The following is a 57,083-nucleotide window of genomic DNA, read 5'->3' as shown; positions in this document are numbered from 1 at the left end:
TTGATGTCGCCCAGGGCCCACGGGCCGGAGATCAGGTAGGCCGCCTTGCCGTCGGTGAACAGGGAAATGGCGTTGTCACCGGTGATGGAGGTGCGCAGCACGCCGTCGGCGCCCAGGGCGCCGATCTTCTCGGCGGCCGCGATGGAACCCTCCTTGCCCACTCCCAGATCCGTCGGGTCCTGGTTGCCCTCGGCGTCGGTGCCGAACAGGTAGCCGCCGCCGGAGGTGTACAGGGGCTGCATGTGGTAGGCGTCGCCCTGCTCGCCCACGGGCAGGGACAGCACGACCTCGGCGCCACCGGCCTTGGCCGCCTCCACCAGCTCCTCGATGGAGCCGGGCTCCGGCACATCGGTGAGCGCGTTGTTCGCGTAGAGGACCAGGGTCTCCACGGCGTAGGGGACGCCGTAGGTCTGGCCGTCGTAGGTCACGGCCTGAAGGCCGATCGGGGCCACCTTGTCGGCGGCGTCACCGGGCAGCTGCACCGGGGAGATGGCGCCGTTCTGCACCAGGTTGCCGATCCAGTCGTGCGCACCAAGCACGATGTCCGGGCCGTTGCCGGCCTGGTTGGCGGTGACGTAGTTGGTCTGGAGGTCGTTGGCGACGGTCTGCACCTCAACGGTGATGCCCTGGGCATCGGCCCAGGTCTTGGCCGGCTCCTGCAGGGACTTGGCCTTGAGCTCGTCGGCCCAGATCACCAGGTCGGCATCGCCGCGGGCGGGAACGCCCTCGGCGCCGCCCTCGGCGCCACCGGCATCCGACGCGCCGCCGGCATCCGACGCACCGCCGCCGGTACCGCCGTCGGTGTCGGAGTCGCCGCCGCAGGCAGCGAGCAGGGTCACGGAGGCGGCCACACCGCTGAGGGCGAGGAAGTTCTTACGACGGATCTGCACGTCTTCTCCTTTGAATCGTGGTCGGATTTCGACCGGGCAGGCTCTGACCTGTCGCTACGGACTGTAGAACGAAGCGCCCCATTCGTGCAAGAATGCGCAAGAACTTGCAGATATCGATTCGGACACGGGCGACGCGGCCCGCTGACCTGGAAGGATGAGTGTGAAGGCGCGACTCATCGACATCGCCCGCACCGCCGGGGTGAGCGAGGCCACGGTGTCCCGCGTGCTCAACGGCCGTGCGGGCGTCAACGAGACCACACGTCGCACGGTGATCGACGTGGCCCGACAGCTCGGGCGGGACGTCGGTCCCGATGTGACGCAGTCGGGGCCGCTGGTGGGGGTGCTGGTGCCGGACCTCGACAACCAGGTGTTCGCCTCCTGGGTGGAGCGGATCGAGGCCGAGCTGTTCCAGCGCGGCGCCTCCGCCCTGGTGTCGGTGCGGGCACGCACCGTCGAACGCGAGCGCGAGGCGTTCCAGCGCTTCCGGCACGCGGGAGCGGTCGGCATCATCGTGGTCTCCGGGCACCACGCCCAGGAGTCCGACCCCGTGGATCACTACCTCGAGGTCACCGCGAGCGGCACGCCCCTGGTGCTGGTCAACGGGGTGCGCGATGACGTGGACGCCTCCTTCCTCTCCACGGACGACGACCACGCGGTGCGCTCGGTGCTCACCCACCTGCACGACCTGGGACACGAGAAGGTGGGCCTGGCGGTCGGGGACGAGCACACCTGGCCGGTGCGCAAGAAGCTGCGCGCCTTCGAGGAGGCCCCGGTCCAGCACCCCGGGCAGGACCATCCCGTGGCCTTCACGGACTTCTCCTACGCCGGTGGGTACGAGGCCTCCCGCGATCTGGTGGGGCGCGGTGCCACGGCCGTGGTGTGCGGATCCGACGTGATGGCGGCGGGAGCGCTCGAGGGGGTGCGGTCCCTGGGGCTGTCGGTGCCCGGGGACGTCTCGGTGGTCGGGTATGACGACGTGTTCTGGGCCTCGCTCACCAGCCCGCCGCTGACCACGGTGCGCCAGGCCGTGCCGCAGATGGCGCGGGCCGCGGTGCGCACGGCGCTGTCCGGCGGGGAGCGGTCCCGCCGCCCCGCCCGCACCGAGGTGGTGGTGCGGCCGCAGCTGGTGGTGCGCGGATCCACCGCTGCTGCCCCTGCGACTAGCATGGCACGGTGACCGACGCGACCTCCTCCCAGATCTCCCGTACCAGCTACGACACCGCCCAGGCACGCAGCCAGGCCCTCGAGCAGAAGATCGCCACCGATCCCTCGGGCCTGCGCATGCTCACCGGGGACCGCCCCACCGGCGCGCTCCACATCGGGCACTACTTCGGATCGCTGCGCAACCGCGTGCGCCTGCAGGATGCCGGGGTCGAGACCTGGGTGCTGGTCGCCGACTACCAGGTGATCACCGATCGCGACGTGGTGGGGGACATCCGCGGCAGCGTTCGTGAGCTGCTCACCGACTACCTGGCCGTCGGGATCGACCCGGAACGGGCCACGGTCTTCGCCCACTCCGCGGTTCCGGCCCTCAACCAGCTGATGCTGCCGTTCCTCTCGCTGGTCACGCAGCCCGAGCTGGAGCGCAACCCCACCGTGAAGGCGGAGCTCCAGGCAGCCGGGAAGTCCGCCATGGGTGGCCTGCTGCTCACCTATCCCGTGCACCAGGCGGCCGACATCCTCTTCTGCCACGGCAACGTGGTGCCGGTGGGCAAGGACCAGCTGCCCCATATCGAGCAGACCCGTGTGATCGCCCGTCGCTTCAACGAGCGCTACGCCGGCGGCCAGACCGTCTTCCGCGAGCCCGACGCGCTGCTCTCGGAGGCGCCCACCATCCTGGGCCTGGACGGCGGGGCGAAGATGAGCAAGTCGCTGGGCAACACAGTGATGCTGCGCATGAGCGCGGACGAGACCGTCAAGCGCATCAAGAAGGCGAAGACCGACTCGGACCGCCAGATCACCTACGACCCGGAGTCACGCCCCGAGGTGGCGAACCTGCTGACCATCGCCTCGCAGTGCACCGGGCGCACCCCGGAGGAGATCGCCGGCGAGATCGGGGACAAGGGGGCCGGCACGCTCAAGATGATGACCGCCGAGGCGCTGAACGAGCACCTGGCGCCGATCCGCGAGCGCAGGGCCGAGCTGGAGAAGGACCCGGCCCAGCTGTTCTCCATCCTGCGGGCGGGCAATGAGCGGGCCAACGACGTCGCGAACGACACCCTGGCGACGGTGCGCGAGGTGATGGGGATGGTCTACTGACCCCGTCGTGAGGGTCAGAACCGGCTCGAGCTGCCCGCCCCGGAGAAACTCGAGGAGGAGTAGCCCGAGACGCTCGAGGTGCCGGACGAGCCGGAGGGATTGCGGTGCGACTCCAGTTCGTCCGCGGCCTGCGAATGCCAGGTGTTCAGCCACAGGATCGGGCTGACGTGCCAGAAGGTGCCGTAGCCGTCGGCGCCATCGCTCCCGGCCGCGCCGTCGGCGACCAGTCGCTGGTGGCGGCGCGCGCGCAGTGTCCGGTCGTACACCTCCTCGTCCTCGACGTACACGCTCGCATCGCGCAGTAGCTCCACCTCGCCCTCGTCCTCCGCCATGCGGGAGATGCCCAGTTCGCGCACCGCCATCGCGCGCTCGGAGAGCTCGGCGGTCAGGGTGTCCAGTCCCTCCAGGGCGGTGTCCGGGGTGATCTCGTCCTGCCCGAGCTGCCGGGTGAGGCGGTTCATCTCCGCCTCGGTGCGGTCGCACTGCTCACGCAGGGCATCCACGGCGGCCTGCTCCTCGGGTGATCGCTCGGAGAGATCGCCCTCGCTGCGCATCAGGGCGCCCTCGACGGCCTCCAGGGAGTCGCGCAGGGGTGCCTGCTCCCGTTCCCAGGCGCTGCGCCAGTCACCGATCCGGTGCAGCAGGTCATTGGCGGCGATGACGTCGTCGTCGATCGCGTCGAGTCGCTCCACCTGGCGGGAGAAGTCCTTCGAGGCGCGCCGCTGGTGCCCGCGCAGGCCCCAGGCCCACGGCAGGGTGGCGGGGATCTGCTGGTCGAGCTGCTCGGCCTTCTCGATCCCTGTGAGGTAGCGCTGGTACCGGTCCAGCACCGCTTCGGCGTAGGGGGAGTGGGCAGGAAGGGTGCGGGCAGCGGCTTCGGTCTCGGCGCGCTCGGCACGTACCCGGTCCCAGCCCGGCCGCGCACTCGCCACCCGTGCGCGCGCATTCCGGCGCCCGACGATGATCCCCAGCACGGTCGCCGCGGCCGCGCCCAGCGCCGCAAGGGCACCGCCGATGGCCGCGGTGGTCTGCCACCACGGCTGGTCCAGCAGCTCGGCGTATTCCTCGGCCCCGGCCACCAGGGCGCCCTCCCAATCACGGTCCTGGGCGGGATCGCGCATCTCGTCCTGCACGTTCTCGAAGCCGCCCGCGGAGAGCTTCACGTCCTCACCGCCGTAGGTGCCCAGGATCCGGTTCTCGGGGTCCAGGGCGATGATCACGCGGCCGTCGGCCCACTTGTCGCCGTCCATCCACTCGGGACGCTCCTGCTTGGCGTGAGCCAGCACGGCGTCGTTCAGCGCCGTGTCGCGCGAGGCGGGGATGTCCAGCTCGGTGACGTCGATGACGAGCACAGCGAGGTCCACCTCGCGGCGGAAGTCCGTCGCCGCCAGGCGGTCCTCTAGCGCTTCGTCGTCCACGGCGTCGGCCCGGTCGTCGATCGTGACGTCGCTGGGCGGCACGGCTGCGGCCGGCGGTGCCAGCGCCGCCGACAGGGCCATCAGCAGGGCGACCACCAGCAGCGTGAGCAGGGAGGGAGTCGGGACGGACGAGCGCGGGCGAGCTCCATCGGGCGGGGAGGAGCGGCCAGGGGAGGAGGGGGTGAGCATCTGCCGAGACTAGGTGTTGGGGTGCGGGGTGCGGATCAACCCCAGGTCTATCCCGCATGGGCCTTTCGGTGGGGATGACCACGCTCGGCACTGTCAGGAACCGACGGTGAGCGCGTTATGATCGGGCTAAGCACAGCTTTGAATCGAGCGCAGCTTCGAACCGAGGAGGACCTCCCGCATGACCACCTACGAGAACGTCTCCGAGCTCGTCGGCCGCACCCCCCTGGTGAAGCTCAACCGCCTGGGTGACGACGTCAAGGCCACCGTGGTGGCCAAGCTCGAGTTCTACAATCCCGCCAACTCCGTCAAGGACCGCATCGGCGTGGCCATGATCGATGCCGCCGAGGCCTCCGGCGAGCTCCAGCCCGGCGGCACCATCGTGGAGGCCACCAGCGGCAACACCGGCATCGCCCTGGCCATGATCGGCAGCTCCCGCGGCTACAAGGTGATCCTCACCATGCCCGAGTCCATGTCCAAGGAGCGGCGCGCCCTGTTGCGCGCCTTCGGTGCCGAGCTCGTGCTCACCGAGGCCCCCAAGGGCATGAAGGGCGCCGTGGAGAAGGCCGAGGAGATCGCCGCCGAGACCGGCGCGGTGCAGGTCAAGCAGTTCGACAACCCCGCCAACGCTGAGATCCACCGCCGCACCACCGCCGAGGAGATCTGGAACGACACCGACGGCCAGGTCGACGCCGTGGTGGCCGGCATCGGCACCGGCGGCACCATCACCGGGGTGGGCCAGGTGCTCAAGGAGCGCAAGCCCGAGGTGAGGATGTTCGCGGTGGAGCCCGAGGAGTCCGCCATCCTCACCGGCGGCAAGCCCGGCCCCCACAAGATCCAGGGCATCGGCGCCAACTTCGTGCCCACCGTGCTGGACACCGAGATCTACGACGAGGTCCTCGACATCGACGCCGAGACCGCCATGAACCGTGCCCGCGAGGTGGCCCGCAGCGAGGGCCTGCTGGTGGGCATCTCCTCCGGCGCCGCCATCGAGGCCGCCGCCCGCATCGGCGCCCGTGAGGAGTTCGCCGGGAAGATGATCGTGGTGGTCGTGCCGTCCTTCGGCGAGCGCTACCTCACCACGCCGCTGTACGCCGAGTACATGGACTGACCGCTCGATGAGACTCACCGATGCGGTGATGGGGGCCGTCGCGACCGTCCGGGAGGACGTCGCGGCGGCCCGCCGTCGTGACCCCGCCGCCACCGACGACCTGGCCCTGATGCTCACCTCCCCGGGTCTGCACGCCATCTGGACCCACCGCGCCGCCCACGCCCTGTGGAAGCGCGGGGTGAAGCTCCCGGCGCTGGTGATCGCCCAGGGTGCACGCTCGGTGACCGGCGTGGAGATCCATCCCGGTGCCACCATCGGCCGGCGCTTCTTCATCGACCACGGCATGGGCGTGGTGATCGGGGAGACCGCCGAGGTGGGCGACGACGTCATGCTCTACCACGGCGTCACCCTGGGTGGCCGCTCCATGGAGCGCACCAAGCGCCACCCCACCGTCGAGGACGGCGTCACCATCGGCGCTGGTGCCCGGGTGATCGGGCCGGTCACGATCGGCTCCCAGGCCCAGGTCGGTGCCAATGCCGTGGTGGTCAAGGACGTGCCCGCCCGCGCCACCGCGATCGGGGTGCCGGCGAAGGTGCGCACCGGCGCGGCCCACCCCACCGAGCAGGTGGATCCGGCGATCTGGATCTAGAACGGGTCCAGGAACGAGGAGCGCCCCACCCCGTTGGCGGCGCGCTCCCACTCGGGCAGCACGTCGTGGGCGTCGGCCGCGATCACGTGGTCGAAGGCCGCGCGCACGATCGGCTCCTGCGGGGGGTCGATGTCGATCAGCACCGTGGTGGCGCCGTGGGTCTTCGCCAGCGGGGCCAGGTGCGCGGCCGGGAACACCACGCCGCTGGTGCCCACCGCCACGAACAGGTCCGCCCGCTGCGCGAGGCGCATCCCCAGGTCCAGGGCCTGGGCGGGCAGCATCTCGTCGAACAGCACCACGTCCGGCCGGGTAGGGCTGCCGCAGTGCGGGCAGTCCTCGGGCACCCCGTGGTCGGTCGCGGTCGAGCCCTCGCCCGGGGTGACGGGCATCCGCCAGTGGCACTCCCCGCCCAGGCACACCGCATGCAGGGCGCTGCCGTGGAGCTCCGCCACCACCTCGCTGCCGGCGGCCTGGTGCAGCCCATCGATGTTCTGAGTGATCACCGGTGAGCCCATGCGGGCGATCGCCCGGTGCCCCGGGGTGGGGCCGTGGTCCATGGCGATCTTCGCCATCTTCCCCCACACCCGCCACAGGTCCGGCAGGGAGTCCGGAAGGCGCTCGGCATGCATCGCCGCTTCGATCTGCGGGTCCAGGGCCCACAGCCCCTGCGGACCGCGGAAGGTGCCCATCCCCGTGCGGGCGCTCAGCCCCGAGCCGGTGAGGAACACGATCTCGCGGTGCTCCGGACCGGGCCGGAACACGCCCCTGCGGCGCGTGGTCACCACTCCTCGTGCTCCCGCGAGTCCCAGGCCTGCTTCTCGCCCAGGTCCAGGGCGGCCAGCAGGGCGCGGTCCTCGTCGTCCAGCGCCACATGGTCCAGGGAAGCGTTGTCGATCTGGCGCTGTGGGTCCGAGGACTTCGGGATCACCACGATGTCCTGGTCGATCGCCCAGCGCAGCGACACCTGGGCGCCCGTCGCGCCATGCTTCTCGGCGACCTTGCGCAGCGCGAACTGCTGCGAGAGGCCTTCACGGCCGCCCAGTGGTCCCCAGGCCTCGGTGACGATGCCGTGCTCCCGGTGGAAGGCGACCGCCTCGGGGCGCGGCAGGGCGGGGGAGAGCTGGATCTGGTTCACCTCGGGCCATTCACCGGTCGCATCGACCAGTTCCTGGATCTGCTCCGGCCGGAAGTTGGACACGCCGATGTGGGCGGTCAGGCCCTCCTGCTTCATCTCCACCAGGGTGCGCCAGGTCTCCACTGCCAGGCCGCGGGAGGGGTTCGGCCAGTGGATCAGGGTGAGGAACACGGATTCGGCTCCCAGCCGGCGCAGGGACTCCTGCAGTCCGGTGCGGGCCTGCTCGCGGCCCTGATCGCCACCGGCGATCTTGGTGGTCACCAGTGCCTGCTCCGGGTCGAGGCCGCTGGCGCGGATGCCCTCGCCCACGGCGGCCTCGTTGCCGTACTGGGCGGCGGTGTCGATCAGGCGGTAGCCGTTGCGCAGGGCCGCCGCGATCGACTCCACTGCATCGGTGCCCTTGAGGGAACTGGTGCCGAAGCCGATCAGGGGGATCCGGGTGCCGTCGGCCAGGGCGGTGGTGGGGATGGAAAGAGCGGTCACGGGTGCCTCCTGGGATCGATGTCGGATGCCTCCAGGGTAGTCACTCCCGCCGTGGGCGGGCTGGGTCCCTGTTAGCGTGCCGGGGACAGGACGCAGCGCGGCGAGGAGGGGCCATGACCCACGAGAGCACCAGCGGCGGCACTGGAGACCCGGGAATGATGGGACCGCCACCACGGGCCGCGGGCAGCGGAGTGCGCGATGAGATCTCCCCGCTGCGCCGGGTGATCGTCCACCGACCCGGCCTGGAGATGGAGCGCCTCACCCCCGACACGCGCGAGCGGTTCCTGTTCGACGAGGTGCTGTGGCTGGACCGCGCCCGTTCCCAGCACGAGGAGTTCTCGGCCCTGCTGCGCAGGGAGGGTGCCGAGGTGCTGGAGCTGACCGATCTGCTCACCGAGGTGCTGGACGTGCCCGAGGCGCGTGCCGAGCTGCTCGACGGAGCCCTCGACGAATGGGTGCTCGGCTCGATCGCCGCCCAGGACCTGCGCGAAGCGCTCGCCGATCTTCCCTCCGCGCAGCTGGTCACCGTGCTGATAGCCGGGATCACGATCGGCGAGCTGCAGCAGCTGGGGGTGCAGCCGCGGTCCATCGTGCTGCAGCGCCTGGGCGAGCAGGACCTGGTGCTGGACCCCCTTCCCAACCACCTGTTCACCCGCGACTCGTCCATGTGGGTCGGCGACGTGGCGGCGGTGAGCCCGATGCGCCACACGGCGCGCCGTCGCGAGAGCCTGCACCTGGAGACCCTCTATCGCCGCCACCCCCTGTTCACGGGGCCCGACGGGCCCCGCCGGGTCCTCGCGCCGGAGACGAGCAAGGCGGGGGTCGGCACCGTGGAGGGCGGCGACGTGATGGTGCTGTCCGAGAGCACCGTCGCCGTGGGGCTGTCCGAGCGCACCACGGCCGTTGGCGCCGAGCACCTCGCGGCCGGCCTGCTCGACGCGGGCGTGGTGGACCGGGTGATCGCCCTGGCCCTGCCCCAGCGCCGATCGATGATGCACCTGGACACCGTGACCACCGTGGTCGACGAGGAGTCGATGGTGCGCTACGGCCCGCTGGGCCAGGTGGAGAGCTACGTGATCGAGAAGGTGGGTGGTCGCCTGCTCTCCCGCGCCCACCCCGCCGACGAGATGGACCAGGTGCTGGCGCGCGGCATGGGGGTGCCCTCCCTGCGGGTGATCACCGCACCGCTGGACCCCTACTCCGCCGCGCGCGAGCAGTGGGACGACTCCTGCAACCTGCTGGCGCTGGCGCCCGGCAAGGTGGTCGCGTACGAGCGGGCGGCCGCCACCAACGACCATCTGCGCTCCCTCGGCATCGAGGTGCTCGAACTGGACGGGGACGAGCTGGGGCGCGGGCGCGGAGGACCGCGCTGCATGACCTGCCCCGTGCTGCGGGCCTGAGCTCAGCGGCGGCCGGGCGGCGGGGGATCGGCGGCGGTCTGCACGATCGCGGCGGGCTCCGGCAGCGGCTCGCTCAGCGAGCGCTCCATCAGCAGCTGCTGGGTGCCGAACTCCTCGAGCCCCTTGCGCACGGTGAAGCCGAGCTTGCGCAGCAGCGCCACAGAGCGCTTGTTGCGGGTCTGCGTGACGGCGATCACGGTGCTGTCCTCCAGCGACTCCTGCGCCCACCGCAGCAGCGCCAGGCAGGACTCCGCCGCATACCCCTGCCCGGTGTGCTCCGGCAGCAGCGCGTAGGAGAGCTCCAGCTCACCCCGGTCGTAGTCCAGGGTGATCGAGCCCATCATCGCGTCATCAGCCGCGGAGGCGATCACCCAGCGGCCCCAGCTGAGCCCCAGGGGGGAGAGCTCCAGCGCCTGGCGGGAGGCGTAGTCCACCGCACCGCCGAGGTACTCCCGGGTCACGGGATCGGTGAGCAGGCGGATCATCGCCTGCCTGTCCGAATCCAGGGGTTCGCGGATGTGGACCCGCTCGCTGCGGATCCTGATCGGCCACTGGTCCGTGCCTTCCCGTGTCACCCCTCCACCGTACAAGCTGAACAGGTCTCCAGCAGTGCCAACCGGCCCGATGGTGGGGGCCCGCGAGGGGCGGTACAGTGAGGCCTGTGACACGGTGAGGTGTCGGGGGACCGGCGGCCCGATCCGCCCGTGAGGACGAAGGAGCACGATGGTCGAGCATGCCCTGCGGAGCACTGCCCTGGAGGCGGTCCACGAACGGCTGGGAGCCACCTTCACCGATTTCGCCGGCTGGCGGATGCCCGTTCGATACGGCTCCGACCTGGCCGAACACGCCGCGGTACGCGAGAGCGCGGGCCTGTTCGACCTCAGCCACATGGGTGAGATCCGCATCGAGGGCCCCCAGGCACCCGAGGCCCTGGACCACGCCTTCGCCGGGAAGATCTCCACCGTCTCCGTGGGCCGTGCCAAGTACACCCTGCTGCTCACCGAGAGCGGCGGCGTCATCGACGACGTCATCGTCTACCGGCGCGCCGAGGACCGCTACCTGGTGGTCGCCAACGCCTCCAACGCCGCCGCGGATCTCGCTGCCCTGCAGGAGCGCCGCGCCGACTTCGACGTCGAGGTGATCGACGCCTCCGCCGAGACCGCGCTGATCGCCGTGCAGGGCCCCGCCAGCGCCGAGATCATCACCGGTGCCCTGACCGTCGAGGGCACCGAGGCGGCCGGCATCACCGAGGCCGACATCGACGCGCTGGGCTACTACCGCTTCCTGGAGGGCACCTACCGGGGCGCGGAGCTGCTGGTGGCCCGCACCGGCTACACCGGCGAGGACGGCTTCGAGCTGTACGTGCGCGCCGAGCTCGCCCCCTCCCTGTGGGACCACCTGACGGCCGTGGGCGGGCAGAAGCTCACCCCGTGCGGGCTGGCCTGCCGCGACACCCTCCGCCTGGAGGCCGGGATGCCGCTGTACGGCAATGAGCTCGGCACCGAGCTGCACCCCGCGCAGTCCGGCCTGGGCAAGGTGGTGGCGCTGAAGTCCAAGGGCGACTTCGTGGGCCGCTCGGCCGTGGAGAGCACCGACACCTCCGAGCTGCCCGTGCTGGTGGGCCTGGCCGCGCAGGGGCGCCGCGCCGCACGCGCCGGGGCCGTCGTGCGCACCACCGATGGCACCGAGGTGGGCACGGTCTCTTCCGGCGCTCTCTCGCCCACCCTGGGGCACCCCATCGCCATGGCCTTCGTGCGCCCCGATCTCACCGCCGTCGGCACCGAGCTGGTGCTGGACGTGCGCGGCAAGGACCTGCCCGCCCGTGTGGTGGACCTGCCCTTCTACTCCCGCTCCTGACCCCTGCACCTCTGCTCGACCGATCATCACGAACACGCCTGGAAAGGAACCCCGTCATGTCCGACGACCTCCGCTACAGCAAGGATCACGAATGGGTGCGCCTGGACGAGGACGGCCTGGCCGTCGTCGGCGTCACCGACTACGCCGCCGGTCAGCTCGGTGACGTGGTCTACGTCGACCTGCCCGAGGTGGACGACGAGATCAGCGCCGGCACCGTGATGGGCGAGATCGAGTCCACCAAGTCCGTCTCCGACCTGTACTCGCCGATCGACGGCAGCGTGGTGGAGGTGAACCAGGAGGTCGTGGACGCCCCCGAGCTGGTGAACTCCTCGCCCTGCGACGAGGGCTGGCTGATCAAGGTGCGCACCGGGGACCTGCCCGAGGATCTCCTCACCGCCGAGGAGTACGCCCAGCTCACCAAGGGCTGATTCGCCCGTCCGCAGCTCGCCGCCCCCGTCCGCCGCTCGATCCTCCAGGGGTACCCGCTCCATGACAGATCCGTCCGTGCTCGCCCACGACTCCTTCGTCCGCCGCCACGTCGGCACCGATTCCGACGCCCAGCGCCACATGCTCGATGTGCTGGGCTTCGACTCCCTCGACGAGATGCTGACCCGGGCGGTGCCCGGCACCATCCTGCTCGAGCCCGAAACGCGCGGTGTGGTGCCGCCGGGCGTGGGGGAGGCGGCCGCCCTCGAGGAGCTGCGAGCCCTGGCCCGCCGCAACACGGTGCGTCGCTCCCTGCTGGGCCTGGGGTACTACGGCACCCACACCCCGGCGGTGATCCAGCGCAACGTGCTGGAGAACCCCGCCTGGTACACCGCGTACACGCCGTACCAGCCGGAGATCTCCCAGGGCCGCCTGGAGGCGCTGCTGACGTTCCAGACCATGATCTGCGACCTCACCGGCATGGACGTCTCCACCGCCTCCACCCTGGATGAGTCCACCTCGGCCGCGGAGGCGCTGATGCTGGCCCGCCGGGCCGCCCGGCGCAAGCCCCCGGTGTTCCTGGTGGACGCCGACGCCCTGCCCACCACCAAGGAGGTGCTGGCCGGCCGCGCCAAGGGACTCGGGATCGAACTGCGCGAGGTCGACTTCGCCACCGCCGGTGCCGAGGGCATGGCCGAGGGCGAGTTCTTCGGCGCCCTGGTGCAGTACCCGGGCGCCTCGGGCCGCGTGTGGGATCCCAGTGAGGTGATCGCCGCGGTCAAGGAGGCCGGCGCCATCTCGGTGGTCTCCGCGGACCTGCTGGCGCTGACCCAGCTGCGCACCCCGGGCGAGATGGGGGCCGATGTCACCGTGGGCACCTCCCAGCGCTTCGGGATCCCGCTGGGCTTCGGCGGGCCCCACGCCGGCTTCGTGGCGGTGCGCAAGGGACTGGAGCGGCAGCTGCCGGGCCGCCTGGTGGGCGTCTCGGTGGATGCCGACGGCAACCCTGCCTACCGCCTGTCCCTGCAGACACGTGAGCAGCACATCCGCCGCGAGAAGGCCACCAGCGCCATCACCACCGCCCAGGTGCTGCTGGCCGTGATGGCCGCGCTGTACGCCGTCTACCACGGCCCCGAGGGCCTGGCCCGGATCGGTCGCCAGGTCGCCGAGCGCACCGCGGCCCTGGCCGCCCGCCTGCGCGCCAACGGCTACGAGCTGGTCCACGACTCCTTCTTCGACACCGTGCAGGTGCGCGCCACCGGCCGGGCCCGCGACATCGTCGCCGACTTCGCCCGCGCTGGGTTCCTGGTGCGGGAGATCGACGCGGATCGCCTCCAGCTGAGCCTGGACGAGACCGTCACCGAGCAGGACCTGCGGGCCATCGTCGCCGCCTTCGGGCCGCAGGCCGTCGAACCCCTCGAGGGCGGGCAGGGCACGGACACCGGTCCGGTGAGCGCGGCGGGCACGGGCGGCTCCGCGGACGCCGCCGAGATCGCCGACGGCATCGATGTCGAGGCAGCCTGGGGAGACCTGGTGCGCACCAGCCCCTTCCTGCAGCACCCCGTGTTCAGCTCCTTCCCCTCCGAGACCGCGATGATGCGCTACCTGCGCCGCCTCGCCGACCGGGACTTCGCCCTGGACCGCGGCATGATCCCCCTGGGCTCGTGCACGATGAAGCTGAACGCCGCCACCGAGATGGCCGCCATCACCTGGCCCGAGTTCAACGCGATCCACCCCCTCGCGCCCCGTGAGGACGTGGAGGGCTACCTGGACCTGATCACCCAGCTGGAGAACTGGCTGATCGACCTGACCGGGTACGACACCGTCTCGCTGCAGCCCAACGCAGGCTCCCAGGGGGAGTTCGCCGGCCTGCAGGCCATCCGCGCCTACCACGACTCCCGCGGCGACGCGGAGCGGGACGTGTGCCTGGTGCCCAGCTCCGCCCACGGCACCAACGCGGCCTCCGCCGTCAATGCTGGGCTGCGCGTGGTGGTGGTGGACTCCGACTCCCGCGGCAACATCGACCTGGACGACCTGAAGCAGAAGATCAAGGACCACGGCGAGCAGCTGGCCGCGATCATGATCACCTACCCCTCCACGCACGGCGTGTACGAGGAGGAGGTGCGCACCGTGTGCCAGCTGGTGCACGATGCCGGCGGTCAGGTGTACGTCGACGGCGCCAACCTCAACGCCCTGCTGGAGGTGGCCAAGCCCGGCGAGTTCGGCGGGGACGTGTCCCACCTGAACCTGCACAAGACCTTCTGCATCCCCCACGGCGGCGGCGGCCCCGGGGTGGGACCGGTGGCCGCGAAGGCCCACTTGGCGCCCTTCCTGCCCGGCCACCCGGCGATGCAGCAGCACGAGCACCCGCAGGCCGGCAGCAGCAGCGGCGTGGTGCACGGCGGCCCGCCTGTCTCCCAGGCGCCCTACGGATCCCCGTCGATCCTGCCCATCACCTGGACGTACATCCGCCTGATGGGCCAGGAGGGCCTGCGCCACGCCACCGCCTCGGCGGTGCTGGCAGCCAACTACGTCGCCGAGAGGCTGCGGGAGGCCTACGACATCCTCTACACCGGGGACAACGGCCTGGTGGCCCACGAGTGCATCGTGGACCTGCGACCCTTCACCGCCCGCACCGGGGTGAGCGTGGACGACGTGGCCAAGCGCCTGATCGACTACGGCTTCCACGCGCCCACAATGTCCTTCCCCGTGGCCGGGACCCTGATGGTCGAGCCCACCGAGTCCGAGGACCTCGGGGAGATCGACCGCTTCGTCGACGCGATGCTGATGATCGCCAAGGAGGCCGAGGCGGTCGCGGCAGGGGAGTGGCCCGCCGACGACAACCCGCTGGTGAACGCCCCCCACACCGCGGACTGCATCGCGGTGGAGGACTGGACCCACCCGTACTCGCGGGAGACCGCCGTGTACCCGGGCATCTGGAACGGCGGGGACGACTCCTCGGTGCACTCCAGTGCCCGCATGCGGATCCAGTCCAAGTACTGGCCGCCGGTGCGCCGCATCGACCAGGCCTACGGCGACCGGCATCTGGTGCCCACCTGGCCCACGGAGTGATACTGCTCCGGCGCGGTTCCGGGGCGGCCCGCCCCGGCCGCCTGCCCTGAACTGGGCCCACCGAATATGAACGGCCATGACGCCCCGGCTTCGCACCGGGGCGTCGTGCCATCTAGCCTGCACGTATGACACAGATCCTCACCAGCCACGCCGGCTCCCTGCCCCGCAGCCCCGAGCTGATCGCCGCCAACGCCGCCCGCCCCGTGGGCGAGGACGGCCTGACCCCCGAGCCCACCGAGGAGTTCCGCCAGGTGCTGCGCCAGGCGGTGGCCGACGTGGTCGCCAAGCAGCGCGAGATCGGGATCGCCGTCCCCAACGATGGGGAGTACGGACACCTGATGGGCTCGGCCGTCAACTACGGCTCCTGGTGGTCCTACATCTTCGACCGGGTCAGCGGCCTCGAGCTCACCGGTGCCGACCCCTTCTCCAGCGAGCCGGTGCGCTCCGAGCCCGGCAACGTGCGCCTGACCACCTTCCCGGACCGCCGCGACTGGACCATCTTCGCCGAGGCCTACCAGGACCCCACCTCCGGCATCACCGTGGGCACCCAGCCCACCTTCCCGGCGGCCACCGGCCCCATCGCGTACTCCGAGGCGGGTCGCGAGCTGGTGGGGCAGGACGTCGCCAACTTCCGCGCCGCCCTCGACGCCAGCGGCTACGACAGCGGCTTCCTGGCCGCCCTCTCGCCCGGCTCCGGCAGCCGCATCGTCGATGAGCACTACGGCGACGAGGACGCCTTCCTCGACGCCTGGGTGGAGGCGATGCGCCCGGAGTACGAGGCGATCGCCGCCGCCGGCCTCACCGTGCAGATCGACGACCCGTCGATCGCGGAGAACTGGGACCAGATCAACCCCGAGCCCAGCATCGAGGACTACGTGGCCTTCACCCGCAAGCGCGTGGACGCGGTCAACCGCGCCCTGGTGAACGTGCCCACCGAGCAGACTCGATTCCACCTGTGCTGGGGCTCCTGGCACGGTCCCCACACCACCGACATCGAGTTCCGTCACATCGTGGACCTGCTGCTGGAGATCGACGCGCGCTACTACAGCTTCGAGGCCGCCAACGTGCGCCACGAGCACGAGTGGACCGTGTGGCAGGACGTCACCCTGCCCGAGGACAAGGTGATCGTGCCCGGCATCGTCCCCCACGCCCCCAACGTGGTGGAGCACCCCGAGCTGGTGGCACAGCGCATCGAGCGCTTCGCCCGCCTGGTCGGCCCCGAGCGCGTGATCGCCTCCACCGACTGCGGTCTGGGCGGGCGCATCCACCCGCAGATCGCCTGGGCCAAGCTGGAGTCCCTGGTGGCCGGTGCGGAGATCGCCTCCGCTCGGGTGTGAGCCCACAGTCGCAGCAGCCTCCGCTGCACCCCGACGGAGCCGAGGTGGCCGAGAGTTCACCTCGGCTTCGTCGGCATGTCACGACCTGGTGGCGAAGGGGTCGGCCCCAAGGCGGATGATGGGCCCCGTGAGGATCCTTGTGGTAGCCGAGTCCTTCCTTCCGCACATGAACGGGGTCACCAATTCGGTGCTCCGCATCGTCGACCACCACACCGCCAGCGGGGACGACGTCGCGATCATCGCCCCGCACTGGCCCCATGCCGACACCTCCCTGCGCACCGCCTGCGGGCGCCGCGTCCCGGTGCGCCGCATCCCCTCCGTGCCCCTGGCCGGATACCCGGACGTGCGCATCGCCACCACCAGCGCCACGTCCCTGCGTCGCCGGATCGGTGAGTTCGAGCCCGACGTGGTCCACCTGGCCTCCCCGGCGGTGCTGGGCGGTCGGGCCGTGGTGGCAGCGCAGAAGCTGGGCGTGCCCACCGTGGCCGTGTACCAGACCGACATCCCCGGATACACCGCGCGCTACGGCATGCCGTTCCTGGAGAGCGCCAGCTGGCAGCTGCTGCGGGACGTGCACAACCGCTCCACCCTCACCCTGGCCCCCTCCACCGCCACTCGGGACCAGCTGGTCGAGCACGGCATCGAGCGGGTGCACCTGTGGCGGCGCGGCGTGGACACCTCCCTGTTCTCACCGTCGCTGCGCAGCGAGCGACTGCGCTCGAAGCTGGCCAGGCCCAGGGAGCGGATCGTGCTGTACGTGGGCCGGCTGGCCCCCGAGAAGCAGGTGGAGGACCTCAAGGTGGTCCACGACATGCCCGGCGTGCGCCTGGTGATCGTCGGCGAGGGCCCCGAGCGGGACAGCCTGCGCCGCCACATGCCCCGTGCACGGTTCGCAGGCTTCCGCTCCGGCACGGACCTTGCGACCTACCTGGCCAGTGCGGACCTGTTCATCCACCCCGGTGAGCTGGAGACGTTCGGGCAGACGATCCAGGAGGCCATGGCCTCCGGGCTGCCGGTCATCGCCCCGCGCAGCGGCGGCCCCGTGGACCTGGTGACCCCCAGCCGCACCGGATGGCTCTACACCCCGGGCATGCTGGACGAGATGCGCGAGGCCGCAACCGACCTGCTGTTCGACGACGCCAAGCGCGCCGCGTTCGGTGCGGCCGCCCTGGAGTCGGTGAGGAAGCGCACCTGGCCGGTGCTGTCCGAGCAGCTGCGCGGCTACTACCAGCAGGCCATCGCCGCGAACAGGGCGCTCGCCGTCAGTCGGTGATCACCTGCTGGGCGAAGGCCTCCAGCAGGGCCCGGCCCCCCGCCAGGGTGCCCGGCGACGCAGTGACCGATGCGGCCCTCGAGGGCGCTCGCGGCCAGCTGCGCCCCCAGGCAGATGCCCAGCGTCGGCAGATGCCGGTCCAGGGCCAGTGCCAGCAGGCGGCGGGTCTGCGGCAGCCACGGGTGCTCCGCGTCGTCGCGCGCGTCCATGCCGCCGCCCAGCACCACCAGACCCTCGAAGGGGCCCAGGTCCATCGGCAGCTGGTCGCCCCGGTGGGGCCGGTGCAGGTGCAGGGTGAGACCGGCCTCGGCCAGCACGTCGGCGAGCACCCTGGGCGGGCAGTCCGCCTCGTGCTCGATCACCAGGACATCGGAGGGATGGGCGTCCATGCGCCTTTCCTACCAGAGCCCCGCCCCACCCGCGTCACATTCGGCCATACTCCTTCGCCGCGGGCGGTCCGCGATGGTGCACTGCTCATGTCGCACCCGGCGACGCAGCGGCTCCCGGACCCCCCGGAGCACCGGATCCAGCGGAGAGGACCACTCATGGCGCAGCGCACCCCCCGTCGCCCGCTCATCGGCGTGACCGCAGGGACCAGCCGCATGATGACCGGGGCCTGGGCGGGCCACGACGCCGTGGTGATCACCGAGCACTACGTGCGCGCCGTGCGCGCCGCCGGGGCGAGGGCCGTGGTGATCGCCCCGCAGGAGGAGTGGACCGACGAGGAAGTGGCCGAACTCGATGCGATCGTGCTCTCCGGCGGCACCGACCTCGACCCCGCCCTGCTGGGCGAGGCGCCCCGGGACACCGACATGGCCGCCCAGCCGGAGCGGGACGCCTTCGAGACGGCCCTGTACCGGGCGGCACGACGCACGGGCGTGCCGGTGCTGGGCATCTGCCGGGGACTGCAGATCGCCGTGGTCGCCGAGGGCGGCTCCCTGCACCGTCACCTTCCCGAGGACCTGCCGCAGCACCCCGCCACCGGGGAGCGCCCCACCCGGGTCACCGCTCGGATCGACGCCGACAGCGACCTCGCCCTCGCACTGGGGAGCAGTGCGGAGGTCACCGCCTACCACCACCAGGGAGCACGGGACGTGCACGGGGATCTGCGGGTGGTGGCCCGTCATGCCAGCGGACTGCCGCTCGCGGTGGAGGCGACCGGCGGCTCCCCGGTGATCGCCGTGCAGTGGCATCCGGAGCTCGATCCCTCCCAGGGCGTGGTGTTCGACGCGCTGGTCGCGGCGGTGCGCCAGCAGGCCGCGGCGACGGTGGAGGCTGTCCCCGCCACCCGGGACGCTGGTCTACCATGGGGGCGGATCCATCGGCCAGGACCATCGGAGGAAGCATGAGCACGGAGCACAGCGCGCAGGGCACGCACGCGGATGCGCGGGGCATCCAGGGCAGCCACGCGACCAACACCACCTCGCAGGGGAACAGCCCGGTCCTCAGCGTCGCGCTGTTCGTGCTCCTGTTCGGGCTGTTCGTCGCCGGTCTCTACACCATGAGCCTGTTCACGCCGCTCACCTTCGCGGTGGGGATGCTGCTGTGCATCCTCGCGCTGTACCTCACCTTCGACCTGGTGCCGCGCTTCCTCACCTGAGCCCCGGCCAGGGCGCTGCCCCGGCCGTGCCGGGGAACGATCAGCACGCCCGCCCGGCTCATCGATGACACGCCGCCCCGGCCGGTCCTGGACCGGCCGGGGCGGCGCTCGTCGTGCTCGGGGGGACGCGTGCGGCCCGGGCGGGCTCAGCCGCGGTCGCGGTCCAGCCGCACCACGGACTCCAGGGCCACCACGATCATGTCCTCGAAGGACTCCTGGCGCTCCATGGCGCTGGTCTCCTCCCCGGTGAGCAGGTGATCCGAGACGGTGCACAGCGCCAGGGCGCGGCGGGAGAACTGCGCGGCCAGGGTGTACAGGGCCGCCGCCTCCATCTCCACCCCCAGCACGCCGTAGTCGGCGAGGGTGGAGGTGACCTCCGGATCGGGGTTGTAGAACTGGTCGGCGGAGTAGAGCCCCCCGGCGATCACCGGCAGCAGGCGCTCCTCGGCCACCTCGGCAGCCAGGCGCAGCAGGTCGAAGTCCGCAGCGGGGGCGTAGTTCACGTGGCGGAAGCGCGGCACGTTCATCGCGGAGTCCGTGGAGGCGGCCACGCCCAGCACCACGTCCCGCACCTTGACCTTGTCCGAGAGGCCGCCGCAGCTGCCCACCCGGATGACCGCCTCGACGTCGTACTCGGTGAACAGCTCGTGCGCGTAGATCGCGATCGAGGGCTGGCCCATCCCGGAACCCTGGGCGGAGATCCGCACGCCCTGGTAGGTGCCGGTGTAGCCGAGCATCCCGCGCACGTCGTTGTACTGGACCGGATCCTCGAGGAAGGTCTCGGCGATCCAGCGAGCGCGGTACGGGTCGCCCGGCATCAGCACGTAGGGGGCGATCTGGTCAGGGGTGGCACCGATGTGTGTCGACATGGCGCCAGCCTACGGTGGGCCGTGCCCGGACCGAATCTGCGCCGCACCTCAGAGTGCGGAGCATGTTTGCGACGGCCCCGATCCGTGGCGGAGGATCGTGGACTGTGAACGTTCCCTCCTCCGGCGCCCGCACCCCCTCCCGCACGCCGGTTGCTGCCGACGCCCGCCGTGCCCGCTGGGCGGTCTCCCTGATCTTCTTCCTCAACGGGCTCAGCTTCTGCGCCATCCTGCCCCGCTACCCCGAGCTGGTGGACTCGATCGGACTGAGCAACACCGCCTTCGGGCTCGCCGTGGGCCTGGGACCGCTGGGAGGGCTGCTGGCAGGACTGGGCGCCGCGGGGCTGATGAAGCGGTGGGGCTCTGCCCGGGTCGCGGTGACCGCGCAGATCATCGCCTCCACCACGCACCTGCTGGTGTACACCGCCGGGTCCTGGCTGTGGCTGGCCGGAGCGCTGCTGATGGCGTCCGCCGCGGACGCCATCACCGACATCGCGATGAACGCCCACGGCATGCGGGTCGAGCGCCGCTACCGCCGCTCCATCATGAACAGCTACCACGGCTTCTGGTCGCTCGGTGCCGTGACCGGTGGCGTGCTCGGCGCCGCCGGCGCCCAGGTGGGCCTGCCCCTGTGGGTCCAGGGCGTGCTGGGCCTGGTGCTGTTCGGCGCGGCCGCGTTCGCATCACTGCGCTTCATGCTGCCGGGCCCGGACACCACCGAGCGCGAGTCGGCGGCCGGTCCCAGCCCGGCCTCCGCCGCCGACGTCCCCGCCGGTGCCCATGCCTCGTCCGAGGGGGCGCAGGGGCGCCGCGTCGCCGGGATGAGCATGCGGGGTCTGGGTCTGATCGCGGCGCTCGGAGCGGTGCTGGTGTTCGCGGGCTCCACCGAGGATGCCGGCAACACCTGGGGCGCGCTGTTCATGCACAGCACCTTCGAGGTCACCCCGTTCATGGCGGGAATGGCGTTCGTGGCCCTGCAGGGTGCCCAGACCATCGGCCGCTTCACCGGGGACGCCGTCGTGGACCGCCTGGGGGACCGCCTCACCGCCCGCATCGGCGCCCTGGTCTCGGCAGCCGGCATGAGCCTTGCGCTGCTGCTGCCCACGCCCGCGACCGCACTTGTCGGCTTCGCCGCCGCCGGTTGGGGGATCGCCACACTGTTCCCGGCGGCGTTCCGGGCCGCCGACGACATGCCCGGTGTCCCCCCGGGCGTGGGCATCACCGTGGTGGGCTGGCTGGCGCGCGTGGGCTTCTTCGCCACCCCGCCCATCATCGGTGCCCTGGCCGATGCCTTCACCCTGCGGTACGCGCTGTGGCTGGTCCCCATCTACGCCGTGGGCATCCTGCTGTTCTCCGGCGCACTGTCCGGCAAGCGGGAGCCGGTCGCCTAGAAGCGGTCGGGATCCCCGGCGCCCACGCGCGCCACCTCCACCTCACCGCCGGCGAGGTTGACCACCGTGGTGGGGTCGATGCCCACCTCGCCGGCGTCGATGATCACGTCCAGCTGGTCACCCAGCAGGTCCTGAACCACCCAGCCCTCGGCCGGGGGATCCTCCTGGCCGGGCAGCAGCAGGGTCGAGGAGACGATCGGCTCGCCGAGAGCCTCCAGCAGGGCATGGGTGACGCGGTGATCGGGGATCCGCACGCCCACCGTGTGCTTCTTGGGATGAGCCATCCTGCGGGGCACCTCCTTGGTGGCAGGCAGGATGAACGTGTACGGCCCGGGGGTGGCGTTCTTGACCAGGCGGAACGTGGGATTGGAGACGATCACGAACTGGCTGAGCTGAGCGAAGTCCGCGCACACCAGGGTGAAGTGGTGGTCCTTGCCCACCTGGCGGATGCGCCGGATCCGCTCCAGCGGCTCGTGAGCGTCCAGGGTGCACCCCAGGGCGTAGCAGGAGTCGGTGGGGTAGGCGATCAGGCCGCCGTCCTGCAGCACGCTCACGGCCTGGTCGACCAGGCGGGGCTGCGGGTCCACCGGGTGGATGTCGAGGTAACGGGCGGAATGCGAGGATCTGGCCATGCTCGATGCTACGCCGTGCGGGGCCGTCCCGTCTCCGAGCGCGGCCATGGGCGGGCAGGGTGCTCTCCCTCGCCGGTCGGATCTGCACCGTGGTCTCAGGCGACGACCACGAACTCGCGGCCGATCCACTTGGTGCGCCGCATCCGCAGCACCGCACTGATCGGCAGCGGGCCCATGATGTGCGGGTAGCCGTCGCCCCCGTGGTCGTCCGCTTCGATGTCCACGGCGACTCCGGTCGCCTCGACCCGGGCGGTGTCGATCTCCAGGATCACCAGATCACCGGGCTGGTCCGGGTACACGTTCTTGGCCACCATGGACACCTGCTCGGGGAAGCAGGCATGGATGAAGCCGACGTCCTCGAGGCTGCGACCGCGCGTGGAGCGTGTGTACCGGCCCTCCCGCACCGCCGCATCCCAGGCGGCGAGCTCGGTGATGTGCCAGATCAGGGGCGCGGGCATGGACGGCAGTGTAGCGTGATCGGCATGGAGCACAGCAGCGGTGGACCCTCCGCGGATGGCCAGGGTGTGCGCCTGGTCCACGAGGCGGGCAGGGAACGGTACGAAGCCCTGGACGGCGACGAGGTCGTGGCCGTCCTCTACTACGCGGACGAGCCCGCCCCGGGTGATGCCGGGGCGCAGGCGCCGGCGATCGTGCGGGACCTGCGCTCCACGGTGGTGGCCCCGGAGCGCAACGGCGAGGGCCTCGGTTCGGCCCTGGTGCGCCACGTCCTCGATGAGGCCCGCGCCCACGGCCTCGCAGTGCGCCCCACCTGCTGGTTCGTCGACGGATGGATCCAGCGCCATCCCCAGTACGGGGACCTGCTCGAACCCGGCGCGCAGGCAGCGCAGCCGTCGCAGGCCGACGGGGGACCGGAGCGATGACCTACCGCATCCTCACCGTGTGCACCGGGAACATCTGCCGCTCACCGATGGCCGAGTACGCCCTGGTCGAGGCCTTCGAACAGGCCGGGCTGGCCGATCAGGTCGAGGTGGCATCACTGGCCACCTCCGGCTGGGAGGTCGGCAATCCGATCGATCCCCGGGCGGCGGCTCTGCTGGAGCGCCACGGCATCACCACCACCTCCCATCGCGCCCGGCAGATGGACCCGGAGCTGCTGCGGGAGGCCGACCTCATCCTCACCCTCGATCACGACCACGTCGAGCCGGTGCGACGGGCCGGTGCGGACATCGCCGCCAAGCAGCGCATGATGCGGGAGTTCGACCCGCAGGTGGGGGAGGACACCGGCATCCGTGACCCCTGGTACGGCGACGAGCAGGACTTCGAGACGGCCTGGGAGCAGATCACCGCTGCCACCGAGGGGATCGTGGCGCACGTGCGCGCCCAGCTCGAGCACGAGCCGGGTGAGCCCGGCAGCGCGCCCGGCGAGGGTCGGGCGGGCGCGGCCAGCGAGGGTCGGGCGGGTGCGGCGAGCGAGGGTCGCACCGGCGGGGTGGCCGCGAACCGGACCGGGGAGGCGCGATGACGGTGCGCAGCGCGCTCGGGACGGCCGCCGCGCTGAGGCAGGGGCAGATCGACGCGGTCGAGCTCACCGAACAGACCCTGGAGGCGGCCCGCGGGGTGGGCGCACAGGTCGGTGCCTTCGCCCACCTGCTCGAGGACCTCTCGCTCGCCCAGGCCGAGGCTGCCGCGCGCACCCTCGATGACGCCCGCCGCAGCGGCACGCTCGAGCAGCTCGGGCGCGCCTACCCGCTGCTGGGAGTGCCCCTGCCCGTCAAGGACCTCACCCAGATCGCCGGTCAGCCCTTCGGGGCCGGCTCCGCGCTGCTGGAGGGGAACATCGCCGAGGTGACCGACGGAGTGGCGCAGCTGCTGCTGGACGCCGGGACCGTCACCATCGGCAAGACCTCCGTCCCCGAGTTCGGCTTCCCCTGCTACACCGAGCCCGCCACCGGACCACCTGCCCGCACCCCCTGGGACCTGCGCCGCACCGCAGGCGGGTCCAGTGGAGGGGCAGCCGCCGCCGTGGCCTCGGGCGTGGTTCCCCTGGCCCACGGCACCGACGGCGGAGGCTCGGTGCGGATCCCCGCCGCGTGCTGCGGGATCGTGGGCATCAAGCCCTCGCGAGGGCTGGTCTCCGCAGGCCCGCACGGCACCGAGGGCATGGGCCTGGTGACCGATGGGATGCTGGCCCGCTCCGTGCGCGATGCCGCTGCCGGGCTCGACCTGATCGCGGTGGCACGCCCCGGGGACTTCCTCACCTCCCCCCGCCCCCAGAAGGGTTTCCTCGCCTCCTGCGACCGCGCCCCATCGGCACTGCGCATCGGGGTGCTCACCGAGCCCCTCGCCGCCCGCACCGAGATCCACCCTGCCGCGCTGCGAGGACTGGAGCGCGCGGTCGAGCTGCTGCGGGGCATGGGGCACCAGGTGCAGGAGGTCCCGGCCCCCTTCACTCCGGAGCAGTGGCGCGCCTTCATGCCGCTGTGGACCGTGGGCGCTGCCGCCCTCGACCTCTCCGAGGACGCCGAGCCGCTCCTGATGGAGCTCACCCGCTGGCTGCGGGCCGAGGGGCGCACCTACGACGGCGTCGACCTGACACGCGCCATGGCAGGGGTGCAGACGATCGCCCGCCGCACCGGGGAGGCCTTCAGCGAGCTCGACGTGGTGCTCACGCCCTCCCTGGCCGCGCCCCCCGCCCTGCCCGAGACGATCCAGCTCGCCGACGGCGGCGAGGACTTCGATGCCCAGTGCCGATTCACCCCGTGGACCAGCACCTGGAACATGACCGGGTGCGCCGCGATCAGCGTGCCGATCCATCGCGAGGCCGTCGACGGGATCGAACTGCCCTTCGGGGTGCACATCGGTGCCACCCGGGCCGGGGACGACGCCCTGCTGCTGGGCCTGGCCGCCCAGCTCGAGCAGGCCGATCCGTGGCCGCTGGTGCGCGCACCGCACGAGGCATGAGCACCCCGGGACCGACCTTTCCGGGTCAGGCCGAGGAGCCCGCCACGGTGCGGCTGGACGTGTGGCTGTGGAGTGCACGGCTGTTCCCCACCCGCGCCGCTGCCACGGCCGCCTGCCGGGGAGGCCACGTGCGCCGCAACGGTGATCCCGTCAAGGCGGCCCAGAAGGTGTCGGTGGGCGACGAGCTTCGTGTGCGATCGCCGGGGCGCGAGCGCATCGTGGTGGTCGCCCGCATCCTCACCAAGAGGGTGGGGGCCCCGATCGCCCGGGAGGCCTACGAGGACCACAGCCCTGAGCCGGCTCCGCAGCTGCTGGCCGCACCGCCCCGTCGTGACCGCGGCACCGGGCGCCCCACGAAGAGGGAGCGCCGCCAGCTGGACAGACTGCGCGGCCGGGAGAGCTGAGTCCCCCGGCCGCGCCGAGTACCGTGTGCGGATGCGTGAGGTGCGCAGGGCCGCCAGGACCGCCCTGGGGCCGCGCGCGCACGCCGAGGTCAGCGGGCGGCCGCCAGCAGCGCCTCGCGGTTGGAGCGCAGCTTGGACAGCAGTCGCGCTTCGAGCTCGACCACCTTGGGGTTGGCGCCATCGGCCAGCAGGCGCTGGCGCACCGAGGCCAGGTCCGCGCTGTCCCGGATGAACTTCTTCATCAGCGGCTTGGCGTTCATCTGGGCGGCCCAGTTCTTGGCCTCGCGGCGCCCCTTCCAGGTACCGAGCATGTCCACCTCCTCGTGGGTGAGCCAGCCCTGGTTGGCGTAGTCGCCCAGCCGCACCCGGGTCAGGCGCGCCTCGTCCCAGATCAGCACCACGATGAATATCAGCCACAGCAGGGATATGAACGCCTTGACCGCGAACATCGCGATCATCACGGGAAGGCCCTCGAACGCGGCGAACAGGTTCCACACCGCGTGCAGGAACATCCCCGGCCAGGTGGCCACCAGGAAGGACAGCAGGCCGATGATGGTGCCCCACTTGCGCACCACGTACCCCATGATCACGCCGGTGAGGCTGGTGTAGATGGCGTGGCCGAAGATGTTCAGCACCCCGCGCATCACGAACAGGATCACCACGCCGAAGGCACCGGCGCCCTCGAGGATGCGGGTGTAGTAGATGATGTTCTCGGTGAAGGCGAAGCCGCCGCCGATGAGCGCCCCGTAGATCATGCCGTCCAACGGACCGTTGAAGTAGCGGCGCGCCAGCAGCATCAGGACGATCAGCCCCAGGCCCTTGGTGGTCTCCTCCACCAGGGGGGCGCTGATGACAGGACCGGCCCAGGTCGCGAAGCCCTCGCCGCCTACGGCGTAGAAGATCCGGCCGTTGATGGAGTTGAGCAAGAAGCTGCTGCCGGCCGCGACGGCGGCGCCCCACAGGACCGCGATCAGCAGCAGGGGGATCGGCTGCGGGTCCCACCTGTCCGCCAGCAGGATCACGCCGAAGATCACCAGCAGCGAGATCCCCGCCAGGAACGCGGTCACCGGCCACCAGATGGGGCTCGAGCTCGCATTCATCACGAAGCTCAGGAAGAACGCCCCCAGCACGATGATCGTGAACAGGCCCATCCCGATCAGCGCCAGCCAGGTCGCGATGGACACCACCGGGACCTCCTTGGCGTGCTGGGAGACCTCCTGCACGCGGCGGGTCTGCGTGGCCCAGGCGGACTGCGGCTGGGCCTGGTCCGGACGCTGGATCTGCGCCGGGGCGTAGCGTGCGGCGGTGAGGCCGTGGGTGGGACGCACCGAGGTGTCGTACGCCTTGGGATTGCCGTAGTCGCGGTAGTGCGGCTGGGACATGGGTGCCTCTGTTTTCGGCTGCGGCGGGTGGATCGACTGTGATGCTACAGGGGAGTGACGGCGCACACGTCCCCCTCTGAGCCACTGTGGATGCCGTGCCGGTCCGCTCGTGGGAACGGCCGCGTGGGCGGCCGTTGTCATCCGCTCGGCACGGAACCAGGGTTGAGCGGAATAGACTCAACTTCGGTGTCGTTGCACCAGATCGAGAGCAGAACAGATCCAGAACCCACCCGCATCGAGCGCACCGGAGAGGAGCACCGTGGATTTCAGGTTCACCACCCGCTCGCAGGATGCCGTCACCGCGGCAGCGGAGAAGGCGGCCGAGCTGGGCAACCCGCAGATCAGCGCGATGCACCTGCTGTGGGTGCTCGCCGAGCAGCGCGACACCATTGCCTACGCGGCCCTGGAGGAGGCAGGTGCCTCCCCCCAGGAGATTGCGCAGCGTGCCGCCGAGGCCGTTGAGGCCCTGCCCCGTGTGAGCGGAAGCGGGGCCACCAACCCCACGTTTGTCGGCAGCGGATTCGACGCCCTCGAGGCGGCCAGACGCGAGGCCGACCACGACCACAAGACCTACCTGTCCACCGAGCATCTGCTGATCGGCATCGCACTCGGCAAGGACGACGCAGCCCGCCTGCTCACCTCCCGGGGTGCCAGGCCGGGCTCCCTGCGCGATGCCGTGGTGCGACTGCATGGAGGAGAGAAGAATATGAACCAGATGGACAGCCAGAACCCCGAGAACACTTTCCAGAGCCTGGAGAAGTTCGGGGTGGACCTCACCGAGATGGCCCGGGAGGGCCGCCTGGACCCGGTGATCGGTCGCGACGCCGAGATCCGGCGCGTGGTGCAGGTGCTCTCGCGCCGCACCAAGAACAACCCCGTGCTGATCGGCGAGCCCGGCGTGGGCAAGACCGCCGTGGTGGAGGGCCTGGCCCAGCGCATCGTCGCGGGCGACGTCCCCGACTCCCTGCGCGGCAAGAAGCTGATCTCCCTGGACCTGTCCTCCATGGTGGCCGGCTCCAAGTACCGCGGCGAGTTCGAGGAGCGGATGAAGGCGGTGCTGGACGAGATCCGCACCAGCAACGGCCAGATCATCACCTTCATCGACGAGCTGCACACCGTGGTCGGTGCCGGCGGAACCGGTGACGGCGCGATGGACGCCGGCAACATGCTCAAGCCGATGCTGGCCCGCGGTGAGCTGCGGATGGTGGGTGCCACGACGCTGGACGAGTACCGCGAGAACATCGAGAAGGACCCGGCCCTGGAGCGCCGCTTCCAGCAGGTGCTGGTGGGCGAGCCCAGTGTGGAGGACACCATCACCATCCTGCGCGGGCTCAAGGACAAGTACGAGGCGCACCACAAGGTCTCCATCACTGACTCCGCCCTGGTGGCCGCCGCGTCCCTCTCGGACCGCTACATCTCCGGCCGACAGCTGCCGGACAAGGCCATCGACCTGGTGGACGAGGCCGCCTCCCGCCTGCGCATGGAGCTGGACTCCTCCCCGGAGGAGCTGGACATCCTGCGCCGTCAGGTGGACCGGCTGAAGATGGAGGAGATGGCGCTGGACGGCAGCGAGGACCCCGGCAGCATCGCGCAGCTGGAGTCGGTGCGCTCGCAGCTGGCCGATCGCAATGAGCGGATGGCCGCGCTCTCGGCCCGCTGGGAGCGGGAGAAGGCCGGGCTGAACCTGGTGGGCGATCTCAAGGCTCAGCTGGAGCAGCTGCGGATGCAGGCCGACCGCGCCCAGCGCGAGGGCGACCTCACCGCAGCCTCGAAGATCCTGTACGGCGACATCCCCGCGCTGAAGGAGCGGCTGGCCGAGGCGGAGGAGGCCGAGGCCAGCGGCGACGGCGAGGGGGAACGGCCCCTGGTGGCCGACCATGTCAGCGCCGATGACATCGCCGAGGTGGTGGGTGCCTGGACCGGCATCCCCGCCGGGCGCCTGCTGCAGTCCGAGACCCAGAAGCTGCTGGAGATGGAGGACATCATCGGCAAGCGCCTGATCGGCCAGAAGCGCGCGGTCACCGAGGTGTCCGACGCCGTTCGGCGCGCCCGCGCCGGGATCTCAGATCCGAACCGCCCCACCGGCTCGTTCCTGTTCCTGGGCCCGACGGGTGTGGGAAAGACGGAGCTGGCCAAGGCGCTGGCGGAGTTCCTGTTCGACGACGAGCGCGCCATGGTGCGCATCGACATGTCCGAGTACGGCGAGAAGCACACCGTCTCGCGCCTGGTGGGTGCGCCTCCCGGGTACGTGGGGTACGACGAGGGCGGCCAGCTCACCGAGGCCGTGCGGCGCCGCCCCTACTCCGTGGTGCTGCTGGACGAGATCGAGAAGGCCCACCCCGATGTGTTCGACGTGCTGCTGCAGGTGCTCGACGACGGCCGTCTCACCGACGGCCAGGGCCGCACCGTCGACTTCCGCTCCACCATCCTCATCCTCACCTCCAACCTCGGGGCCCACGTGCTGCAGGACCCTCTGCTCAGCCCCGAGGAGAAGACGGACAAGGTGATGGCCGTGGTGCGGGCTTCCTTCAAGCCCGAGTTCCTCAACCGGCTGGACGACGTGGTGATGTTCGATGCGCTGCGCCGTGAGGAGCTCTCCCGCATCGTGACGCTGCAGATCGCGGACGTCGCCGCCCGCCTGGTCGATCGCCGGATCGTCCTGGACGTGGAGCAAGGCGCCACCGAGTGGCTGGCCGAGAAGGGCTTCGACCCGATGTATGGTGCCCGGCCGCTGAAGAGGCTGGTCCAGAAGGAGATCGGTGACGCCCTCGCGCGGCTGATCCTGCGCGGTGAGGTCCACGACGGTGAGCATGTGGTCGTGAGCGCCCGTGAGGACGGCACCGGCTTGGATCTCTCCGTTGTGCCCGAGCCGAAGGCCGAGCCGGACTCAGCTGAGGCCGGCGACGGCAACGGCAGCGGCAACGGCGGCGGTGCCCGGGAGGCGGATCAGGCCGGCTGATCCCACGGGGCCGGCAGATACCGGTAGCGCAGGTCCAGGAACCGCTGGGCCGAGGTGGCCTCGTCCCAGGCCTCCACATGGGAGTCGATCGTCTCCGCCGTGCCGCGCAGCGAGTCGCTGACGGCCGGCGGGGCGATCGGGTCCAGCGCGTCCGCAGTGGCCTCCAGACTGGTGGAGGCGAAGCCCGCCATGCTTCGCAGCGGCGTGGCCGTGACGATGTCGATCTGGGACTCGGCGTGGCGCATCAGGCCCATCTCTGCCTCTCGCGCAGCGCCCAGCACATCGCCCTCCTGCAGGGCCCCGCCGACTGCGCCGGCGGTGTGGAACGTGTTGCCGATCTGCGCATCCACCCCACCCAGCACCTGACCGAGCACGGAGTCCTCCCCGAGCACCACACCGGAGGAGGCGTGCATGATCTTCACCGGGGCGAGCGCTCCCGTGTAGCGGCCGTAGCCGGCATCGATCATGCCCTGCTCGGCCCAGCCGATCACCTCACCGACAGCCTCGTGGCCCTGCATGGCCGTCTGCAGGTGCTGGAGCACGGGCACCTGCCCGATGGCCGAGGAGCGCACGGGCTGGCCGTCCGCAGTGATGGAGATGTCCGGAGCGGTGGCGCCGGAGGGCTCCGGGAAGCGGGGTACGGGCGCGCCAGCCCCGGGGCCGCCCAGCGGGTGGTGCAGGCCCGGATCCCACCACGGGGGCTGCCAGTCGATGTCCTTGATCTTCTCGCGCAGCACGCGACCGAGCCCCGCCGGATCCGGATGGGCCAGCGGCCCGAACGGGTTCGACCAGCCCGGCCCGCTGAGCGGACGGGCAGGATGCGGGACACCGGTGACTGGCGCTCCGGAGGGACTCGTGCCGTCGTGCCCGCCCGCGGGCCCGTTGCCGCCGGTCGTACCGGTGCCCCCGGAAGGGGCGCTGGCCTCTTCCTGCTCCTTGCCCTCGGCCCGGATCAGCTCCAGGAACCTGCTCAGCTGCCGCCCGGCCTCGTACCCGGCCAGCAGGAAGGCGGAGAGCCGTGCCTGGAAGTGCTGGGCGTCCGGCCCGTACCACTCCAGTGCCGGCCCGGCGGCGGCGATGTCATCGAGCAGTGCGGTGAGGGCGGCGGCCTGCCCGGTGCCGAGCTCCGCCCATCGGTCGATGTCGGTGGTGTCGCATCCCCAGAAGGTGTTCATGCGATGAATCTAGGGACGAGCACAGCCCCGGGTCCTGGACGGACCCGGGGCTGTGGACAACCGGTCGTTGGGGAGGAACCTCGAGCCGGCCAGGACGGGGCACGACTGGCCGGGCCGGACCTCACACCACGATGTTCACCAGCTTCGGAGCGCGCACGATCACCTTGCGTACGGTCTGACCGTCGATGAGCTGCTGCACCCGCTGCTCGGCCATCACCATCGACTCCAGCTCGAACTCGGAGATCTCCGGATCCACCTCCAGCTTGTGGCGAACCTTGCCCTTGATCTGCACCACGCAGGTGACGGCATCGGCCTTGACCAGCTGCGGATCGGCCACCGGGTACGGCTCACGGGCCAGGGACCGCTCGTGGCCCAGCTTCGACCACAGCTCCTCGGCCAGGTGCGGGGCGAACGGTGCGGTCATCAGCACCAGTGGCTCCAGCGCCTCCCGGGGGGTGCTGCCGGAGGCTCCGGCGTCCTTGGTCAGGTGGTTGACCAGCTCGATCAGCTTGGATATCGCGGTGTTGAACTGCATCTCGGCCATGTCGCGACTGACACCGTCGATGGTGCGGTGCACCGCCTTGGCGGTGGCGGCCTGCGCCGGCTCCTCGCCGATCCGCAGCTCGCCGGTCTCCTCGTCGACCACCAGGCGCCACAGGCGCTGCAGGAAGCGCTGGGAGCCCACCACGGCGCGGGTCTCCCAGGGGCGGGACAGGTCCAGCGGCCCCATCGACATCTCGTACACGCGCAGGGTGTCGGCTCCGTACTCGGCGTACATGTCATCGGGTGCCACCGAGTTCTTCAGCGACTTGCCCATCTTCCCGTACTCCTGGGTGACCTGCTCGCCCCGGTGGGTGAAGGTGCCGTCGGCCTCCGTCACCACCTCCTCCGCCGGGACGTACACGCCGCGGGCATCGGTGTAGGCGTAAGCCTGGATGTAGCCCTGGTTGAACAGGCGGTGGAACGGCTCCTGGCTGGAGACGTCCCCGCGGTCGAACAGCACCTTGTGCCAGAACCGCGCGTACAGCAGGTGCAGCACGGCGTGCTCCACGCCGCCCACGTACAGGTCCACACCGCCCACGCCGCCCGGGGTGCGCGGGCCCAGCCAGTACTGCTCGTTGACCGGGTCCACCAGCTGCTCGGAGTCGGTGGGGTCGATGTAGCGCAGCTCGTACCAGCTGGACCCGGCCCAGTTGGGCATGGTGTTGGTCTCGCGTCGGTAGCGGCGCGGACCCTCACCCAGGTCCAGCTCCACCTCCACCCAGTCCCCGGCCCGGGACAGCGGGGTCTGCGGCTCGGTGTCGGCGTCGGTGGGGTCGAAGGTGCGCGGCGAGAAGTCGGTGACCTCCGGCAGCTCGATCGGCAGCATCGACTCCGGCAGCGCGATCGGCACCTCCGGCTGCTCCAGGTCGTACACGATCGGGAAGGGCTCACCCCAGTAGCGCTGGCGGGAGAACAGCCAGTCGCGCAGGCGGTAGGTGGTGCGGGCGGTGCCGAAGCCCTTCTGCGTGACGTACGCGGTGGCGCGGTCCTTCGCCTCGTCCTTGTCCAGGCCGTTGAGGTCGATCTCGGCGTTGGCGGAGTTGATCTTCACGCCGTCCCCGGTCCACGCCCCGCCGGCGAAGTCCTCCGGCGGCTGCACGGTGCGGATCACCGGCAGGTCGTAGGCGGTGGCGAAGTCGAAGTCACGCTCGTCCTCCGCGGGCACCGCCATGATCGCGCCGGTGCCGTAGCCCATCAGCACGTAGTCCGCGGTGAACACCGGCAGCGTGCGGCCGTCCATCGGGTTGACCGCCGTCAGCCCGGTGAACACTCCCGTCTTGGCGCGGCCCTCCCCGGTGCGCTCCTCCTCGCCGGTGGCCGCGGCGCGCGCCTGGTACGCCGCAACGGCCTCACGCGGGGAAGCGGCGCCGTCGGTCCAGCTCGCCGGGACGTCCGGCGGCCAGGCGGCGGGCAGGGCGCCCACGTCCGCCAGCAGCGGGTGCTCGGGGGACAGCACGCAGAAGGTGGCACCGAACAGGGTGTCGGCCCGGGTGGTGAACACCTCGAAGGTGGGGGAGTCGCCGTCGACCGCATCGGGAGCGCCGCTCGGGCCGGAGGTGCCCTCCAGTCCATTCACGGGGAAGGCGATCTGCGCGCCGTGGCTGCGGCCGATCCAGTTGCGCTGCATGGAGCGCACCGACTCCGGCCAGTCCATCCGGTCCAGGTCGTCGATCAGGCGGTCGGCGTAGGCGGTGATGCGCATGTTCCACTGCCGCAGGCGGCGCTTGAACACCGGGAAGTTGCCGCGCTCGGAGCGGCCCTCGGCGGTGACCTCCTCATTGGCCAGCACCGTGCCCAGACCGGGGCACCAGTTCACCGGGGTGTCGGAGACGTAGGCCAGGCGGAAGGCGCCGACCAGCTCCTCCAGCTCCACCTCGCTCGCCTCGGCGGGGGAGCGGCCCGTCCACCCCGACGGCAGCTCGATGTTCAGCCGATCGGCCAGCGCGACCGGATCGATGGCACCGGAGCGCAGGCCCTCCCGCAGCTCGGAGACAGGGCGAGCACGGCCCACGATCCCGTCGGCGTTCTCGGCGTCCGGGTCGTACCAGGAGTCGAAGATCCGCAGGAAGATCCACTGCGTCCACTTCATGAACTCCGGGTCCGTGGTCGCGAAGGAGCGACGCGGGTCGTGGGACAGCCCCAGGCGGTGCAGCTGCCGGGCCATCGTGGCCACGTTCTCCTCGGTGGTGATGCGCGGATGCGTGCCGGTGGCGATCGCGTACTGCTCCGCGGGCAGTCCGAAGGCGTCGTACCCCATCGTGTACAGCACGTTGCGACCCAGCATGCGCTGGTGGCGGGCCACCACGTCGGTGGCGATGTAGCCCAGGGGGTGACCCACGTGCAGGCCCTTGCCCGAGGGGTACGGGAACATGTCCATGATGAAGGTCTTCTCGGGCAGGTCCGCAGGGTCCGTGCCGTCCGAGAGCGGGCCCACCGGGTTGACGGCGGCGAAGGTGCCCTCCGCGTCCCAGCGCTGCTGCCAGTGCTGCTCGATGCTGTCCGCCATGGCGGCGGTGTAGCGGTGCGGTGCCTCGGTCATGGTGATGCGTCCGTCCTTCAGCAAGTGGTCGATTCCTCCGCCGGGCGGCTCCCGGCATGAAAAAACCCCCGCACAGGCGAGGGGAGCCGCGTCGATGACCGCCCAGGGCGGACCTGATCCGACGCGGCTACGGAAGGAGCAACCGGATGTCCATGGGCTCAGTGTACGCGCGCCCCGGACGACATGCGGAACCCGGTCGAGGGGTGGAACGCGGCGCGCCGCGGGGGGAGCGAGCCCAGCGCGGGCGGGAAAGCTGGCCCGGAGCAGGGCGGGCGGAGCGGGCCCCAGAGCAGAGACGCCCCGGCCGACCCTGTGGCGGCCGACCGGGGCGCCACCTGGTACCGGTGCTCAGCTGTCCTTCGGCAGCTTGAAGTTCGGGTCGGGCTCTCCGAAGCCCTCCGGCAGAGCGATCGGGCAGAACTGCTGCATGGTGGGGTCGACGTACTGCTGGGCCTCCTGGACCAGGTTCTCCGGGGTGTCGGAGCCCTGGTTGAGGCTGCCCTGCATGGTGAACATGGCGTCCCACAGCTTGGTGCCCACCGGCAGCGGCGGGCGCGACAGCGCCACCTCCATCAGCTCCACGAAGAAGCGGATGTCCTGGCTCCAGCCCTCCGGATCAGCCACCGTCTCCAGGTTGGTGGGGATGCGGCTGATCTGCGGCATCATGATCTTCTGCCCCTCGTAGCCGGCATAGAACTTGAAGAAATCCCAGGCGGCCTTGGACATGCTCGACCCCTTCGGCATGGTCAGCGCGAAGCCACCGGCCCAGGTGAATGGGTCGCCGCCCTCCTCGGGGACCGGGAGGTGGGTGACCGCGTACTCCATGTCGGGCTTGTAGTCGGCCTGCGACTGCACGCCCCAGGGGCCGGAGATCTGGAACAGCTGCCGGTCCGAGAAGAAGGAGGTCTGGGTGGGCGGCGCGTTCGGCGGCTGGTAGGTCGCCTTGAACGCATCCAGTCGGGGGAAGTCCAGTCGTTCCACCCACCCGCGGTACATGGTGGCCACGTCCAGCATCTGCGGGCTGTCCAGCAGCACCCGGCAGTTCTGGTTGTCGAAGAACTCCACGCCGTTGGCCATCGCCCACATCAGCAGGGAAGCCTGATCGTCCCAGGGGATCCAGGTGACCCGCTCATAGGTTCCGCGATCGTCCTGGACGCTGAACTGCTCCTCGATCTCCCACAGCTGGTCGTAGCTCATGGGGCCGTTGTTCGGATCCAGCAGGGCCAGATCGATGCCGGCCTCCTTGGCCAGACCCATGTTGACGTACAGACCGCGGGTGTCGGTGTCCATCGGCAGGCCGAAGTACTGCCCGTCGTAGAACAGCTCGTCGGTCGCGAACTTGACCCACCCGGCCATGAACTCCTCGACGCTGACGTCCTCGTACTCCTCGATGAGCGGGTCGATCGGTTCGAGCAGCCCCAGCGAGGCGAACTGGGCGCCGTTGAAGCGGTCCATGAAGTAGACGTCCGGCCCGGTGCGACCGCGCACGGCGGTGATGACGCTGGAGGCGTCGCCCTGACCGTTGGACGGCACCTGGGAGACCTGGACCGTGATGTCCGGGTTCTGCTCGGTGAAGGCCTCGATGATCTGGGCCTCCACGTCGGCGTCGGAGGCCCAGATGCCCCAGACGCGCACGACGTTCGGGTCGCGGTCCTCTCCGACGGGACGGTTGGTGCAGCCGACGATCGAGCCTCCGGCGACGGAGACGGTCGCACCGGCGCCCAGGGCCCTCAGCAGGGTTCGACGATCGATCACTTGAAACCTCCGAGGGTGATGCCACTGATGAAGTAGCGCTGGAACGCGAAGAACAGGATCACCAGCGGCAGCAGCACCAGGAACGATGCCGCCATCAGCAGGTTGAACTGGATGTCCTGCGAGTTCACGGAACGGAACACCTGCATACCGATGGAGAGCGTCTGCTTGGACTGGTCCTGCAGGTAGATCAGCGGCCCCATGAAGTCGTTCCACGTGCCCACCGCAGAGAAGATGGCGATGACGGTGATCGCCGGACGGGCCGTGGGGAACACGATCCGCCACGCGATCGACCACTCGCTGGCGCCGTCGACACGGGCCGCATCGAGCATGTCGCGCGGGGTCTGCAGCATGAACTGCCGCAGCAGGAAGGTGAAGAACCCTCCGGCGAACAGGGCGGGTGCGATCAGCGGTACCCAGGTGTTGACGAAGCCGAGCCCCGCCCACATGTCGAACATGGGGATCAGGGTCACCGGGAACGGCAGGAACAGCGTGGCCAGCACGATGAAGAACACCTTGTTGCGGCCGGGCCAGTCGATGCAGGCAAACCCGTAGGCGACGATGAAGTTCGAGACCACGCTGAGCACCACCACGCTGATGGTGATGATCACGGTGTTGCGGAAGAACAGCCAGAACGGCATCACGGTGACGGCATCGGCGAAGTTCTGCCACCGCAGCTCGGTGGGGAACAGGGTGGGTGGGAACTGGGCGAGCTCCTCCGGCGTCTTCAACGCGGAGATCAGCATCCAGTACAGCGGCAGCGAGAACAGTGCCAGCACCACGATCATGATGATGCGGGAGACCCACGCGCTGACCGGGCCCGGCCGGGAGCCGTCGGGATTGCGCCCGTAGTTCGAGCGGGACTTGAGCTTGATGCCGGTGTCGAGCGCACGCGATCCGGCGCTCATCTGATTGATGGCCATGATGTACCCCTCTTCCTCAGCCGGCCGACACGTCGTAGTTCACGAACCGGCGGGAGAGCCAGTAGATGAGCCCTGCCAGCAGCATGCCGAACAGGAACAGGAGCACCGCAAGGGCAGAGGCATAGCCCAGCTGACCGTAGGAGAAGGCGTTGCGGTACAGGTACAGCATGTAGAACAGGGTCGAGTTGTCCGGACCGCCGTTGGTCATGATGTAGGCCTCGGTGAACACCATCATGGCGCCGGAGACTCCCGTGATCAGGTTGAACAGGATCGTGGGGGTCAGCAGCGGGATGGTGATCGAGAGGAACTGCCGGAACCGGGAGGCGCCGTCGATGCGGGCGGCCTCATAAAGGGTCTCGGGGATGTTCCGCAGGCCCGCCAGGTAGATGAGCGCCGCATTGCCGGCACCCAGCTGCGCCATGATGATCATGACCAGCTTCGCGTACCGCGGCTCGCCCAGCAGGTTGGTGTCCGGCATCCCGAACAGGCCCAGGAACTGGTTGACGATGCCGAACTGGGGGTTCACGAACACGATGAAGATGAACGACATCGCGAACATCGGGATCAGCGAGGGCAGGTACAGCAGGGTGCGGTACAGCGCCACCTCCCGCACATTGCGGTTCATGGCCAAAGCCAGCAGCAGGGCGATGACCAGCCCCAGAGGCACGGCGATCGCCATGTAGTACGCCGTGTTGCCCACGGCGGTCCGCACCAGCGGATCCGCAATGGCGCTCACGTAGTTCTGCAGGCCGATGAAGGTGGGGGTCTGCATCCCGGAGTACTGGGTCAGGCTGATCACGAAGGAGTAGATCAGGGGGTAGATCACGAAGACCAGGACGCCGATGATCCACGGTGAGATGAACAGCAGGCCCATCCGGAGGTTCCGCTTCTCGCGTCCGCTGAGCTTCGTGCGTCCTCGTGTGCGGGTCCCGTCCGGGTCGGGGGCGCGTGGGCCGGCCTGAGGTGTGATCCCCGCTGATGGCCCCGCCCCGGGTGCCCCCGTTCCCGGAGTCCCCCCGGTGGTGGCGCTCGCGCTCATGGCGCTCCTTTCCGTTCGTCGCCGCGCCATCGTCGGCGCGGACCTGCGGAGACGGTGGGCTGGCGCCCGCGCGGCCACCCGAAGAGGAGGGGGACCGCGCCGTCCCGTGTGAGGTACGTTACTCACACTGATGGACTTAATCAACAACACGCCGACACCCGTCCGAAACAGCCGGCCATGCGGAGGCGCGGGGTCGCATAGCGCGAGGGACGGAGGAGCGATGCGGGGTTCGTCGATGACGGACATCGGCGCATACAACGAGAAGCTCGTGCTGCAGATGATCCGTGAGGCCCCGGAGGGGATCGGACAGGCCGAGGTGGTTCGCCGCAGCAACCTCTCCCGGCAGGCCGTCTCGCTGATCACCCGCCGGCTGCTCGCCGAGGGGCTGGTGGAGACGGCGGGACGACAGGTCAGCGGTCGCGGGAAGCCGACCACGCTGCTGCGCGTGGTGGCCGACTCGCGGCTTGCGATCGGGGTGCACCTGGATCCCGCCTACGTGTCCGTGGTGGTGTGCGATCTGCTGGCACGCCCGCTGGCCGGCACCCGGCTCCCCGCGCCCTCCGCCGATCCAGCGCAGGACATCCGGCAGATCGGGGAGGCCATCGACCAGCTGGCGGCCCGCATCGACGCGGTGCGGCCGCCGCAGCAGCCAGGGCAGGGCAGGAACGGCCGCCGGCTGCTGCTCGGCGTGGGGATCGCGGCCCCGGCCGCGCTGGATTCGACCACCGGCGTCGTGATCGATCCCCCGTGGATCCCGGGCTGGCGGAACGTCGCCGTGGTCGATGCCCTGCAGGCGGCCACCGGGTTGCCCTGCCTGTTGGACAAGGACACCAACGCCGTTCTCACGGGCGAGATCTGGACCGAGCACCTGCCCTCCGATGAGACGGTGCTGTACATCTACGTGGGCCACGGGGTGGGCTCCGCCGTGAGCGGGGGGAGGCAGGTGCATCGCGGCGGCACCACCCAGGCGGGGGAGATCGGGCACCTGCCCATCGGCCGCGCCGATTGTCGGTGCACCTGCGGAAGGCACGGGTGCCTGAGCCTCTACACCGACGCCCTGCCGCTCATGGAGCGGGCTCGCGAGGCAGGCGTGCACCTGCCTGCCGATACTCCTGTCCCGCACGCGATGGAGGCCATCGGAAAGAGCGCAGGTGCCGGGCATCCGGGGGCCTGCTCCGTGATCCGTGAGCACGGTGCCGCTCTCGGGGAGGCGCTCCAGATCCTGGTGGGCATCCACGACCCCGACCGCATCATCGTGGGTGGCCCGACCTGGATGCACCTGCGCGAGCACGGGATGCCGCCGATCCGGGAGGCACTGGCCGAGTGGAGGCAGCAGGGGAGAGCGGAGCCCGACAGCTCGCGGCTCGGCAACGAGGCCGGTGCGGTGGGGGCGGCCAGCCTGTTCCTGGACCAGGAGCTGGCCCCGGAGACACCCACCGCCGCGGCAGGGCAGCCCGTGGGGCGTCCCGTCGCGGCGGTGTGAGGGTGCGGGTGAGCCGCCGACCGGCCCGCCCGCCGGCTCTCAGGCGACGGCGTTCTCGCTGGTCCACCAGGAGTTGAACGTGGCTGGTCAGGCCCCCAGGGCGACGGCCAGCACCATCAGCACCACCACGGTGCCGACGGTGGTCACCAGCACCGTGTCCCGGGCGAGGTTCTCGGCGGCCTCGTAGCGAGCCGCAGCCACGAACACGTTCTGCGCGGTGGGCAGTGCGGCCATCACCACCACCTCGTACAGATCCTGCCCCCGCAGGCCCAGCGCGGCGCCGATCCCCAGGGCGATCAGCGGCATCACCACGAGCTTGGTGGTCGAGGACGCCGCGATCAGGCCCCGGTAGCCGTCGTCCCGGGCGAAGGGGCGAGAGCCGTGCAGCGACAGCCCGTAGGCCAGCAGCATGGCCGGGATCGCCATGTCCGCGAGGGAGCGCACCGGCTGCAGCGCCACCTCCGGCAGCTGGACCCCCGCTGCCGAGAGCGCCAGTCCCACGGCCGAGGCGATGATCGTGGGATTGGCCAGGATGGTGCGCGCCACCCCGGCCGGGCCCGGTCGGCGCTCCTGGGTGAGGGAATGCAGCACGAACAGGTACAGCGGGGTGTACACCGCCTGCTGGAACAGGATCACCGGGATCGCGTGCGAGATGTCCCCCAGCACGTAGAGGGCGATCGGGAAGCCCATGTTCGCGCCGTTGACCACCGATCCGCTGATCGCCGCGACCACCAGGTCCACACCCCGCCGGGAGGTCAGCACCCGCAGTGCGACCAGCAGCACGGCGCCTGTGCTCAGGCCCGCGAGGGCCGCCACCAGCATGGGGGTCGACAGCACCTCGGTGGGCTCGGACTGCAGCAGCCCCACCAGCACCAGTGCAGGAGAGGCCAGGAAGAAGGTGGTGCGGTTCAGCACGTACCGCGCGTGCGGGCCCAGCACGCCGGTGCGGGCCGTCAGCCAGCCCACCCCGATCAGGGCCCAGACGATGAAGAAGCCGCTGAGGACGCCCGACACGGTTCAGATCCCCGAGCGGGCCTGCATCAGCGGCTGGCGACCTGGCCCGGCATGCCGGGCACGGGCTGAGCGGGATCGTTGCCGATCTGCACGATGCGGTTCTCGCCGTCCACGTGCACCACGGTGGGCTGGTGGCTGCGCGCCTCGGCGTCCTCGAACATGCCGTAGGCGATGATGATCACCAGATCCCCTGGCTTCACCAGGTGGGCGGCCGCACCGTTGATGCTGATCTGGCCGGATCCGCGCTCGCCGGTGATGGCGTAGGTCTCCAGGCGCGAGCCGTTGGTGATGTCCACGATGGAGACCTGCTCGTTCTCCAGGATCCCGGCGGCCTCCAGCAGGTCGGCGTCGATCGTCACCGACCCCACGTAGTGGAGGTCGGCCTGGGTGACGGTGGCCCGGTGGATCTTGGAGGTCATCATTGTGCGCAGCATCGTCCCCAGTCTCGCATGCGCGATGATGGGTACCGCCCCACCGTCAGGAGAATCACGATGCCCAAGGCACGCCGCCGATCGGCCCACCGTTCCCAGCGTTTCGAGGACATGGCCCTGCCCGAGGAAGTGCTCGGTGTCCTCACCGAGCAGGGGCTGGACCGTGCCTTCGAGATTCAGGAGGCGATCCTGCCCGATGCCCTCGCCGGCCGCGACGTGCTGGCCCGCGCGGAGACCGGCTCCGGCAAGACCCTCGCCTTCACCCTGGCGATGACCTCCCGCTTCCGGGGCCGCAAGGTCCACCGGCGCCGTCCCCTCGGGGTGGTGCTGGTGCCCACCCGTGAACTGGCCGTGCAGGTGGTGGACACCATCCACCCCTTCGCCCGGGCACTGGGGATCAGGGCCCAGCTGGTGGCCGGCGGGATGAGCATCGAGAAGCAGGCCGATGCGGTGGCCCGGGGGGTGGAGATCATCGTGGCGACCCCGGGCCGGCTGATCGATCTGGCCGAGCGCGGCGCCCTGATGCTAGACCGTGTGGAGACCACCGTGATCGACGAGGCCGACCACATGGCCGACCTCGGCTTCCTGCCGCAGGTGCGGGACATCCTGGCCGCTGTCCCCATGGGCACCCAGAAGATGCTGTTCTCCGCCACCCTCGACGGTCAGGTGGAGGAGATCGTGGATGCCTTCCTGGTGGATCCGGTCTCCCACGAGACCGTGCCGGTGGCGGCGGCGGTGGCCACCATGCAGCACCACGTGCTGGCCATCGATCCCTCTGCCAAGCGCGAGGTCACCGCGCGGTTGGCCGCGCGGCGGGGCCGCACGCTGCTGTTCACCCGCACTCAGCTGGGGGCCGAGCGCGTGGCCCGGGAACTGGTGGAGGTGGGCATCGCGGCAGCCGCCCTCCACGGCAGCAAGCAGCAGGGGCTGCGCACCAATGTGCTCGCCGGCTTCCGACAGGGAGCCTTCCCCGTGCTGGTGGCCACCGACGTGGCCGCCCGTGGCCTGCACATCGACGACGTCACCATGGTGGTGCACGTGGATCCGGCCGACGACGTCAAGGAGTACGTGCACCGCTCCGGTCGCACCGCCCGGGCGGGTGCGGAGGGCACCGTGGTCACCCTCGCCCTGCCTCATCAGGTGGCAAAGACCCGCTCCGTGGTCGAGGGCGCCAAGGTGGAGCCTGGCTGGGACGAGGTCGCGGACGCCGAGGCCCCGGTGCTGGTCGCGCTCGGCGGGTGCCGTCCCTCCGGGGAGCCGGTCGAGGACCCGGCCATGACGAAGTACAAGGGCGCGCCCCGCAAGCTCGACCTGACCCGCGGTGGCCGCCGCGCCGGTGCCGACGCCTCCCGTGCCGAGGAGCGCAGGGCCAATGAGGAGCGTCGCGCCTCCTGGGAGGAGGATCCCGCATCGCGTCCCGGGGCGGCGCCCCGCGCTGCCGCTCCGGCCGCGGTAGAGGGAAGGGATCGCGATGAGCATCAGTTTGTTCGACCTGTTCAAGATCGGCATCGGGCCCTCCAGCTCCCATACGGTGGGTCCGATGCGGGCCGCGGCGATGTTCGCCAGCCAGGTGCTCGAGGACCAGCAGGTGGCCCCGCGCCTCGCCGACGTGGCCGGGCACCTGTACGGCTCTCTCGCCGCCACCACCCACGGTCACGGCACGCTCGATGCCGTGGTCATGGGCCTGGAGGGTGCGGACCCCGAGACGGTGGACCCGGTGGCGGGTCGGGAACGGGTGGCCACGATCGAACGGGAGGGCGGGCTGCTGCTGGACGGCCGGGTGCCGGTCTCCCTGCGTCCCAGCAGCATCGTGCTGCACCCCCTGACCTTTCTGCCCCAGCACTCCAACGGCATGACCTTCATCGCGCTGGACGCCGACGGTGAGGAGCTGCTGCGACGCCCCATGTTCTCGGTGGGCGGCGGCTTCGTGGTCGACGAGGCCGACATGGACCAGTCGATGGCGGACGTCGCCTCCGAGGAGCAGGGCAGTGCCATCTTCACCACCGGCGCCGAGCTGCTGCGGGTGTGCGAGGAGCGCGGCATCTCGATCTCCGAGGCGATGCTGATGCGGGAGCGGCAGTGGCGCAGCGACGAGGAGATCCGCACCGGGGCACTGGAGATCTGGCGCACCATGAGCGGGTGCATCGAGCGGGGCGTGAGCACGCACGGCGTGCTGCCCGGCGGCCTCGAGGTCAAGCGCCGCGCGGCGTCCTGGTACGAGTCGCTCAGCGCCGAGGACCCGGTCAAACTGCCCATGAACGCCTTCGAGTGGGTGTCCCTGGCCGCGCTGGCCGTCAACGAGGAGAACGCCGCCGGTGGCCGCGTGGTCACCGCCCCCACCAACGGTGCCGCCGGCATCATCCCGGCGGTGATGCACTTCGCCACCACGTACATCGAGGGTGTGGACCCGGACGAGATCGCGGTGCGGTTCCTGCTGACCGCCGGCGCGATCGGCTCGCTGTACAAGGAGCACGCCTCCATCTCGGGTGCCGAGGTGGGCTGCCAGGGCGAGGTGGGATCGGCCTGCTCGATGGCGGCCGCGGCCCTGTGCGAGGCGATGGGCGGCAAGCCCGCCCAGGTGGAGAACGCCGCGGAGATCGCCATGGAGCACAACCTCGGCCTGACCTGCGACCCGGTGGCGGGCCTGGTGCAGGTCCCGTGCATCGAGCGCAATGCCATGGCCGCCGTCAAGGCGATCACCGCCGCCCGCTTCGCACTGCGCGGCACGGGGGAGCACTTCGTGTCCCTGGACACGGTCATCGAGACCATGCGCCAGACCGGAAAGGACATGAACGAGCGCTACAAGGAGACGGCCATGGGCGGCCTGGCCGTCACCGCGGTGCCGGTCAGTCGCCCGGACTGCTGAGCAGCACCACCTCGCGGGGTACCGCGGCCGCACCCAGCCGGTCCCGCACCAGGGAGCGCAGCTCCTGGCCCGTCGGCACGGCGGCCTCGCCCGGTGAGGGCGTGACCTCGGCGACGGTGCGCGCCCCGAAGCGCTCGTCCTCCACCACCCGCAGGCGCACTGCCGCCACGCCTGGATGCGAGACCAGCAGGCGGGCCACCGCCCGCGGGTCGTGCAGCATCCCCCCGGAGGAGACGGCGCCGTCGGCCCGGCCGGTCACCCGTACCCGGCCCTGCTTATCGAGGTGCCCGCGGTCGGTCACCAGCTCCTTGCCCCCGGTGAAGGGGGTGCGCACGATCAGCAGACCGTCCTGCTCGCGGATCCGAACCCCGGCCAGCGGCCGCCCGTCCACGGCGATCGGACCGGTCTCCGTGGTGCCGTACACGTCGTGCACCCGCGCCCGTAAGTGTCGGGCCAGATCCGCGCGCAGCGCCGCGGGCAGCACGTCGGAGCCGGAGATCACCCGGGGGATCTGCAGGGGACGCCCGCGGGCATGCTCCTGATCAGCGGCGAGGACGTCCGCCAGGTGCACGGGGACACCGGTCAGCAGCTGGGGGCGCTCGCGGTGGAGCAGCTGCACGCGCTGGGCCGGGCGCAGGTGGCTCAGGTCCACCAGAGGGGAGCCCAGCACCAGTGCCCCCAGACCCACCAGCAGGCCATGGCCGTGCACGCCCGGGGCGGCGCTGGCGATGCTGGCGCCGCCGCGCAGCCCGATCCGACGGGCCAGGTCCCTCAGGGTGCGCAGCTGGGCCGCCGAGAGCGGTCCCCGGCGCTGCAGGTGGGGAGGGCCGGTGCTGCCGCTGGACCGCATCTCCAGCTCGTCGCCGGCGGTGAGCGCAGTCGCCAGGACCTGCCGCAGCGGAGCGTCGGGGGGCAGCTCGGCCACCTGCGGCGGGCAGCGCGGCACGGACCGTGCGGAGGTGGCCGTGCGGCCGCGGTGCATCAGCGCGGTGATCCCGTCGAGGTCGCGTGCCGTCAGCTCTCCCTTGGCGTCGGTGAGGACCACCCGGCGGGGCTGCAGACGGGCCCGCAGGCGCAGGGCGGTGCGGGCCTGGAGGATCCTCATGACCGACGCTCCGGAGCCCGGTGTCGCAGCGAGCGGAACGGGCGGGCCGATCGGTCGCGGCGGAGCAGCCGGGCGACCCAGCCCTGGCCCCTGCCGGCCAGATGAGCGGAGCGCGCCGGTGCGGCCTGGGACACCACGGCCCCGATCCGCGCCCACCACGGCGAGATCAGGCTGCGATCGCCGTCCAGGGCCCGCAGCACCATCGCCGCTGCCTGCTCGGGGCTGAGGGCGGTCCGAGGATCGGAGCCGTAGGTGGGGGCGGCCATCGCGGTGGCCACCAGTGGCATCTCCACCACGCAGATGCCCACGCCGCGGGCGGAGGCCTCCGGGCGCAGGGCCCGCAGCCAGGTGTCCAGCCCGCTCTTGGTGGCCGCGTAGGCGGCCCAGCCCGGGGTGGGGATGCGGGTGGTCGCGCTGGTGACGGCCACCACCCGGCCTCTTCCACGGGCGCACATCGGCTCCAGCAGCGCCAGGATCAGCGTGGCCGGGCCCAAAAGGTTGGTGCCGGCCAGGCGCACCAGGTCATGGGGCCGCCCGAAGGTCTCGCTGAGGCCGCGATGGATCGAGTGCCCGGCCAGCGCGATCACCGCCTCGGGCACACCGTCCTGCAGGATCGCTGCCGCCATGTGTGAGACCGCCTCCTGGTCGCGCAGGTCGCAGGCATGGACGGTGGCGGTCCCGCCGGCCTCGCGCACCCGCGCCGCCAGGGCCTGCAGGCGTGCCTCGTCGCGGGCCGAGAGGACGAGGTGCTTACCGCGCCGGGCGAGGGCCAGGGCCAGGGCGGTGCCGATGCCGCCGGTGGCACCGGTGAGGACGATCATGCGATCAGTCCACCACACCGGGGAGGGCTCGTGGGTGCGCCGCGCCTCACCAGGAGCCGCGGCGGTACGGGCCCGGGTACAGCGAGCCGTCGCGCACCCCGAGCCCGTGGGCGGCGCGCTGCGGCCAGGCAGGCTCGCGCATCGCCACGCGCCCCAGTGCCACCGCGTCCGCGTCGCCGCGCTCGAGGATCTGCTGCGCTCCGTGGGGGTCCGTGATCAGTCCGACGGCGGCCACGGGGATGTCCGTGGCCTCGCGGATCGACCGGGCGAACCCCACCTGGTACTCGGCCTTGACCGCGATGTCGGCGATCACGGCACCACCGGTGGAGACGTGCAGGGCATCCACCCCGATCCGGGACAGGGCGCAGGCCAGCTCGATGGAATGCCGGGTGTGCCAGCCGCCGTCGATCCAGTCCGTGGCGCTGATCCGCACGATCAGCGGCTTGTGCGCGGGCCACACCTGCCGGACGGCCTCGGCGATCTCCAGGGCGAGCCGCCTGCGCCCCGCGTCGTCGCCGCCGTACTCGTCGCTGCGGGTGTTGACCAGGGGGGAGAGGAACTCGTGCACCAGGTACCCGTGGGCGAAGTGCAGCTCCACGGCGTCGAAGCCGGCCTGTTCAGCGCGGCGGGCGGCAGTCACGAAGTCGTCGATCAGAGCGGTGATCCCGGCCCGATCCAGGACCTCGGGCGGGTCGAGGCCGGGGAACGGCTCGTCGGTGGGGCCCACCGTGCGCCAGCCTCCGGCGAGCTCGGGGATCGTGCCGTGGCGGCCGGCGTAGCGGGGCAGGGACGGCCAGGTCGAGGCCTTGCGGCCCGCGTGGGCGAGCTGCACCGCGACCTTCGCTCCCTGTGCCTGGCAGAAGGAGACGATGCGGGACCAGGAGTGCATCTGGTCGTCGTTCCACAGGCCGGTGTCCTGCGGCGAGATGCGGCCCTGCGGGCACACGGCCGTGGCCTCGGTGATCAGCAGTCCGAATCCGCCGGCGGCACGGGCACCCAGGTGCATCAGGTGCCAGTCGGTGGGGATCCCGTCCTTGGCCTCGACCGAGTACTGGCACATGGGGGCCAGCCAGATGCGGTTGCGGATCTTCAGCTCCCGCAGGGACATCGGGGTGAACAGGGCCGGGGTGACATCGGCGGGCGGAGCACTGCGCGGAAGCTCGGCCTCCGTCGCCCTCGATGCCGGGGGAGTGCTGCGCACCGGAGGGCGGCGCGCGGGGCCGACGGGAGCGAGTTCAGGGACCATGGTCCCTCTACGGTAGCGCGTCACCTGGGTCGCAATGCCCGTTCTGAGACCTCTCGGGACGCTCTGGGGGTGCCCCTTGCCGACGCGGTGCAAGCTTGCTAGCTTTCTCGCATGTCAGCACCGTCGGACTCATCACCGACCCCGTCCAAGGTCCAGTTCAACGTCTATCTGCCGCAGGAACTCGTGATCGCCGTCAAGCACCGTGCGATCGACGAGTCCTCGAGTCTGAGCGACCTCGTGCGCCGAGCGCTCACCCAGTACCTCGACCATCCCCACGATGCTCGCCCCCACTGCACCGAGGAGCCCCGATGACCGCCCAGCACCCCACCGCTGCCTTCACCGTGTACCCCCTGCGCTTCACCGACGACGCCCCCGCCATGATCGCCTTCCTGCGCACCCTCGGCATGGCGCCGGTGGTGACCACCGAGGGCGGCACTTTCGCCGAGATGGTCGCCGGCGGCGGGGGTCGCGTCATGGTCCACACCGCCGAGCACGCCGAGACCGCAGCACCCGCGGGGGAGACCCAGCTGTGCCTGTCCGTCGTGGACACCGATGCCGCCGCAGCCCAGCTGCGCGACCGGGGGCTCGAGGTGCGCGTGTGGGACGAGACCTACGGGCGCCAGGGCGCCGTGCGCGGTCCCCGCGGTGAGGACATCGCCATCAACGAGCAGCAGCGGGACCTGTACGGCTACCTCGGGCATGGTGGGGCGGACGCCCAGGTGGACGATCGCCTGTCCGTCACCGCCGTCCGGGTCAGTGCCGAGGGTCCTGACCGCGACCGGGATGTCGACTTCTTCGCCGCGCTCGGCTTCGCGCCTGCCGGTGCGGGCGACCAGTGGTGGCAGGCGCTGTCCGCCCCGGGCGCGGGCACGATCGGCCTGCACGCCCCCGGTGGGGAGGACGACCGCGTCTCGCGCCCCTCCGGTACCGAGTTCGGGGACATCGCCCTGGTGCGCCTGGGATTCGAGACCGCCGAGGACCTCGATGCGCTTGCCGCCCGGCTGCGGGACGCCGGCCACGACGCCCGGGTGGTGGAGGACGAGGTGCGGTCCGTCCACGTCACCGACCCCGACGGGAAGCATCTGGAGATCCATCCGCGAACCTGACCGCGCCGACCCGGCGATCGCACGGCGGATCCGGCTCTGTGTCTCAGGTCTCAGTGCGATAGCGTGGGCGCGTTCACCAACGCCCACCGCCGCGGGACCATCCTGCGGGATCCAGACGCAGCAGGAGAGCCAGATGTCCGACGCCCCCACCGGTGCCGACGCCACGCCCCAGGAGCAGGAGGAGCAGGCGGTCTACCCGCCGCCCTCGGAGTTCGTCGAGCACGCCGTGGCCCGCCCCTCCCTGTACGGTGAGGCCGAGCGCGACCGCCTGGCCTTCTGGCGCTCCCGTGCCTCGGTGCTGAGCTGGAAGACCCCGTTCACCCATACCCTGGACTGGTCGAACCCGCCGTTCGCGAAGTGGTTCGCCGACGGCACCCTGAACGCCTGCTACAACTGCGTGGACCGCCATGTGGAGGCCGGCCACGGCGAGCAGGTGGCGCTGCTGGCGGAGTACGAGGACGGCAGCGATGCCCGCTACACCTACGCCCAGCTGCGCGAGGAGGTCTCCCGCATGGCCAACGTGCTGGGCGATCTGGGCGTGCGCACCGGGGACCGGGTGGCGATCTACCTGCCCATGGTCCCCGAGGCTGTCATCGCCATGCTGGCCTGCGCCCGCATCGGTGCCCCCCACTCGGTGGTGTTCGGCGGGTTCTCCTCCGACGCACTGCGCTCGCGCATCGAGGATGCCGAGGCGACCGCGGTGATCACTGCCGACGGTCAGTTCCGCCGCGGCAAGGCCCTGCCCCTGAAGAGCGCTGTGGACGAGGCCCTCGCCAAGGGCGGGGATTCCGTCCAGAAGGTGCTGGTGGTGCGCCGCACCGGCGGCGAGGTGGAGTGGACCGAGGGGCGCGACGTGTGGTGGCACGAGGCGCGCGAGAGCGCCTCCACCGATCACGAGCCCGTGTGGGTGGAGGCCGAGCACCCGCTGTTCATCCTCTACACCTCCGGCACCACCGGTAAGCCCAAGGGGATCGTGCACACCACCGGCGGCTACCTCACCCAGGCCGCCTACACCCACCGCGCGGTGTTCGACCTCAAGCCCTCCAGCGACGTCTACTGGTGCACGGCGGACGTCGGCTGGGTCACCGGCCACACCTACGTGGTGTACGGGCCGCTGGCCAACCGGGCCACCCAGGTGATCTACGAGGGCACCCCGGACACCCCTCACCAGGGCCGCTGGTGGGAGGTGGTGGAGAAGTACAAGGTCACCCTGTTCTACTCCTCGCCCACGGCGATCCGCACCGCCATGAAGTGGGGCGAGGAGATCCCGGGCCGCTTCGACCTGTCCAGCCTGCGCCTGCTGGGCAGCGTGGGCGAGTCCATCAACCCCGAGGCGTGGCGCTGGTACCACCGGGTGATCGGCGGGGGGCGCTGCCCCATCGTGGACACCTGGTGGCAGACCGAGACCGGTGCCATCATGATCTCCCCGCTGCCCGGGGTCACCTCCGCCAAGCCCGGCGCCGCCCAGGTGCCGCTGCCGGGCATCCGGGCCGACGTCCTCAACGACGCCGGGGACCCGGTGGCCGACGGCGATGCCGGCTACCTGGTGCTCACCGAGCCGTGGCCGGCGATGCTGCGCGGCATCTGGGGTGACGACCAGCGCTTCAAGGACACCTACTGGTCACGGTTCCCGGGCCGCTACTTCGCCGGTGACGGTGCCAAGAAGGATGAGGACGGCGACATCTGGCTGCTGGGCCGGGTGGACGACGTCATGAACGTCTCCGGGCACCGCCTGTCCACCACCGAGATCGAATCGGCCCTGGTGGCCCACGACTGGGTGGCCGAGGCCGCGGTGGTCGGTGCCAGCGACGAGACCACCGGGCAGGCCGTGGTGGCCTTCGTGATCCTGCGCGAGGAGGCGCTGGAGGAGGTCGAGGCCGCCGGCGGTGCGGAGAAGGCCGCCGAGGCCCTGCGCCTGCACGTGGGCCGGGAGATCGGGCCGATCGCCAAGCCCAAGAAGGTGCTGCTGGTGACCGAGCTTCCCAAGACCCGCTCCGGCAAGATCATGCGCCGACTGCTGCGCGACGTCGCCGAGAACCGTCAGGTGGGGGACACCCAGACCCTGGCGGACTCCTCGGTGATGGACCTCATCCAGCAGGGGTTCACCGGGAGACGCTGATATCACCGAGGCTGGTGGTGATCGACACGGTGCCGATCACCTCACCCTCGCCCGTCAAGAACGCCGGGTCCACGTCCACCGTTCCCGCGTCGGAGCCGGCCCGGACCACGCGCCGTGCGGTGCCGGGGGCGGTCATGGACACCTCTCCCACATCGTTGGTGACGGTCACGTCCCCCTCCGCGTCCAGGGGCAGCGCGATGTCCACGTCCCCGAGACTGGAGGTCACCGTGATCCCCCCGGGCACGGACGCGACGGGAGCGAGCTCCACCGAGCCCACATCGGCCTGCACGGTGATCCCCCCGGGGGCGTCGACGCTGCTCAGGCGCACGTCACCGACGTCGGAGGTCGCGGAGATCGAGGCGAACTCGCCGGCGGCGTCGATCCCGCCCACGTCGGCGCGCAGGTCCACCGCCATGCGGTGCCCCTCGGGCACCAGCACGAGCAGGTCGCGGTGCTCGTCGAGCAGGCCGCCGAAGCGGTTCATGCCGGGCTGGCTGACGGTCACTCGCGGGCCCTGGGCCGAGCCCTCGACCGCGACGCGGGCACGAGCGGTCTCCTCGGGGCCGGGCAGGTCGGTGCTGCCGGGATCGACCAGGGCCAGGGTCACCTGATCCACGTCAGGGGAGGCGGCCAGGCGGACGTCGGCCACGCGGGTGCTGAGAGCAAGCGACGGCGGTGTCCCCAGCTCATGGGTGGCTGCCACCTCGCCGAAGCCGCGGTTGATGGCCCAGGACGTCACGGACACCCCGGCCAGGGCCAGCAGTGCCAGGACCAGGAGGGCGGCGGCCACCGCCGTGGAGACGGTGCGCCAGGCGCGACCACCGCCGGGGGAGGGCGTGAGGCGCCGGGCCGGCTCGGTCCGCACCCGCGGGGACGGTGCACGGTCGAGCTTGGTGAGCAGGGACGAGATGTGCTTCTCGACGCTGCCGGCGGGGACGAACAGCGCATCGGCGATCGCCTGGTTGGAGCGTCCCTGCGCCATCAGCGCCAGCACCTCGCGCTCGCGGGGGCTGAGGGTCTCGAGGGTGCGGCGCCGACGGGAGCGCACGAAGATCTGCTGGACCACCTCCGGGTCCAGCCAGGTGCCGCCGGAGCCGACCGTCTCCACCACCCCCAGGAAGTCCTCGACGTCGGCCACGCGGTCCTTGAGCACGTAGCCCAGTCCGCGGGGGGAGTCGGCGATCAGCTCGGAGGCGTAGCGCTCCTCGACGTACTGGGAGAGCACCAGCAGCGCCGCCTCGGGGTCCTGCTGGCGCATCAGGGTGGCCGCACGCACGCCCTCGTCGGTGAAGGTGGGGGGCATGCGCACGTCGATCACCGCCAGGTCCGGCCGGTGCGCGCTGACGGCGCTCAGCAGCGCGGTGCCGTCCCCCACCGCGGCGACCACCTCATGGCCTGCATCCGTCAGCAGCCGTTCGAGGCCGGCGCGCAGCAGCACGGCGTCGTCGGCGATCACGATCCTCATCGGAGGGCCTCCTGGGTGGGGGTGGGGGCGTCCGTCGACGGCGCCCGGGCGGGTTCATGGTCGGACTGCTCGCCGGTGCCGAGCCCGGGGCGGGCGTCCAGGGGATCACGGCCCGCAGGACGGTACCGGTGCCGGTGGGGGGATCGGTCAGCTCCAGACGGCCACCGGTGGCTCGCACCCGGTCGGTGAGCCCCGCCAGGCCGGTGGAGACGCCGTCACGGTGCACCCGGGCTCCGCCGCGGCCGTCGTCCTCGATGCGCACCAGCAGGGTTCCTGCCTGTTCGGTGAGGGAGACCGCGGCCCGCGTGGCGTCGGCGTGCTTGGTGATGTTGGTCAGCGCCTCGGCCACCACGAAGTACGCGACGGCCTCGCGCTCGCGGTCCAGGCGGGTCTGCAGCTCGATGCTCAGGTCCACCGGGACGGAGGAGCGGGCCGCGAGGGCGGACAGCGCCGCGTCCAGTCCGCGGTCCTCGAGCACCGCGGGGTGGATGCCGCGGGCGAGCTGGCGCAGGTCCGCCATGATCCCCTTGGCCTCCGCATGGGCGTGGGAGACCAGGTCGGTGGCGCGCTGCGGATCGGTGGCGATCGCGCTCCTGGCCATGCCCAGGGTCATCGCCATCGCCACCAGGCGCGGCTGGACGCCGTCGTGCAGGTCCCGCTCGATCCGTGCACGCTCCTGAGCGGCGGCGTCGACCGCGCCCTGACGGCGGTGGGTCAGCTCGACCACCTGCTCGCGCAGGTCCTCCTCGGAGCCGGAGATCATCACCCGGGCCAGGCCCCTGTCCGCCAGGGCGCCCACCACGGCGGCGAGAGCACCGAGCACCAGGGCGGTCAGGGAGATCAGCACCAGCGCCCAGGCGGGCACGGTGATGGTGCCCAGGGTGAGGGTGCCGTGGACGAGGGCGAGCTCTGCGGCCACCCACCACACCCACAGCAGGGTCAGCAGGCACAGCAGGAAGAACGACGCCGAGAGCATCGCCAGGTGGTGGTGCAGCACCCCCCGCCAGAAAGGGCCGGAGGAGAGGTCCAGCCAGAGGTCGTGCAGCCAGCCGCCCAGCCCGGTGCGGGTGCTGCGGCGCCGGGCGGGGACGATCACGTCGATGCCGTGCACCCCGGCCGCACGATGCTGCTCGTACCGGTTCGCCAGCTGCATCAGCACCGCCCATGGGATCAGCAGCAGCAGGCCGCTGCCGGCGGCGAACAGCGATCCCACGCCGGTCAGGAACAGACTGATGCTGATCCAACCCCAGGTGAGGCCCAGCAGGCCCTCGACGACGACCACGGCCAGGGACGGCAGTCGCAGCCGTGGTCGGTGCACCGGGGCGGTGTCGGCGGTGGTGAGGTCCATGGCACTGACACTAGGCCGCCCGGGGCGCGGTTCCCACGGGGAGGTCCCGTCGAAGCAGTGGGGGAAATCCCCCAGGGGCGGCGGTCCCGTGCGGAGTGCGATTGAATGTGTCCATGAGCAACGATGCGAGCAGCCCCTCCCACGACATCATCGATCCCGCCGCCGACGGCTCCTCCCCCGACGGCGGAGGCCCCGCGGGGATCGACGGCTCCACCGGCCAGGTCGTGGAGCAGGAGGACAAGGTCGCCGGGTCCATCGCCCAGGACGAGGGCCCCACACGGGGCACCCTGCGCGATGTCGCCGACTCCCTGGGTATCTCCAGCGCGGTCGCGCTGCGCGCCCTGCGCGGCACCGACGACATCCGCCCGCTGATGGCCACCCGGGTGCGGGAGGCCGCCGAGCGCCTGAACTTCCCGCTGGAGGAGCTGGCCGACGAGGACTCCCACCACGGCGTGGTGGCCGTGCTGGTCAACACCATGCGCAACACCTGGATCTCGGACCTGGTGCGTGCCATCCGCATCGAGCTGACCGCCACCGGGCGCTCCGCCGTGGTGGTGCCCACCCGCCGCCGCGTGCCCGAGTACCCCGTCGCCGCCGACACCGAGGCCATCGAGTCCCTGGTGCGGCTCGGCGTGGACGGCTTCCTGATGATCTCGGACCTGGCCGACATGGACAGCGTGCTGGAGGCCACCGGGGACCGGCCCTTCGTCGGCATCGGCTGCTCGCGCGACTTCGTGGGGCGCTTCGACACCGTGCGCATCGACGACGAGGTGGGCCAGGGCCTGCTGGTCGACCACCTCGTGGGGCTGGGCCACACCGAGATCGCCCATGTCGGCGGGGTCGGTGCCGAGGTGGCCCGTGAGCGCGCCGATGGCTTCCGCAAGGCCATGGAGCGCCACGGCCTCAGCGAGACGGCGCGCGTCGAGCCCGGCGACTTCACCGAGCAGGTGGGCCACACCGCCGGTTCGATGCTGCTGCGCGGCAGCCGGGTCCCCACTGCCATCACCTGTGCCAACGACCTGACCGCGATCGGGGTGCTCTCCGCCGCCCGGGAGGCAGGGTACGAGGTGCCTGAGCAGCTGGCCGTGGCCGGCTACGGCAACACCTCCCTGGCCGCCTCCGGCATCGCCCAGCTCACCAGTGTGGACCCCAACTCCGATCGGCTCGGTGCGCTGGCCGCTCAGTTCCTGGTGGACCGGGTCTCCGGCCACGTGGGACCCGCCCGTGACGTGGCCGTGGCGCCCTCCATCGTGGTGCGCCGCTCCAGCTCCGCCGGACCCCGCCCCGCCCAGGAGCGCCGCAAGCGCATCTCCGTGGACTGAGGTGTGCCCGCCCACCCTGCGGTGGGTGCACACCCCGGCACGTCCTGCACGACCTGAACTGCCCCTCCCTCCTGCGATAGGCTCCGCTCATGATCAACACCACGAACGACCCGAGCACGCCGCCCACCCAGCGGTCCATCGGCGAGCTCGTCCAGTCCATCCGGGACGAGCTCCTCGGCGTCGTCCACCACGAGATCGACATCGCCAAGAAGGAGTTCACGGCGATCGCGATCAAGGCCGGGATCATCGCGGCCTGCGCCGCGGTGCTGCTGTTCCTGCTGCTCTCGGCCTGGGTGATGCTGCTGTTCTTCGCCGCCACCGGTCTCGAGGCCCTCGGCATGCCCTACTGGGGTGCGTTCCTGCTGATCGCCGGCGTGTTCATCGTGCTGAGCCTGATCGCCGGCCTGGTCGCCTTCCTGGTGTACAAGCGCATCAAGGCGCCCACCACCACGATCGAGACCGCCCAGAGCGCGGTGGGCGCCGTGCAGGGCAAGCGCCGCAGCAACGCCGTCTCCTACGACGACACCTTCGAGGAGCTCTACGGCAAGAAGGTCAGCGCCCGCACCGAGTGAGCTGCGTGCTCCCCGGCACGCCGGGGAGCACGCACGCCCCCATCAGGGCAGTACCCTGGTGCGCGTGAACCTCCAGCTGCACGACACCGCCACCCGCACCACCGCACCCTTCACCCCGGTGCGCGAGGGGGCGGTGTCGCTGTACGTGTGCGGCCCCACCACGCAGGGCGCGCCGCACCTGGGGCACCTGCGCACCTTCCTGGCCTTCGACGTGCTGGTGCGCTGGCTCGAGCGCAGCGGGCTCGCCGTCACCCACGTCCGCAACGTCACCGACATCGACGACAAGATCTTGGCGAAGTCGGCCGAGGCCGGCGCCGAGTGGTGGGCCTGGTCGCTGCGCTTCGAGCGCGAGTTCCAGGACGTGCTGGACCGCCTGGGCAACCGCCGCCCCACCTACGAGCCCCGCGCCACCGGCCACGTGCCCGAGATGATCGAGCTGATGGAACTGCTGATCGAGCGCGGCCACGCCTACGCCGACGGCAACGGCTCGGTGTACTTCGACGTGGCCTCCCATCCCACCTACGGCTCGCTGACCCGGCAGTCCCTCGAGGACATGCAGGACGCCGGTGAGCAGATGGAGCCGGGCAAGCGGGATCGCCGCGACTTCGCCCTGTGGAAGGCAGCCAAGCCGACCGAGCCCGCCACTGCCTCCTGGGACACCCCGTTCGGGCGCGGCAGGCCGGGCTGGCACCTTGAGTGCTCCGCCATGAGCCGCAAGTACCTGGGGGAGACCTTCGACATCCACGCCGGTGGCCTGGACCTGCGCTTCCCGCACCATGAGAACGAGCAGGCCCAGTCCCATGCCGCCGGGTACGGCTTCGCCCGCACCTGGATGCACGCCGGGGTGCTCACCGTTGACGGCCTGAAGATGGGCAAGAGCCTGGACAACTTCGTCACCGCCGCGGATGCCCTGGGCGCCCACCCCACCCCGGCCGTGCGCCTGGCCCTGGTCTCCGGCCACTACCGGGCCACCGTGGAGTACAACGCCACCGCCATGCGCGAGGCCGAGGTGGTCTGGGAGCGCTTCACCGCCACCGCTCGCCGTGCCGCGGAGCGCCTGGGCGCCGAGCACCCCCTGACCCGGGCGGGTGCCGCCGAGGCGGGCCTGGCCGAGGTGGGCTTGCCCGAGGCTTTCACCGCCGCCATGGACGACGACCTCACGGTGCCCGAGGCGCTCGCCGTGATCCACCGCGAGCTCTCCGCCCTGAACACCGCCCTGTCCACCCCCGGCGGCGATGCCGAGCAGGTGGCGCAGGGCCTGGGACGGCTGCGAGCGATGCTGGACGTGCTGGGCCTGGACCCGCTGGGGGAGACCTGGACCGATGCCGGCACCGTCGGGAACAGCGATCACGAGGCGCTGGACGCGCTGGTGCGTACCCAGCTCGCGGCCCGAGCCACCGCCCGCGCCGCCAAGGACTGGGCACGAGCCGACGAGATCCGTGACGCCCTGACGGCGGCGGGGATCCGCGTCGAGGACGGCCCTGACGGCGCCCGCTGGTCGCTCGATAAGCAGAACTGATCGGCCCGCGCGATCGAGGAGGAACGATGGCAGGCAACAGCTCACGCCGCGGCGCCGTGCGCCGCACCAAGAAGGGTGCGACCGTCGGCTCCGGCGGGGTGCGACGGCGCGCACTTGAGGGTAAGGGCCCCACCCCGAAGGCCACCGACCGGCCCGGCCACAAGGCCTTCGCCGGCAAGGCCGGATCGGAGGGCGGCGGGGCGAAGGGAGCGGGCGCCCGCGGGACCGGTGCCGGCCGCGCGAAGGGGCGTCGCGACGGTTCCCGGCCCGGCAGCGACCAGGTGGCCGGCCGCAACTCCGTGCTGGAGGCCCTGCAGGAGGACGTCCCGGCCACCCAGCTCACCGTGATGCAGCGCCTGGACATGGACGAGAGGGTGCGGGAGATCCTGCGCCTGGCCGGGGCGCGCAGTCTGCCCATCGCCGAGGCCTCCCGCACGGATCTGGACCGATTCACCGACCACGCCGTGCACCAGGGCGTCGCCCTGACCATCCCCGCCTACGAGTACGCGGATGTGGACGAGCTGCTGGACATCGCCCGCGATGCCTTCGAGCCTCCGCTGCTGGTGGCGCTGGACGGCATCACCGACCCCCGCAACCTGGGCGCTATCCTGCGCTCGGCCGGCGCTTTCGGTGCCCACGGCGTGATCCTGCCGGAGCGCCGCAGTGCCGGCATGACCGCGAGCGTGTACAAGGTGGCCGCCGGTGCCGCCTCGCGTGTGCGCGTGGCCCAGGTGACCAACCTCAACCGGGCACTGGCCTCCCTCAAGCAGCAGGGAGTGTTCGTGCTGGGCCTGGACGCCGGCGGTGACGTCACCACGCGCGACCTCGAGCTGGGCACGGAGCCGGCCGTGCTGGTGGTGGGCGCCGAGGGCAAGGGCCTGTCCCGCCTCGCGAGGGAGACCAGCGATCAGGTGGTGTCGATCCCCATGGGGGAGGCCACCGAGTCGCTCAACGCGTCCGTCGCCACCGCCATCGCCCTGTACGAGATCGCGGGGGTGCGGCAGGCGAAGGGCCGGGCCTGAGCACGGGCCTGCCGCCCACCGTGCGCACCGGGATCGTCACCCACGGCAGCGCCAGCTGGATCACGGGGCCCAGCCCCAGGG

General features: G+C 71.2%; 48 protein-coding genes and 2 pseudogenes (1 of these 50 running past the window's edge). 28 read left to right on the top strand and 22 right to left on the bottom strand.

Annotated features, from left to right (window positions below; translation table 11 throughout):
* Positions 1-890, bottom strand: partial view of an extracellular solute-binding protein gene (locus tag IOE58_RS07515; protein WP_193865792.1) — the 5' portion only. The gene continues 415 nt to the left of window position 1, outside the view; only the first 890 of its 1,305 coding nucleotides appear in the window; the start codon lies at positions 888-890; its stop codon lies beyond the left edge, outside the window.
* A gap of 160 nt (positions 891-1,050) precedes the next feature.
* On the opposite strand from IOE58_RS07515, the gene IOE58_RS07510 reads away from it, so the two are divergent.
* Both IOE58_RS07510 and trpS read left to right on the top strand, forming a co-directional pair.
* Entirely contained in the window at positions 1,051-2,067 is a 1,017-nt protein-coding gene (locus tag IOE58_RS07510) for a LacI family DNA-binding transcriptional regulator (protein WP_348981920.1), read from the top strand.
* Positions 2,064-3,149 (top strand): tryptophan--tRNA ligase, encoded by a 1,086-nt coding sequence (trpS, locus tag IOE58_RS07505; protein ID WP_193865790.1) that lies wholly within the window; start codon positions 2,064-2,066, stop codon positions 3,147-3,149. The genes IOE58_RS07510 and trpS overlap by 4 nt, the downstream gene beginning before the upstream one ends.
* 14 nt (positions 3,150-3,163) lie before the next feature.
* Here the strand turns inward: trpS and IOE58_RS07500 are convergent, their stop codons facing one another.
* Positions 3,164-4,756, bottom strand: coding sequence for a DUF5129 domain-containing protein (locus tag IOE58_RS07500; RefSeq protein WP_193865789.1), 1,593 nt, complete (start codon positions 4,754-4,756; stop codon positions 3,164-3,166).
* Between the two features lie 178 nt (positions 4,757-4,934).
* Here IOE58_RS07500 and cysK point away from each other — a divergent pair, with 178 nt between their 5' ends.
* Both cysK and epsC read left to right on the top strand, forming a co-directional pair.
* Positions 4,935-5,864: a cysteine synthase A gene (gene cysK / locus IOE58_RS07495; protein ID WP_193865788.1), complete on the top strand. Its 930-nt coding sequence runs from the start codon at positions 4,935-4,937 to the stop codon at positions 5,862-5,864.
* Positions 5,865-5,871: 7 nt separating this feature from the next.
* Positions 5,872-6,453, top strand: coding sequence for a serine O-acetyltransferase EpsC (gene epsC / locus IOE58_RS07490; RefSeq protein WP_396121495.1), 582 nt, complete (start codon positions 5,872-5,874; stop codon positions 6,451-6,453).
* On the opposite strand, the gene IOE58_RS07485 is transcribed toward epsC, so the two are convergent.
* Positions 6,450-7,235: an SIR2 family NAD-dependent protein deacylase gene (locus IOE58_RS07485; protein WP_348981919.1), complete on the bottom strand. Its 786-nt coding sequence runs from the start codon at positions 7,233-7,235 to the stop codon at positions 6,450-6,452. The genes epsC and IOE58_RS07485 overlap by 4 nt on opposite strands.
* Positions 7,232-8,071 (bottom strand): aldo/keto reductase, encoded by an 840-nt coding sequence (locus tag IOE58_RS07480; protein ID WP_193865787.1) that lies wholly within the window; start codon positions 8,069-8,071, stop codon positions 7,232-7,234. The genes IOE58_RS07485 and IOE58_RS07480 overlap by 4 nt, the downstream gene beginning before the upstream one ends.
* 113 nt (positions 8,072-8,184) lie before the next feature.
* Between IOE58_RS07480 and IOE58_RS07475 the strand changes: the two genes are divergently transcribed.
* Positions 8,185-9,471 carry an arginine deiminase gene (locus tag IOE58_RS07475; protein ID WP_228019265.1) on the top strand — a complete coding sequence of 429 codons (1,287 nt, stop codon included), beginning with the start codon at positions 8,185-8,187 and terminating at the stop codon, positions 9,469-9,471.
* Between the two features lie 2 nt (positions 9,472-9,473).
* Here IOE58_RS07475 and IOE58_RS07470 read toward each other — a convergent pair whose 3' ends face one another.
* Positions 9,474-10,046, bottom strand: a complete 573-nt coding sequence (locus IOE58_RS07470; RefSeq protein WP_348981918.1) for a GNAT family N-acetyltransferase — start codon at positions 10,044-10,046, stop codon at positions 9,474-9,476.
* A 148-nt stretch (positions 10,047-10,194) separates the two neighbouring features.
* Here IOE58_RS07470 and gcvT point away from each other — a divergent pair, with 148 nt between their 5' ends.
* The 5 genes from gcvT to IOE58_RS07445 all read left to right on the top strand — a co-directional run bounded on the left by gcvT (position 10,195) and on the right by IOE58_RS07445 (position 17,436).
* The gene (gcvT, locus tag IOE58_RS07465) at positions 10,195-11,328 is read left to right on the top strand and encodes a glycine cleavage system aminomethyltransferase GcvT (RefSeq protein ID WP_193865786.1); all 1,134 of its coding nucleotides are present in this window, start codon (positions 10,195-10,197) and stop codon (positions 11,326-11,328) included.
* A 56-nt stretch (positions 11,329-11,384) separates the two neighbouring features.
* Positions 11,385-11,756: a glycine cleavage system protein GcvH gene (gcvH, locus tag IOE58_RS07460; protein WP_193865785.1), complete on the top strand. Its 372-nt coding sequence runs from the start codon at positions 11,385-11,387 to the stop codon at positions 11,754-11,756.
* A 61-nt stretch (positions 11,757-11,817) separates the two neighbouring features.
* On the top strand, positions 11,818-14,826 hold the full coding sequence (gene gcvP, locus IOE58_RS07455; RefSeq protein WP_193865784.1) for an aminomethyl-transferring glycine dehydrogenase: 3,009 nt from the start codon (positions 11,818-11,820) through the stop codon (positions 14,824-14,826).
* 125 nt (positions 14,827-14,951) lie between these two features.
* Positions 14,952-16,163 (top strand): cobalamin-independent methionine synthase II family protein, encoded by a 1,212-nt coding sequence (locus IOE58_RS07450; RefSeq protein WP_193865783.1) that lies wholly within the window; start codon positions 14,952-14,954, stop codon positions 16,161-16,163.
* A 127-nt stretch (positions 16,164-16,290) separates the two neighbouring features.
* Positions 16,291-17,436, top strand: a complete 1,146-nt coding sequence (locus IOE58_RS07445; RefSeq protein WP_193865782.1) for a glycosyltransferase — start codon at positions 16,291-16,293, stop codon at positions 17,434-17,436.
* On the opposite strand, the gene IOE58_RS07440 is transcribed toward IOE58_RS07445, so the two are convergent.
* Positions 17,388-17,825 (bottom strand): glutamine amidotransferase-related protein, encoded by a 438-nt coding sequence (locus IOE58_RS07440; RefSeq protein WP_193865781.1) that lies wholly within the window; start codon positions 17,823-17,825, stop codon positions 17,388-17,390. The genes IOE58_RS07445 and IOE58_RS07440 overlap by 49 nt on opposite strands.
* Before the next feature lie 156 nt (positions 17,826-17,981).
* Between IOE58_RS07440 and IOE58_RS07435 the strand changes: the two genes are divergently transcribed.
* Together IOE58_RS07435 and IOE58_RS07430 are read left to right on the top strand one after the other, a co-directional pair.
* The gene (locus IOE58_RS07435; protein ID WP_193865780.1) at positions 17,982-18,785 is read left to right on the top strand and encodes a gamma-glutamyl-gamma-aminobutyrate hydrolase family protein; all 804 of its coding nucleotides are present in this window, start codon (positions 17,982-17,984) and stop codon (positions 18,783-18,785) included.
* Entirely contained in the window at positions 18,782-19,036 is a 255-nt protein-coding gene (locus IOE58_RS07430) for a DUF1700 domain-containing protein (protein WP_193865779.1), read from the top strand. Before IOE58_RS07435 ends, IOE58_RS07430 begins: the two co-directional genes overlap by 4 nt.
* A 146-nt stretch (positions 19,037-19,182) precedes the next feature.
* On the opposite strand, the gene deoD is transcribed toward IOE58_RS07430, so the two are convergent.
* Positions 19,183-19,905: a purine-nucleoside phosphorylase gene (gene deoD / locus IOE58_RS07425; protein WP_193865778.1), complete on the bottom strand. Its 723-nt coding sequence runs from the start codon at positions 19,903-19,905 to the stop codon at positions 19,183-19,185.
* A 104-nt stretch (positions 19,906-20,009) separates the two neighbouring features.
* On the opposite strand from deoD, the gene IOE58_RS07420 reads away from it, so the two are divergent.
* Positions 20,010-21,293 carry an MFS transporter gene (locus tag IOE58_RS07420; RefSeq protein ID WP_259890983.1) on the top strand — a complete coding sequence of 428 codons (1,284 nt, stop codon included), beginning with the start codon at positions 20,010-20,012 and terminating at the stop codon, positions 21,291-21,293.
* Here the strand turns inward: IOE58_RS07420 and IOE58_RS07415 are convergent.
* Positions 21,290-21,925, bottom strand: a complete 636-nt coding sequence (locus tag IOE58_RS07415; protein ID WP_193865776.1) for an L-threonylcarbamoyladenylate synthase — start codon at positions 21,923-21,925, stop codon at positions 21,290-21,292. The two genes, IOE58_RS07420 and IOE58_RS07415, sit on opposite strands and share 4 nt — an antisense overlap.
* Before the next feature lie 95 nt (positions 21,926-22,020).
* Positions 22,021-22,383, bottom strand: coding sequence for a DUF952 domain-containing protein (locus IOE58_RS07410; RefSeq protein WP_193865775.1), 363 nt, complete (start codon positions 22,381-22,383; stop codon positions 22,021-22,023).
* A 24-nt stretch (positions 22,384-22,407) separates the two neighbouring features.
* Here IOE58_RS07410 and IOE58_RS07405 point away from each other — a divergent pair, with 24 nt between their 5' ends.
* From IOE58_RS07405 to IOE58_RS07390, 4 genes are read left to right on the top strand one after another with little or no spacing between them, the layout of a single operon-like run.
* Positions 22,408-22,806, top strand: coding sequence for a GNAT family N-acetyltransferase (locus IOE58_RS07405; RefSeq protein ID WP_193865774.1), 399 nt, complete (start codon positions 22,408-22,410; stop codon positions 22,804-22,806).
* A complete protein-coding gene (locus IOE58_RS07400) occupies positions 22,803-23,408 on the top strand; it encodes a low molecular weight protein-tyrosine-phosphatase (protein ID WP_193865773.1) in 606 nt (201 codons plus the stop codon). The genes IOE58_RS07405 and IOE58_RS07400 overlap by 4 nt, the downstream gene beginning before the upstream one ends.
* Complete coding sequence (locus IOE58_RS07395; RefSeq protein WP_193865772.1) at positions 23,405-24,847, top strand: amidase; 1,443 nt, start codon at positions 23,405-23,407, stop codon at positions 24,845-24,847. Before IOE58_RS07400 ends, IOE58_RS07395 begins: the two co-directional genes overlap by 4 nt.
* Positions 24,844-25,251, top strand: coding sequence for an RNA-binding S4 domain-containing protein (locus IOE58_RS07390; RefSeq protein ID WP_193865771.1), 408 nt, complete (start codon positions 24,844-24,846; stop codon positions 25,249-25,251). Before IOE58_RS07395 ends, IOE58_RS07390 begins: the two co-directional genes overlap by 4 nt.
* Positions 25,252-25,340: 89 nt before the next feature.
* On the opposite strand, the gene IOE58_RS07385 is transcribed toward IOE58_RS07390, so the two are convergent.
* Positions 25,341-26,633 (bottom strand): PrsW family intramembrane metalloprotease, encoded by a 1,293-nt coding sequence (locus IOE58_RS07385; protein WP_228019261.1) that lies wholly within the window; start codon positions 26,631-26,633, stop codon positions 25,341-25,343.
* Positions 26,634-26,892: 259 nt separating this feature from the next.
* On the opposite strand from IOE58_RS07385, the gene clpB reads away from it, so the two are divergent.
* Entirely contained in the window at positions 26,893-29,592 is a 2,700-nt protein-coding gene (gene clpB, locus IOE58_RS07380; RefSeq protein WP_193865769.1) for an ATP-dependent chaperone ClpB, read from the top strand.
* Here clpB and IOE58_RS07375 read toward each other — a convergent pair.
* The 5 genes from IOE58_RS07375 to IOE58_RS07355 form a co-directional block, all read right to left on the bottom strand.
* The gene (locus IOE58_RS07375) at positions 29,580-30,767 is read right to left on the bottom strand and encodes a hypothetical protein (protein ID WP_193865768.1); all 1,188 of its coding nucleotides are present in this window, start codon (positions 30,765-30,767) and stop codon (positions 29,580-29,582) included. The genes clpB and IOE58_RS07375 overlap by 13 nt on opposite strands.
* A 121-nt stretch (positions 30,768-30,888) precedes the next feature.
* Positions 30,889-33,849 carry a leucine--tRNA ligase gene (gene leuS, locus IOE58_RS07370; RefSeq protein WP_193865767.1) on the bottom strand — a complete coding sequence of 987 codons (2,961 nt, stop codon included), beginning with the start codon at positions 33,847-33,849 and terminating at the stop codon, positions 30,889-30,891.
* 348 nt (positions 33,850-34,197) lie between these two features.
* Positions 34,198-35,604: an extracellular solute-binding protein gene (locus IOE58_RS07365; RefSeq protein ID WP_193865766.1), complete on the bottom strand. Its 1,407-nt coding sequence runs from the start codon at positions 35,602-35,604 to the stop codon at positions 34,198-34,200.
* Positions 35,601-36,524, bottom strand: coding sequence for a carbohydrate ABC transporter permease (locus IOE58_RS07360; RefSeq protein ID WP_193865765.1), 924 nt, complete (start codon positions 36,522-36,524; stop codon positions 35,601-35,603). The genes IOE58_RS07365 and IOE58_RS07360 overlap by 4 nt, the downstream gene beginning before the upstream one ends.
* Before the next feature lie 16 nt (positions 36,525-36,540).
* A complete protein-coding gene (locus IOE58_RS07355; protein WP_228019259.1) occupies positions 36,541-37,398 on the bottom strand; it encodes a carbohydrate ABC transporter permease in 858 nt (285 codons plus the stop codon).
* Between the two features lie 385 nt (positions 37,399-37,783).
* Here IOE58_RS07355 and IOE58_RS07350 point away from each other — a divergent pair, with 385 nt between their 5' ends.
* Positions 37,784-39,046, top strand: a complete 1,263-nt coding sequence (locus tag IOE58_RS07350) for an ROK family transcriptional regulator (protein WP_193865763.1) — start codon at positions 37,784-37,786, stop codon at positions 39,044-39,046.
* Positions 39,047-39,133: 87 nt separating this feature from the next.
* Here the strand turns inward: IOE58_RS07350 and IOE58_RS07345 are convergent, their stop codons facing one another.
* Positions 39,134-40,060, bottom strand: a complete 927-nt coding sequence (locus IOE58_RS07345; protein WP_193865762.1) for an AEC family transporter — start codon at positions 40,058-40,060, stop codon at positions 39,134-39,136.
* Between the two features lie 26 nt (positions 40,061-40,086).
* Positions 40,087-40,494 (bottom strand): aspartate 1-decarboxylase, encoded by a 408-nt coding sequence (gene panD, locus IOE58_RS07340; protein WP_193865761.1) that lies wholly within the window; start codon positions 40,492-40,494, stop codon positions 40,087-40,089.
* A gap of 15 nt (positions 40,495-40,509) precedes the next feature.
* Here panD and IOE58_RS07335 point away from each other — a divergent pair.
* Positions 40,510-41,532 (top strand): annotated as a pseudogene (locus tag IOE58_RS07335) (DEAD/DEAH box helicase); the annotation flags it as partial.
* A 430-nt stretch (positions 41,533-41,962) separates the two neighbouring features.
* Entirely contained in the window at positions 41,963-43,357 is a 1,395-nt protein-coding gene (locus IOE58_RS07330; protein WP_193865760.1) for an L-serine ammonia-lyase, read from the top strand.
* On the opposite strand, the gene IOE58_RS07325 is transcribed toward IOE58_RS07330, so the two are convergent.
* From IOE58_RS07325 to IOE58_RS07315, 3 genes are read right to left on the bottom strand one after another with little or no spacing between them, the layout of a single operon-like run.
* Complete coding sequence (locus tag IOE58_RS07325; protein ID WP_193865759.1) at positions 43,338-44,462, bottom strand: AMP-binding protein; 1,125 nt, start codon at positions 44,460-44,462, stop codon at positions 43,338-43,340. The genes IOE58_RS07330 and IOE58_RS07325 overlap by 20 nt on opposite strands.
* Positions 44,459-45,283 (bottom strand): SDR family NAD(P)-dependent oxidoreductase, encoded by an 825-nt coding sequence (locus IOE58_RS07320; protein ID WP_193865758.1) that lies wholly within the window; start codon positions 45,281-45,283, stop codon positions 44,459-44,461. Before IOE58_RS07320 ends, IOE58_RS07325 begins: the two co-directional genes overlap by 4 nt.
* A 46-nt stretch (positions 45,284-45,329) precedes the next feature.
* Positions 45,330-46,391, bottom strand: a complete 1,062-nt coding sequence (locus tag IOE58_RS07315; RefSeq protein ID WP_193865859.1) for an NADH:flavin oxidoreductase/NADH oxidase — start codon at positions 46,389-46,391, stop codon at positions 45,330-45,332.
* 249 nt (positions 46,392-46,640) lie between these two features.
* On the opposite strand from IOE58_RS07315, the gene IOE58_RS07310 reads away from it, so the two are divergent.
* The 3 genes from IOE58_RS07310 (at position 46,641) to acs (ending at position 49,754) form a co-directional block, all read left to right on the top strand.
* Positions 46,641-46,841: a ribbon-helix-helix domain-containing protein gene (locus IOE58_RS07310; RefSeq protein WP_193865757.1), complete on the top strand. Its 201-nt coding sequence runs from the start codon at positions 46,641-46,643 to the stop codon at positions 46,839-46,841.
* Complete coding sequence (locus tag IOE58_RS07305) at positions 46,838-47,635, top strand: VOC family protein (protein ID WP_193865756.1); 798 nt, start codon at positions 46,838-46,840, stop codon at positions 47,633-47,635. Before IOE58_RS07310 ends, IOE58_RS07305 begins: the two co-directional genes overlap by 4 nt.
* A 133-nt stretch (positions 47,636-47,768) precedes the next feature.
* Positions 47,769-49,754, top strand: coding sequence for an acetate--CoA ligase (acs, locus tag IOE58_RS07300; RefSeq protein ID WP_193865755.1), 1,986 nt, complete (start codon positions 47,769-47,771; stop codon positions 49,752-49,754).
* Positions 49,755-50,640: 886 nt separating this feature from the next.
* Here the strand turns inward: acs and IOE58_RS07295 are convergent.
* Together IOE58_RS07295 and IOE58_RS07290 are read right to left on the bottom strand one after the other, a co-directional pair.
* Positions 50,641-51,219: pseudogene (locus IOE58_RS07295) on the bottom strand (response regulator); the annotation flags it as partial.
* Positions 51,143-52,567, bottom strand: coding sequence for a sensor histidine kinase (locus IOE58_RS07290; RefSeq protein WP_193865754.1), 1,425 nt, complete (start codon positions 52,565-52,567; stop codon positions 51,143-51,145). The gene IOE58_RS07290 and the pseudogene IOE58_RS07295, both read right to left, overlap by 77 nt.
* Before the next feature lie 113 nt (positions 52,568-52,680).
* Here IOE58_RS07290 and IOE58_RS07285 point away from each other — a divergent pair, with 113 nt between their 5' ends.
* The 4 genes from IOE58_RS07285 to rlmB all read left to right on the top strand — a co-directional run bounded on the left by IOE58_RS07285 (position 52,681) and on the right by rlmB (position 57,002).
* Complete coding sequence (locus tag IOE58_RS07285) at positions 52,681-53,889, top strand: LacI family DNA-binding transcriptional regulator (protein WP_193865753.1); 1,209 nt, start codon at positions 52,681-52,683, stop codon at positions 53,887-53,889.
* An 89-nt stretch (positions 53,890-53,978) separates the two neighbouring features.
* Complete coding sequence (locus IOE58_RS07280) at positions 53,979-54,461, top strand: phage holin family protein (RefSeq protein WP_193865752.1); 483 nt, start codon at positions 53,979-53,981, stop codon at positions 54,459-54,461.
* Between the two features lie 64 nt (positions 54,462-54,525).
* Positions 54,526-55,980: a cysteine--tRNA ligase gene (gene cysS / locus IOE58_RS07275; RefSeq protein WP_193865751.1), complete on the top strand. Its 1,455-nt coding sequence runs from the start codon at positions 54,526-54,528 to the stop codon at positions 55,978-55,980.
* 26 nt (positions 55,981-56,006) lie between these two features.
* Complete coding sequence (rlmB, locus tag IOE58_RS07270) at positions 56,007-57,002, top strand: 23S rRNA (guanosine(2251)-2'-O)-methyltransferase RlmB (protein ID WP_193865750.1); 996 nt, start codon at positions 56,007-56,009, stop codon at positions 57,000-57,002.
* The last annotated feature ends 81 nt before the right edge of the window (positions 57,003-57,083 follow it).

This window comes from Brachybacterium epidermidis (genome assembly GCF_015209585.1).
GTDB classification, from domain to species: Bacteria; Actinomycetota; Actinomycetes; order Actinomycetales; family Dermabacteraceae; genus Brachybacterium; species Brachybacterium epidermidis.
Note: the sequence above shows the minus strand (reverse complement) of the source record. Positions and strands in the feature narration are given on the sequence as shown.

Coding starts and splice junctions, on each gene's coding strand:
- IOE58_RS07500 (WP_193865789.1), bottom strand. CDS start 4,756: ATGCTCACCCCCTCCTCCCCTGGCCGCTCCTCCCCGCCCGATGGAGCT.
- cysK (WP_193865788.1), top strand. CDS start 4,935: ATGACCACCTACGAGAACGTCTCCGAGCTCGTCGGCCGCACCCCCCTG.
- epsC (WP_396121495.1), top strand. CDS start 5,872: ATGAGACTCACCGATGCGGTGATGGGGGCCGTCGCGACCGTCCGGGAG.
- IOE58_RS07475 (WP_228019265.1), top strand. CDS start 8,185: ATGACCCACGAGAGCACCAGCGGCGGCACTGGAGACCCGGGAATGATG.
- gcvT (WP_193865786.1), top strand. CDS start 10,195: ATGGTCGAGCATGCCCTGCGGAGCACTGCCCTGGAGGCGGTCCACGAA.
- gcvH (WP_193865785.1), top strand. CDS start 11,385: ATGTCCGACGACCTCCGCTACAGCAAGGATCACGAATGGGTGCGCCTG.
- gcvP (WP_193865784.1), top strand. CDS start 11,818: ATGACAGATCCGTCCGTGCTCGCCCACGACTCCTTCGTCCGCCGCCAC.
- IOE58_RS07450 (WP_193865783.1), top strand. CDS start 14,952: ATGACACAGATCCTCACCAGCCACGCCGGCTCCCTGCCCCGCAGCCCC.
- IOE58_RS07440 (WP_193865781.1), bottom strand. CDS start 17,825: ATGGACGCCCATCCCTCCGATGTCCTGGTGATCGAGCACGAGGCGGAC.
- IOE58_RS07435 (WP_193865780.1), top strand. CDS start 17,982: ATGGCGCAGCGCACCCCCCGTCGCCCGCTCATCGGCGTGACCGCAGGG.
- IOE58_RS07430 (WP_193865779.1), top strand. CDS start 18,782: ATGAGCACGGAGCACAGCGCGCAGGGCACGCACGCGGATGCGCGGGGC.
- deoD (WP_193865778.1), bottom strand. CDS start 19,905: ATGTCGACACACATCGGTGCCACCCCTGACCAGATCGCCCCCTACGTG.
- IOE58_RS07415 (WP_193865776.1), bottom strand. CDS start 21,925: ATGGCCAGATCCTCGCATTCCGCCCGTTACCTCGACATCCACCCGGTG.
- IOE58_RS07410 (WP_193865775.1), bottom strand. CDS start 22,383: ATGCCCGCGCCCCTGATCTGGCACATCACCGAGCTCGCCGCCTGGGAT.
- IOE58_RS07405 (WP_193865774.1), top strand. CDS start 22,408: ATGGAGCACAGCAGCGGTGGACCCTCCGCGGATGGCCAGGGTGTGCGC.
- IOE58_RS07400 (WP_193865773.1), top strand. CDS start 22,803: ATGACCTACCGCATCCTCACCGTGTGCACCGGGAACATCTGCCGCTCA.
- IOE58_RS07395 (WP_193865772.1), top strand. CDS start 23,405: ATGACGGTGCGCAGCGCGCTCGGGACGGCCGCCGCGCTGAGGCAGGGG.
- IOE58_RS07390 (WP_193865771.1), top strand. CDS start 24,844: ATGAGCACCCCGGGACCGACCTTTCCGGGTCAGGCCGAGGAGCCCGCC.
- IOE58_RS07385 (WP_228019261.1), bottom strand. CDS start 26,633: ATGTCCCAGCCGCACTACCGCGACTACGGCAATCCCAAGGCGTACGAC.
- IOE58_RS07375 (WP_193865768.1), bottom strand. CDS start 30,767: ATGAACACCTTCTGGGGATGCGACACCACCGACATCGACCGATGGGCG.
- leuS (WP_193865767.1), bottom strand. CDS start 33,849: ATGACCGAGGCACCGCACCGCTACACCGCCGCCATGGCGGACAGCATC.
- IOE58_RS07360 (WP_193865765.1), bottom strand. CDS start 36,524: ATGGCCATCAATCAGATGAGCGCCGGATCGCGTGCGCTCGACACCGGC.
- IOE58_RS07355 (WP_228019259.1), bottom strand. CDS start 37,398: ATGGGCCTGCTGTTCATCTCACCGTGGATCATCGGCGTCCTGGTCTTC.
- IOE58_RS07350 (WP_193865763.1), top strand. CDS start 37,784: ATGCGGGGTTCGTCGATGACGGACATCGGCGCATACAACGAGAAGCTC.
- panD (WP_193865761.1), bottom strand. CDS start 40,494: ATGCTGCGCACAATGATGACCTCCAAGATCCACCGGGCCACCGTCACC.
- IOE58_RS07330 (WP_193865760.1), top strand. CDS start 41,963: ATGAGCATCAGTTTGTTCGACCTGTTCAAGATCGGCATCGGGCCCTCC.
- IOE58_RS07325 (WP_193865759.1), bottom strand. CDS start 44,462: ATGAGGATCCTCCAGGCCCGCACCGCCCTGCGCCTGCGGGCCCGTCTG.
- IOE58_RS07320 (WP_193865758.1), bottom strand. CDS start 45,283: ATGATCGTCCTCACCGGTGCCACCGGCGGCATCGGCACCGCCCTGGCC.
- IOE58_RS07315 (WP_193865859.1), bottom strand. CDS start 46,391: ATGTCCCTGCGGGAGCTGAAGATCCGCAACCGCATCTGGCTGGCCCCC.
- IOE58_RS07310 (WP_193865757.1), top strand. CDS start 46,641: ATGTCAGCACCGTCGGACTCATCACCGACCCCGTCCAAGGTCCAGTTC.
- IOE58_RS07305 (WP_193865756.1), top strand. CDS start 46,838: ATGACCGCCCAGCACCCCACCGCTGCCTTCACCGTGTACCCCCTGCGC.
- acs (WP_193865755.1), top strand. CDS start 47,769: ATGTCCGACGCCCCCACCGGTGCCGACGCCACGCCCCAGGAGCAGGAG.
- IOE58_RS07290 (WP_193865754.1), bottom strand. CDS start 52,567: ATGGACCTCACCACCGCCGACACCGCCCCGGTGCACCGACCACGGCTG.
- IOE58_RS07285 (WP_193865753.1), top strand. CDS start 52,681: ATGAGCAACGATGCGAGCAGCCCCTCCCACGACATCATCGATCCCGCC.
- IOE58_RS07280 (WP_193865752.1), top strand. CDS start 53,979: ATGATCAACACCACGAACGACCCGAGCACGCCGCCCACCCAGCGGTCC.
- rlmB (WP_193865750.1), top strand. CDS start 56,007: ATGGCAGGCAACAGCTCACGCCGCGGCGCCGTGCGCCGCACCAAGAAG.